The organism is Halomonas sp. ANAO-440, from assembly GCF_019915905.1.
Classification (GTDB): domain Bacteria; phylum Pseudomonadota; class Gammaproteobacteria; order Pseudomonadales; family Halomonadaceae; genus Halomonas; species Halomonas chromatireducens.
This window is the reverse complement of sequence record NZ_JAHXBV010000019.1, coordinates 1-49,460: the sequence shown is the minus strand read 5'-3', so window position 1 is coordinate 49,460 and position 49,460 is coordinate 1. Positions and strand designations below refer to the sequence as shown.

The 49,460-nt window shown below is 56.6% G+C and carries 51 protein-coding genes and 3 pseudogenes; 39 read left to right on the top strand and 15 right to left on the bottom strand.

Annotation, left to right across the window (positions count from 1 at the left end; all coding sequences use genetic code 11):
* Positions 1–226: 226 nt before the first annotated feature.
* Positions 227–703 (top strand): AAC(3)-I family aminoglycoside N-acetyltransferase, encoded by a 477-nt coding sequence (locus KZO25_RS13930; RefSeq protein WP_223137428.1) that lies wholly within the window; start codon positions 227–229, stop codon positions 701–703.
* Here KZO25_RS13930 and KZO25_RS13925 read toward each other — a convergent pair.
* On the bottom strand, positions 678–1,088 hold the full coding sequence (locus tag KZO25_RS13925; protein ID WP_223137427.1) for a DCC1-like thiol-disulfide oxidoreductase family protein: 411 nt from the start codon (positions 1,086–1,088) through the stop codon (positions 678–680). The genes KZO25_RS13930 and KZO25_RS13925 overlap by 26 nt on opposite strands.
* Before the next feature lie 328 nt (positions 1,089–1,416).
* On the opposite strand from KZO25_RS13925, the gene KZO25_RS13920 reads away from it, so the two are divergent.
* From KZO25_RS13920 to KZO25_RS13910, 3 genes are read left to right on the top strand one after another with little or no spacing between them, the layout of a single operon-like run.
* Complete coding sequence (locus KZO25_RS13920; protein WP_223137426.1) at positions 1,417–1,575, top strand: DUF3309 family protein; 159 nt, start codon at positions 1,417–1,419, stop codon at positions 1,573–1,575.
* Positions 1,576–1,583: 8 nt separating this feature from the next.
* Positions 1,584–2,330 carry an SDR family oxidoreductase gene (locus tag KZO25_RS13915; protein WP_223137425.1) on the top strand — a complete coding sequence of 249 codons (747 nt, stop codon included), beginning with the start codon at positions 1,584–1,586 and terminating at the stop codon, positions 2,328–2,330.
* Between the two features lie 37 nt (positions 2,331–2,367).
* Positions 2,368–2,964 (top strand): hypothetical protein, encoded by a 597-nt coding sequence (locus tag KZO25_RS13910; protein ID WP_223137424.1) that lies wholly within the window; start codon positions 2,368–2,370, stop codon positions 2,962–2,964.
* 63 nt (positions 2,965–3,027) lie between these two features.
* Here the strand turns inward: KZO25_RS13910 and KZO25_RS13905 are convergent, their stop codons facing one another.
* A complete protein-coding gene (locus tag KZO25_RS13905; protein ID WP_223137423.1) occupies positions 3,028–3,528 on the bottom strand; it encodes a CIA30 family protein in 501 nt (166 codons plus the stop codon).
* A 192-nt stretch (positions 3,529–3,720) separates the two neighbouring features.
* Between KZO25_RS13905 and KZO25_RS13900 the strand changes: the two genes are divergently transcribed.
* The gene (locus tag KZO25_RS13900) at positions 3,721–5,913 is read left to right on the top strand and encodes an OsmC domain/YcaO domain-containing protein (protein WP_223137422.1); all 2,193 of its coding nucleotides are present in this window, start codon (positions 3,721–3,723) and stop codon (positions 5,911–5,913) included.
* An 85-nt stretch (positions 5,914–5,998) separates the two neighbouring features.
* Here the strand turns inward: KZO25_RS13900 and KZO25_RS13895 are convergent, their stop codons facing one another.
* From KZO25_RS13895 to KZO25_RS13885, 3 genes are read right to left on the bottom strand one after another with little or no spacing between them, the layout of a single operon-like run.
* Positions 5,999–6,286, bottom strand: coding sequence for a hypothetical protein (locus KZO25_RS13895; RefSeq protein WP_223137421.1), 288 nt, complete (start codon positions 6,284–6,286; stop codon positions 5,999–6,001).
* A gap of 29 nt (positions 6,287–6,315) precedes the next feature.
* The gene (locus KZO25_RS13890) at positions 6,316–6,864 is read right to left on the bottom strand and encodes a TetR/AcrR family transcriptional regulator (RefSeq protein ID WP_223137420.1); all 549 of its coding nucleotides are present in this window, start codon (positions 6,862–6,864) and stop codon (positions 6,316–6,318) included.
* A complete protein-coding gene (locus KZO25_RS13885; protein ID WP_223137419.1) occupies positions 6,861–7,256 on the bottom strand; it encodes a DUF6463 family protein in 396 nt (131 codons plus the stop codon). The genes KZO25_RS13890 and KZO25_RS13885 overlap by 4 nt, the downstream gene beginning before the upstream one ends.
* 127 nt (positions 7,257–7,383) lie before the next feature.
* Here KZO25_RS13885 and KZO25_RS13880 point away from each other — a divergent pair, with 127 nt between their 5' ends.
* The 8 genes and pseudogenes from KZO25_RS13880 to KZO25_RS13845 all read left to right on the top strand — a co-directional run bounded on the left by KZO25_RS13880 (position 7,384) and on the right by KZO25_RS13845 (position 13,169).
* On the top strand, positions 7,384–8,034 hold the full coding sequence (locus KZO25_RS13880) for a dihydrofolate reductase family protein (RefSeq protein ID WP_223137418.1): 651 nt from the start codon (positions 7,384–7,386) through the stop codon (positions 8,032–8,034).
* Positions 8,035–8,673, top strand: a complete 639-nt coding sequence (locus tag KZO25_RS13875; RefSeq protein WP_223137417.1) for a glutathione S-transferase family protein — start codon at positions 8,035–8,037, stop codon at positions 8,671–8,673. It abuts the gene before it with no gap.
* A gap of 312 nt (positions 8,674–8,985) precedes the next feature.
* Positions 8,986–10,353: a diguanylate cyclase domain-containing protein gene (locus KZO25_RS13870; RefSeq protein ID WP_262489022.1), complete on the top strand. Its 1,368-nt coding sequence runs from the start codon at positions 8,986–8,988 to the stop codon at positions 10,351–10,353.
* 340 nt (positions 10,354–10,693) lie between these two features.
* The gene (locus KZO25_RS13865; protein ID WP_223137416.1) at positions 10,694–11,218 is read left to right on the top strand and encodes a DUF3291 domain-containing protein; all 525 of its coding nucleotides are present in this window, start codon (positions 10,694–10,696) and stop codon (positions 11,216–11,218) included.
* Between the two features lie 134 nt (positions 11,219–11,352).
* Positions 11,353–11,937 (top strand): TetR/AcrR family transcriptional regulator, encoded by a 585-nt coding sequence (locus KZO25_RS13860; RefSeq protein WP_223137415.1) that lies wholly within the window; start codon positions 11,353–11,355, stop codon positions 11,935–11,937.
* A 22-nt stretch (positions 11,938–11,959) separates the two neighbouring features.
* Positions 11,960–12,250: a YciI family protein gene (locus KZO25_RS13855; RefSeq protein WP_262489021.1), complete on the top strand. Its 291-nt coding sequence runs from the start codon at positions 11,960–11,962 to the stop codon at positions 12,248–12,250.
* A gap of 43 nt (positions 12,251–12,293) precedes the next feature.
* Positions 12,294–12,500 (top strand): annotated as a pseudogene (locus tag KZO25_RS13850) (DNA-3-methyladenine glycosylase I); the annotation flags it as partial.
* Between the two features lie 297 nt (positions 12,501–12,797).
* The gene (locus tag KZO25_RS13845; protein ID WP_262489020.1) at positions 12,798–13,169 is read left to right on the top strand and encodes a hypothetical protein; all 372 of its coding nucleotides are present in this window, start codon (positions 12,798–12,800) and stop codon (positions 13,167–13,169) included.
* A 408-nt stretch (positions 13,170–13,577) separates the two neighbouring features.
* Here the strand turns inward: KZO25_RS13845 and KZO25_RS13840 are convergent, their stop codons facing one another.
* Both KZO25_RS13840 and KZO25_RS13835 read right to left on the bottom strand, forming a co-directional pair.
* Positions 13,578–13,853, bottom strand: coding sequence for a hypothetical protein (locus tag KZO25_RS13840; RefSeq protein ID WP_316935705.1), 276 nt, complete (start codon positions 13,851–13,853; stop codon positions 13,578–13,580).
* 36 nt (positions 13,854–13,889) lie between these two features.
* Positions 13,890–14,807: a LysR family transcriptional regulator gene (locus tag KZO25_RS13835; protein WP_223137414.1), complete on the bottom strand. Its 918-nt coding sequence runs from the start codon at positions 14,805–14,807 to the stop codon at positions 13,890–13,892.
* A 136-nt stretch (positions 14,808–14,943) separates the two neighbouring features.
* Here KZO25_RS13835 and gstA point away from each other — a divergent pair, with 136 nt between their 5' ends.
* Genes gstA through KZO25_RS13815 form a run of 4 tightly spaced genes read left to right on the top strand, consistent with a single transcriptional unit; the run spans position 14,944 to position 17,191 of the window.
* Positions 14,944–15,555, top strand: a complete 612-nt coding sequence (gene gstA, locus KZO25_RS13830) for a glutathione transferase GstA (protein ID WP_223137413.1) — start codon at positions 14,944–14,946, stop codon at positions 15,553–15,555.
* Positions 15,552–15,926, top strand: coding sequence for a nuclear transport factor 2 family protein (locus tag KZO25_RS13825; protein WP_223137412.1), 375 nt, complete (start codon positions 15,552–15,554; stop codon positions 15,924–15,926). Before gstA ends, KZO25_RS13825 begins: the two co-directional genes overlap by 4 nt.
* Positions 15,927–15,942: 16 nt before the next feature.
* The gene (locus tag KZO25_RS13820; RefSeq protein WP_223137411.1) at positions 15,943–16,161 is read left to right on the top strand and encodes a tautomerase family protein; all 219 of its coding nucleotides are present in this window, start codon (positions 15,943–15,945) and stop codon (positions 16,159–16,161) included.
* 25 nt (positions 16,162–16,186) lie between these two features.
* Positions 16,187–17,191: an NAD(P)H-dependent flavin oxidoreductase gene (locus KZO25_RS13815; RefSeq protein WP_223137410.1), complete on the top strand. Its 1,005-nt coding sequence runs from the start codon at positions 16,187–16,189 to the stop codon at positions 17,189–17,191.
* A gap of 98 nt (positions 17,192–17,289) precedes the next feature.
* On the opposite strand, the gene fabF is transcribed toward KZO25_RS13815, so the two are convergent.
* The gene (gene fabF, locus KZO25_RS13810; protein WP_223137409.1) at positions 17,290–18,555 is read right to left on the bottom strand and encodes a beta-ketoacyl-ACP synthase II; all 1,266 of its coding nucleotides are present in this window, start codon (positions 18,553–18,555) and stop codon (positions 17,290–17,292) included.
* Positions 18,556–18,642: 87 nt separating this feature from the next.
* Between fabF and KZO25_RS13805 the strand changes: the two genes are divergently transcribed.
* The 17 genes from KZO25_RS13805 (at position 18,643) to KZO25_RS13720 (ending at position 38,941) form a co-directional block, all read left to right on the top strand.
* Entirely contained in the window at positions 18,643–19,305 is a 663-nt protein-coding gene (locus tag KZO25_RS13805; RefSeq protein ID WP_223137408.1) for a TetR/AcrR family transcriptional regulator, read from the top strand.
* 205 nt (positions 19,306–19,510) lie between these two features.
* The gene (gene katG / locus KZO25_RS13800; RefSeq protein ID WP_223137407.1) at positions 19,511–21,712 is read left to right on the top strand and encodes a catalase/peroxidase HPI; all 2,202 of its coding nucleotides are present in this window, start codon (positions 19,511–19,513) and stop codon (positions 21,710–21,712) included.
* A gap of 372 nt (positions 21,713–22,084) precedes the next feature.
* Positions 22,085–22,699 (top strand): cold shock and DUF1294 domain-containing protein, encoded by a 615-nt coding sequence (locus tag KZO25_RS20040; RefSeq protein ID WP_262489019.1) that lies wholly within the window; start codon positions 22,085–22,087, stop codon positions 22,697–22,699.
* A 249-nt stretch (positions 22,700–22,948) separates the two neighbouring features.
* Positions 22,949–23,347: a fosfomycin resistance glutathione transferase FosF gene (gene fosF, locus KZO25_RS13785; RefSeq protein WP_223137406.1), complete on the top strand. Its 399-nt coding sequence runs from the start codon at positions 22,949–22,951 to the stop codon at positions 23,345–23,347.
* Positions 23,348–23,508: 161 nt separating this feature from the next.
* Positions 23,509–24,201 carry a hypothetical protein gene (locus KZO25_RS13780; RefSeq protein ID WP_223137405.1) on the top strand — a complete coding sequence of 231 codons (693 nt, stop codon included), beginning with the start codon at positions 23,509–23,511 and terminating at the stop codon, positions 24,199–24,201.
* A gap of 73 nt (positions 24,202–24,274) precedes the next feature.
* A complete protein-coding gene (locus KZO25_RS13775) occupies positions 24,275–24,916 on the top strand; it encodes a Shedu anti-phage system protein SduA domain-containing protein (RefSeq protein WP_223137404.1) in 642 nt (213 codons plus the stop codon).
* 113 nt (positions 24,917–25,029) lie between these two features.
* On the top strand, positions 25,030–25,482 hold the full coding sequence (locus tag KZO25_RS13770) for a hypothetical protein (RefSeq protein ID WP_223137403.1): 453 nt from the start codon (positions 25,030–25,032) through the stop codon (positions 25,480–25,482).
* Complete coding sequence (locus tag KZO25_RS13765; RefSeq protein ID WP_223137402.1) at positions 25,464–26,501, top strand: serine/threonine protein kinase; 1,038 nt, start codon at positions 25,464–25,466, stop codon at positions 26,499–26,501. Before KZO25_RS13770 ends, KZO25_RS13765 begins: the two co-directional genes overlap by 19 nt.
* Before the next feature lie 121 nt (positions 26,502–26,622).
* Positions 26,623–27,627: a hypothetical protein gene (locus tag KZO25_RS13760; RefSeq protein ID WP_223137401.1), complete on the top strand. Its 1,005-nt coding sequence runs from the start codon at positions 26,623–26,625 to the stop codon at positions 27,625–27,627.
* 97 nt (positions 27,628–27,724) lie between these two features.
* On the top strand, positions 27,725–28,495 hold the full coding sequence (locus KZO25_RS13755; protein ID WP_223137400.1) for a hypothetical protein: 771 nt from the start codon (positions 27,725–27,727) through the stop codon (positions 28,493–28,495).
* Positions 28,496–28,580: 85 nt separating this feature from the next.
* Positions 28,581–30,071 (top strand): SIR2 family protein, encoded by a 1,491-nt coding sequence (locus KZO25_RS13750; protein ID WP_223137399.1) that lies wholly within the window; start codon positions 28,581–28,583, stop codon positions 30,069–30,071.
* 246 nt (positions 30,072–30,317) lie between these two features.
* The gene (locus tag KZO25_RS13745) at positions 30,318–31,067 is read left to right on the top strand and encodes a hypothetical protein (protein WP_223137398.1); all 750 of its coding nucleotides are present in this window, start codon (positions 30,318–30,320) and stop codon (positions 31,065–31,067) included.
* 193 nt (positions 31,068–31,260) lie between these two features.
* On the top strand, positions 31,261–32,484 hold the full coding sequence (locus tag KZO25_RS13740) for an ABC-three component system protein (RefSeq protein ID WP_223137397.1): 1,224 nt from the start codon (positions 31,261–31,263) through the stop codon (positions 32,482–32,484).
* Entirely contained in the window at positions 32,481–32,969 is a 489-nt protein-coding gene (locus KZO25_RS13735; RefSeq protein ID WP_223137396.1) for a three component ABC system middle component, read from the top strand. The genes KZO25_RS13740 and KZO25_RS13735 overlap by 4 nt, the downstream gene beginning before the upstream one ends.
* Positions 32,966–34,912, top strand: a complete 1,947-nt coding sequence (locus KZO25_RS13730; protein ID WP_223137395.1) for a DUF3732 domain-containing protein — start codon at positions 32,966–32,968, stop codon at positions 34,910–34,912. Before KZO25_RS13735 ends, KZO25_RS13730 begins: the two co-directional genes overlap by 4 nt.
* A gap of 92 nt (positions 34,913–35,004) precedes the next feature.
* Positions 35,005–35,631 carry a hypothetical protein gene (locus tag KZO25_RS13725; RefSeq protein ID WP_223137394.1) on the top strand — a complete coding sequence of 209 codons (627 nt, stop codon included), beginning with the start codon at positions 35,005–35,007 and terminating at the stop codon, positions 35,629–35,631.
* Between the two features lie 127 nt (positions 35,632–35,758).
* Positions 35,759–38,941 carry an ATP-binding protein gene (locus tag KZO25_RS13720; protein ID WP_223137393.1) on the top strand — a complete coding sequence of 1,061 codons (3,183 nt, stop codon included), beginning with the start codon at positions 35,759–35,761 and terminating at the stop codon, positions 38,939–38,941.
* On the opposite strand, the gene KZO25_RS13715 is transcribed toward KZO25_RS13720, so the two are convergent.
* The 5 genes and pseudogenes from KZO25_RS13715 to KZO25_RS13700 all read right to left on the bottom strand — a co-directional run bounded on the left by KZO25_RS13715 (position 38,864) and on the right by KZO25_RS13700 (position 40,860).
* The gene (locus tag KZO25_RS13715; protein ID WP_262489018.1) at positions 38,864–39,286 is read right to left on the bottom strand and encodes a hypothetical protein; all 423 of its coding nucleotides are present in this window, start codon (positions 39,284–39,286) and stop codon (positions 38,864–38,866) included. The two genes, KZO25_RS13720 and KZO25_RS13715, sit on opposite strands and share 78 nt — an antisense overlap.
* 58 nt (positions 39,287–39,344) lie before the next feature.
* A complete protein-coding gene (locus tag KZO25_RS20230) occupies positions 39,345–39,533 on the bottom strand; it encodes a hypothetical protein (protein ID WP_410505410.1) in 189 nt (62 codons plus the stop codon).
* Between the two features lie 83 nt (positions 39,534–39,616).
* Positions 39,617–39,922, bottom strand: a pseudogene (locus KZO25_RS20225) (O-methyltransferase); the annotation flags it as partial.
* A gap of 26 nt (positions 39,923–39,948) precedes the next feature.
* Positions 39,949–40,692: a sulfite exporter TauE/SafE family protein gene (locus KZO25_RS13705; protein ID WP_223137391.1), complete on the bottom strand. Its 744-nt coding sequence runs from the start codon at positions 40,690–40,692 to the stop codon at positions 39,949–39,951.
* A 3-nt stretch (positions 40,693–40,695) separates the two neighbouring features.
* Entirely contained in the window at positions 40,696–40,860 is a 165-nt protein-coding gene (locus tag KZO25_RS13700; RefSeq protein WP_223137390.1) for a hypothetical protein, read from the bottom strand.
* A gap of 223 nt (positions 40,861–41,083) precedes the next feature.
* Between KZO25_RS13700 and KZO25_RS13695 the strand changes: the two genes are divergently transcribed.
* Both KZO25_RS13695 and KZO25_RS13690 read left to right on the top strand, forming a co-directional pair.
* Complete coding sequence (locus KZO25_RS13695) at positions 41,084–41,791, top strand: helix-turn-helix transcriptional regulator (RefSeq protein ID WP_223137389.1); 708 nt, start codon at positions 41,084–41,086, stop codon at positions 41,789–41,791.
* A gap of 182 nt (positions 41,792–41,973) precedes the next feature.
* Entirely contained in the window at positions 41,974–42,279 is a 306-nt protein-coding gene (locus KZO25_RS13690; RefSeq protein ID WP_223137388.1) for a hypothetical protein, read from the top strand.
* A 31-nt stretch (positions 42,280–42,310) separates the two neighbouring features.
* Here the strand turns inward: KZO25_RS13690 and KZO25_RS13685 are convergent, their stop codons facing one another.
* On the bottom strand, positions 42,311–44,038 hold the full coding sequence (locus KZO25_RS13685; RefSeq protein WP_223137387.1) for an FAD-dependent oxidoreductase: 1,728 nt from the start codon (positions 44,036–44,038) through the stop codon (positions 42,311–42,313).
* Between the two features lie 289 nt (positions 44,039–44,327).
* On the opposite strand from KZO25_RS13685, the gene KZO25_RS13680 reads away from it, so the two are divergent.
* Entirely contained in the window at positions 44,328–45,032 is a 705-nt protein-coding gene (locus KZO25_RS13680) for a hypothetical protein (protein WP_223137386.1), read from the top strand.
* Between the two features lie 45 nt (positions 45,033–45,077).
* Here the strand turns inward: KZO25_RS13680 and KZO25_RS13675 are convergent, their stop codons facing one another.
* A complete protein-coding gene (locus KZO25_RS13675) occupies positions 45,078–45,899 on the bottom strand; it encodes a class I SAM-dependent methyltransferase (RefSeq protein WP_223137385.1) in 822 nt (273 codons plus the stop codon).
* Positions 45,900–46,251: 352 nt separating this feature from the next.
* On the opposite strand from KZO25_RS13675, the pseudogene KZO25_RS20035 reads away from it, so the two are divergent.
* Positions 46,252–48,231: pseudogene (locus KZO25_RS20035) on the top strand (type VI secretion system Vgr family protein); the annotation flags it as partial.
* 24 nt (positions 48,232–48,255) lie between these two features.
* The coding region (locus KZO25_RS20030; RefSeq protein ID WP_410505409.1) for a DUF6531 domain-containing protein at positions 48,256–49,460 on the top strand (1,205 nt) is incomplete at its 3' end.

Below are 49,460 nucleotides of genomic sequence, written 5' to 3'. Positions count from 1 at the left end.
ATTGGCAGCTGCGGCTTGAAAATGTGTCCGCTCTGACTTGACCAGAACAGGTAGCGCCTCGGCGGCGGTAAGCACGGTGCAGAGCCCGCACATCGCAACCACAGGATATGAGTTCGGCCCGTTTTTTGGGATCTCAGTCATTAAGCGCTTAAATCGATGGCTCGTTCTGCGGAAGCCGGATTGATGATATGGCATGCTATAGGATGAAGTAGGGAGAAAGTGAAAGATGCTCGGAGATATTCACCACCTTGCCCCAGATGATATTCCGCTTCTCGATGCCCTGTTGACAATGTTTGGGGAAGTTTTCGATGAACCGGAGACCTACACCGGGAATCGCCCTGGCGCGGCATATTTTCAGGATCTCTTGTCCGGCGATACCTTTATTGCGCTAGCTGCGTTGAAAAATGGCGATGTCGTCGGGGGACTAGCCGCCTATGAGCTGAAAAAATTTGAGCAAGAGCGCAGCGAGATTTATATATACGATCTCGCTGTTCGTTCAGGGCATCGTCGAGAAGGCATCGCTACAGCATTGATCGGGAAGGTGAAAGAGATAGCCGCTCAACGTGGCGCCTATACGATATTCGTTCAGGCTGACACGAACGTTGAGGATGAGCCGGCAATTGCCTTATACACCAAGCTAGGCAAGCGCGAAGATGTCCTGCACTTTGACATACCGGTTAATCCTGATGGTGGTTTCCGATAGGCGTTTTCCCCAGCGCCCTCAGCATCCCATTCCGGCACGCTTTCAGAAGCGGATAGAGCCTTGCCGTGCGCCTTTGGCTGGCAAACAGCCGGTACGTCAGCCGGTTGAACACGCCGCTACGGGTGCCGAGCAGGGTAAGGCGATGCAGGGCTTCGCTGCCGTGGTACCAACGCTCGCCGATCTGGAGGGCGAAGCCCTGATCCAGGTCGATGCCCATGGCGCTGAGTTCCTGGCGTGCTTCCTTGTCCTGCCTGGCATCGATCAGCTCGAGTTCGCCGACTTCCTGGCGAATGCGTTGCCTGCGCACGTAATGGCGGCACATCGGGCATTCGCCGTCATAGACCAGGCGAAGCTGGCGGCCTGAGGAGGCCGTGTCATTGGGCATGTCGTCGCATTCCTTGAGTGCGTGTGGTGTGTACTATTCCTGCGCGGCTACCCGAGGGGGGCGAAGGGTGTGCGCTTGGCATGGTCCTGATCATAATGCCCGCCATCGTTGGTTACCCGGTCGTACTCTTCCTGATGCTGATGAATTGGGTCTGAGGGAACCAGTCTCACCAAGACCAATTATCTCAAAAGTTGGGATCCATGGGCCATTTGCGGCATAGGCATAAAGACGAGCGTCTTCCTATGGTCTAGTGTGAATACAGGACATGGGCTCGAGTGTCGGAATCAGTCTGGTCACTGACCGTACACTCACTACAGGGAGTTATGACATGCCAATAGGAACGATTCTACTGATAATCCTGGTACTGCTTCTGATCGGTGCGATACCTGCATGGCCCCACAGCAGGGGATGGGGGTACGGCCCCAGCGGGGGGCTCGGGCTGGTGTTGATAATCGTGATCGTTCTAGTGTTGACGGGTACGTTATAGGTATCGCATTGAAAGAGGTTCTGGTCATTACTGGCGGCAGCCGAGGGATTGGTGCGGCCACCGCGCGCTTGGGCGCCGCTAGCGGCTACGCGGTGTGCATCAACTACTGTCACAATGAAACCGCCGCAATAGCGGTGGTCGAAGAGATCACCCGTGCCGGCGGCGAGGCGATCGCCGTGTCGGGCGATGTCGGCTCCGAGGCCGACGTGGTGCGGCTCTTCGAAGAGGTCGACGATAAGCTCGGACCGGTCACGAGGTTGGTCAACAACGCCGGCATTCTGGAAACGCAGATGTGCGTCGAGCAAATGGATGCCGCACGCCTGGGCCGGGTGCTGACGGCCAACGTGATCGGCAGCTTCCTCTGTGCTCGTGAGGCCATTCGCCGCATGTCGTCCCGGCACGGCGGCAAGGGCGGCGCGATCGTCAACGTCTCCTCCATAGCATCAAAGCTTGGCGCGCCCAACGAGTACGTCGACTACGCCGCGGCCAAGGGCGCCATCGACAGTTTTACCATCGGCCTGGCCAAGGAAGTTGCGGCAGAGGGTATTCGCGTCAACGCCGTGCGCCCCGGTGTGATCTACACCGAGATCCACGCAAGCGGCGGCGAGCCTGACCGCGTCGAGCGCGTGAAAACTTCCGTACCCATGCAGCGGGGCGGCCGAGCCGAAGAGGTCGCACGGGCCATCCTGTGGTTGCTCTCCGATGATGCCTCCTACTCGACAGGGGCGCTGCTCGATGTAACGGGTGGGCGGTAACCAGTGACGAGCCCGTCCGGCTGCAGGAGGAAGAGCAGTGCTGTTCAAGAGGGCGGTCCTCGAAAAGATCCGTGATGGCTGCATTACACTGGCCTTTCGACGGTGGCAGCGGCCTTCCGTAAAGTCAGGCGGCACGCTGCTGACCGCTTTGGGTGAGCTGCACATACTGTCGGTGACTCAAATTGCACCCGAGGATATCTCCGAACGGGATGCACGAAACGCGGGCTACGTCACACGTGAGGCGCTCCTGCGCGAACTCTCCCGCCGTAGTGAAGGTGATCTCTACAAAATCGATCTGGGCGTCTTACGCCCTGACCCTCGAATAGCTCTTAGAGAAACAGCCGAGTTGACGGACGAGGAAAGCATGGACTTGCACAAGCGCTTGCAGCGTCTGGATAAGCGGGCCACCAACGGGCCGTGGACCCAGCGAACGTTGGAAGTGATCGCGAGCCGCCCTGGAGTACGTGCGGGTGAGCTGTGCGAGATGGTGGGCATGGAGAAGGAGCCTTTCAAGCTCAACGTCAGGAAGCTCAAGAAGTTAGGGCTGACAGAAAGCCTTGGCACCGGCTATCGGCTTTCTCCACGCGGGGAGAGTGTGTTGGATGAGTTTCAGACTCTAGAGAGTGTGAGGTAGCCAAAGATGACAAACCACTGCAGTGGCGATATCACGCCTAAGCGCTTCTGCGACTCGGATAGCTTAGCTGACTTCCAGCGTTTCAATACTCGCCACTTCCAGCCGGAACGCCCCGTCGCGGCGATCGGCAATCAACAGGCCGAGCTGTTGGATTTCGTCAGGTGCCAGCGGCGGTGCATCCTCGAACAGGCGACCACGAAATACCGCCTCGAACATGCTCCAGGGCAGGGCGATGCGCTGCCACTCACCGGCCGGGGGCTGAAAAACGGCACGATAGGCGGCGCCGTCTATCAGTTGGTTGCTGTAAAGGCGCAGCTGATACTGGCGACCGTCACCACGCGCCTCTACGGTCACGCCTTGGTGGCGAGATAGCCGCATGGGCTCTGGCTCGCGGCGTACCGAGGCAAAGCCGCCGCCGTTGGTCAGCGAAAGCTCACCCGAGAAGATGCCCAGGGCACCTGCTGCGTGCATGGCGCCTCGAGACCCCCCACCCATGACCGTGTCGTTGATGGCGCGCCAGCGTGGGACCTCGTTCCCGGCGCTGAAATCGATCAGTGTTGGCATCGTACCTCCTGGCCCAGGTTGCGTTTCTGCATCCCTCAGCATGACGGCGATAGGCTACCGTTGCCAGGCCAGGCTGATGGGTTCGCTTTCAGCGGCCGATTGACAGGTGATACTATCACCCCATACGGCAGCAGCCTGCGCACCACCCCTGCCCACCCCTCTTCCCAAGCTTTAACGCCCGGTACCCTGTTAATGGAAATCAAAGTCAATTTTCTCGAAAATCTCAGACTTGAAGCCAAGTTTGACGATTTCACCGTCATCACCGACCAGCCCATTCGCTACAAGGGCGACGGCTCGGCGCCAAGCCCCTTTGATTACTTCCTGGCGTCCTCCGCGCTGTGCGCGGCCTACTTCGTTCGGGTCTACTGCCTGGCGCGCGACATCCCAACCGAGAACATCCGGCTTTCCCAGAACAACATCGTCGACCCGGAAAACCGCTACAACCAGATCTTCAAGATCCAGGTCGAGCTGCCGGAAGACATCTCCGAGAAGGACCGCGAGGGCATCCTGCGCTCCATCGACCGCTGCACCGTCAAGAAAGTGGTACAGACCGGCCCCGAGTTCCAGATCGAGACGGTGGAGAATCTGGACGAGGACGCCCAGGCCCTGTTGATGGCCAAGCCCGACGAGGCTGCCTATACCTGGATCGAGGGCAAGGACCTGCCGCTGGAGCAGACCATCGCCAACATGTCGGCCATGCTGGCGGACCTGGGCATGAAGATCGAGATCGCCTCCTGGCGTAACATCGTGCCCCACGTGTGGTCGCTGCACATCCGCGATGCCGCCTCGCCCATGTGCTTCACCAACGGCAAGGGGGCCACCAAGGAGAGCGCACTCTGTTCGGCGCTTGGCGAGTTCATCGAACGCCTGAGCTGCAACTTCTTCTACAACGACCAGTTCTTCGGCGAGGAAATAGCGAACAGCGAGTTTGTTCACTACCCCAACGAGAAGTGGTTCCAGCCCGGGTCCAACGACGAGCTGCCTGAGGGCATCCTCGATGCTTACACTCGCGAGATCTACGACCCGGAGAGCGAGCTGCTCGGTTCGCACCTGATCGACACCAACTCCGGCAAGCGTGAGCGCGGCATCGTCGCCTTGCCCTTCATACGCCGGTCGGACGGGGAGACGGTATTCTTCCCCTCCAACCTGATCGAGAACCTCTACCTCAGCAACGGCATGAGCGCCGGTAACACGCTGCAGGAAGCCCAGGTGCAGTGCCTTTCCGAGATCTTCGAGCGGGCGGTGAAGCGCGAGATCCTCGAGCAGGAACTGGCATTGCCGGACGTGCCCATGCATGTCCTTGAGCGCTACCCGGCCATTCTCGAAGGCATCCAGGCGCTGGAGGCGCAGGGCTACCCAGTGCTGGTCAAGGACGCCTCGCTGGGTGGGCAGTTCCCGGTGATGTGCGTGACCCTGATGAACCCGCGCACCGGCGGGGTATTCGCCTCCTTCGGCGCACACCCCAGCTTCGAGGTGGCGCTGGAGCGCAGCCTCACCGAGCTGCTGCAGGGCCGTAGCTTCGAGGGCCTCAATGATTTCCTGCCGCCGACCTTCAACTCGCAGGCAATCGCCGAGCCTAACAACTTCGTCGAGCATTTCATCGACTCCTCGGGGTTGGTTTCCTGGCGCTTCTTTAGTGCCAGGAGCGACGTCGAATTCAGCGACTGGGACTTCTCCGGTACGAACGAGGAAGAGGCGGCAACGCTGTTCGGCATTCTCGAGGAGCTGGGCCTGGAGACCTACATGGCCGTGCACGAGGATCTGGGTGCGCCGGTGTGTCGTATCCTGGTGCCGGGCTACTCCGAGGTGTACCCGGTGGATGATCTGATCTGGGACAACACCAACATGGCGCTGGATTACCGCGAGGATATCCTCAGCCTCCACGCCCTGAACGACGCTCAGCTCGCCGGCCTGCTGGAGCGTCTGGAGGAGAGCCAGCTCGATGATCACATGGATATCATCACCCTGATCGGCATCGAGTTCGACGAGAACACCGTGTGGGGGCAGCTCACCATCCTCGAGCTGAAGCTGCTGATCAACCTGGCCCTGCAGCAGCATGAAGAGGCGCTGGAGCGGGTCGAGATGTTCCAGCAGTACAACGACAACACCGTGGAGCGCGGACTGTTCTACCAGGCCGTGGCCGCGGTGCTGGAGATTCTCCTCGATGACGAGCTGGAGCTCGCAGACTACCTCCACAATCTGACTCGCATGTTCGGCGAGCAGACCATGTCTGCCGTGGTTGGCTCGGTGATGGGCGAGGTGCGCTTCCACGGCCTGACGCCCACCAACATGCAGCTCGAAGGCCTGGAGAAGCACCAGCGCCTGGTCGAAAGCTACAAGAAGCTGCACGCTCACCGCGCCGCAAGGGCGGGGGTGGCGGTTTAGTCATTCAGCCGCGGCTGGATACTACGAATACGCCCCGGGCCAACGCGCTGGCCCGGGGCTGACGCCCCCATTCCGTTCCACTTCACTATGTGCTCTTGAAAAGACCCCGCAGAAAGCCGGATTTTTTTCCTGATACCGCAAGAAACTGGTACACATCGCTGTTCGAGTAGACAAACACCGGATGGACCTCGTCGACATCCTGCTGCGTCAGCTGCCCGGCACGGATTGACTTCAGCAGGCGTTCTTTTCGCTTCGTGGCTTGTTCAAAACCGCATTCAGTGTAGTGGTCCTCTTCGTACCGGAGGGAGAACGCCTGAAACATCTCGGCGAAGGCCTCGAGCGATATGTTTTCCGTTTTGACATGATAATGCATTGGGTTCCTCAACTCTGCTAACTAGCCCTTCAACCCATTTCGTCCAGGTACTGCTGCACCATGGTCTGCAGCAATTGATCCATGCGAGCCCAGCTTTCCTGGTTAATGCTGTGTTGCAGATACTGGCAGCCCACGAACTGGGAGTAGATCATGTTGGCTATCGAGCCTGCTTGCTCCCTCTCGCCGGTACGGAGGCTGATCAGGTTGGCAAGGTACTCCATGCGCCGGCGGTCGACCCTGGCCACGGCATCGGCTACCCGGGCGTTATGGCGGCCCCAGGCGCGCAGTTCGATTTCGGGTTTCAGGTTGGCCCGAGCGATGTGTGCGTTAAGTTGCTTGCCACGCTGCGCAGGATCAGGGACCGATGCCAGTGACTCGAATACCGCCTCGGTGCTTGAGGTCAGCCAGTGTTCCAGCAACGCTTCCACATAGGCGCTGCGATCACTGAAGTGGTGATAGAAGGAGCCCTTGGACACTTCCAGATGGCGGCAAAGCCGGTCGATCTTCAGCGCTTCCGGCCCTTGCTCGCCGAGAAACCGTAGTCCCTCGCTCAGCCACAGCTCGCGCGAGATCTTCATGCCACCCCCCTGGCCGGTGCCGGCTCAGGCGCCCCCAGTGCAACCAGCAGGCCCAGCGGCAGGAACAGCCAAGCGCCGGAGACCGGCAGCAGAAAGGCCACAATCACCCCCGCGGCAAACAGCCCCCAGCCGATGGCGGCCGGCAAGGGTGTCTGCACAATGCTGAGCCAGCAATGCATCAAATATCCCAACAGCATCCAGAAGCAGCCCACCAGCAGAAACCAGAGAATCGCGCTGCGATCGAAGTGCATCTCTCCTCCCGCTTGGATGGTGTTCCAGCCACCTTCTGCCGCGATACCGCTCAGGATGGGCCAGCCCGTCACCACCCCGATGCTGTTGTGTATTACGCCGATTGCGATGAGCAACCAGCCGCTATTCCGATACAGTTTCATTGTGGTTTCCTCTTTACTTGAGTTCTGAGCAATAACATACCATACCGTATGGTATGTTCAAGATTGTCGAAATTCAGTCGGGCCGTTCGACGACTGATCGTGTGTTGCGCATTTCATGGAGATCACGATGAGTCAGTTACGCGTTTCTTGCTTCAGCCTGTCGCTTGACGGGTTCGCTGCCGGCCCGGCGCAGAGCCTGGAGAACCCCATCGGTGTTGGTGGCTTGGAGGTCCATGAGTGGATGTTCCGCACCGAGACGTTCCGTCGAAGCGTTCTAGGCGAGGGAGGCGGTGAAACCGGTGTAGACGACGACTTCGTGACTCGTGGCTTCGAGAATATCGGAGCCTGGATCATTGGCCGTAACATGTTTGGTGCCGAGCGCGGACCATGGCGGGACGACAGCTGGAAAGGGTGGTGGGGGGATAGCCCTCCGTTCCACGCGCCTGTCTTCGTGCTGACGCAACATGCTCGCGATCCCATCGAGATGGCAGGCGGAACGACCTTTCACTTCGTAAACGATGGCATTCATGCTGCCCTTGGACGTGGCCGAGACGCTGCCCACGGCATGGATGTTCGCCTCGGCGGAGGCGTGGCAACGATCCAGCAGTACCTGCGGGCTCAGCTGGTTGATGAACTGCATTTGGCCATTACACCGGTTCTGCTCGGCGAAGGGGAGCGTTTGTTCTCCGGCGTCGACATGCGCGCTCTCGGCTATCAATGTGTGGAGAGGATAGTTACCGATCGAGTTATCCATGTCGTTCTCAAGAGGGAAACCTGAATGTCTGAATTGATCCTGACCACCTTCGATTGGGTTCCTGAAACGCCAAGGGGATTTGTCCGCGACTTACGCCTGAGCTGGGCGATGGAAGAGGCCGGCTTGCCCTATCGTATCGAGAGCGTGCCATTTCGTGAGCGGGGGGCCGAGCACTTCACCCATCAGCCCTTCGGCCAGGTGCCGTGGTTGACCGATGGCGACCTCTCGATCTTCGAGAGCGGCGCGATGCTGCTGCATCTGGGTGAGCGCAGTGCAAGGCTGATGCCTGCCGATCCACGCGGCCGAAGCGACGTTATCGTATGGCTTTTCGCGGCGCTCAACTCCGTTGAGATGGCGACCCTGCCGTGGTCCATCTTCAAGTTCACTGGCGATACTGAGGAAACACCTGCTCGGAAAAGCCTGAACAATTTCCTGGCATCCAGGCTACAGCACATGGAGGCAGTCCTGGCAGGACGAGAATGGCTGGCAGGCAGCTTTTCCATTGCCGACATCGCCATGGCGGATGTGCTGCGCCTGGTCGATCGGTTCGATGGCCTGGCGGGCTACCCGGCCTGTCGTGGCTATGTCATCCGTGCCACGGCTCGGCCATGCTTCATGAAGGCACATGCGGACCAAATGGCGCATTTCGCTGCGGCAGACTAGTCTTCTTCAGAACAGTCATAAAGCCAAGGCGGCTGATTTAAACGCCGCATGGCCTGGCGCAGATATTTCTGACAAGATCTCCTGCTTCTCTGGACCTGTACTACAGGGCGCTCACTGTGACGTATTGTCAGTGATAGGAAAGTGCTTGATTTATATAAATAAATCAGGCGCCGGGTAATTATTTGATGGCTAACAGGCCTGAAGGTCCGAAGTGAGGTTAATATCATCGACATGGTTAGCACTAATGCGGTGTGCGTAGTCGTGTAATGGATCGCTACTTTGGTTGTTTCTGGTCATGTTTTAAGGAGCGTCATGCAGATGGATATGCAATTATCGGATTTTATTCGGTCGGAAATAGAGCACATTCTTCAGGACTGGGAAGAGTTTGCCAAAGGTATATTTCATGCCAGGCATATGGATAAGGCAGGGTTGCGCGACCACGCAAGGGACATGCTTCTGGAGATTGCCGATGATCTCGATTCACACCAAAGTGAATCCCAGCAGGCGGCCGGCACGAAAGGCCGTCGGCAGGCGGACGAGCCGACAGATGGAGCGGATTCCTGGGCGGAAGTGCATGGTGGCGATCGACAGACCAGTGGCTTCAGCGTCATTGAAACGGTATCGGAGTTTCGGGCCCTGCGTGCGAGTGTGGTATCTCATTGGACAAAGGCCCATCCAGTCACGGCTGGGAAACAGCTTGAAAGCCTCACCAGATTCCATGAGGCAATAGATCAGGCGGTCGCTGAATCGCTGGAACAGTACGCAATCGTTAAAGAAATGGAGACCCGGCTGTTCGGGGCTATTTTGGTTGCGTCTCCGGACCCGATTTATGTGCTGGATCTCGACGGAAGAATTGTTTATGCAAACAAGGCTACTGCCGACCTTTTTGCTATGAAACACAAGGATATCATTGGAAAGACGGTTTTTGATCTCGGGTTTTCGTTTGCCACGGACTTCCAGAGAAATCTGGACAAGGTCATTGCTGACCAGTCAACATACCGGGGAAAGTTCGCCCATGTTTTTTCTTCTGAACAGGGTGAGCAGTTCGAATATCTGCTTGCCCCTGTGCTGGACGAGCAGCTAGAAACCGAAGCGGCTGTGTGCATATCCCGCGATATTACCGAACGAGCGATTGCCGAGGACAAGATCTGGTACAACGCTCACCATGACCTTCTGACCGGGCTACCGAATCGACGTCTCTTTCTGGATCGCCTGGAACAGGAGGTCAAGCATGCAAAGCGCAGTGCTCTTCCTTTTGCCGTACTATTCATGGATCTTGATGGCTTCAAGGCGGTCAACGATTCGTTTGGTCATGAAGTGGGAGACCGCTTGCTGTCTGATGTGGCAGATCGTATCACTGACTGTGTCCGGGAGGCCGATACGGTTGCTCGTCTGGGCGGGGATGAATTCACCGTCATTCTCACTGGTACTGGACAGCGGAACAGTGCAGGGACTGTGGCCCAGACTATCATTAATGCACTTTCGAAGCCCTTCCATATTGATAAACACCTTGCTCAGATCTCTGTCAGCATTGGAGTAACGTTCTACCCTCAGGATGCATCCACTCCTGCCGCTCTACTGGAAACCGCGGATCGGGCAATGTATAAAGCTAAAAAATCCGGTCCTAGCCGGGCATACTTTTTCGACACGTCCGATAATGCAGGCAGATGCTCGGCCTAGGGAAGCGCTGAATAAATCCGCGAGCGGGATGAAGCACAAGGCGCACGGAGCACAGAGCCGAGCGAAGCGACAAACAGCCGAAGGCTGCGAGTCAACCGGAGCCTATGGGGTATAGGTGAGAATTTCGACCGGGCTGGCGGACCAGCACCGCGCAACGCAGTGATTCGCACGTGCAGACATTTAGGCAGTGTTTCCCTAGGTTAAGGGTTAGCTATGCTGGCTTATGGCCATGCTGATCAGCCGTTCGGCGGTCTTCATAGAGCCGGTGTGGAGTAAATTGCGCCGCTGTGAGTCCAGCGTGTGCTATCCAATCGCTATGAGATATTGCAGGGAGAAGGCGATGACTCAGTACCACATTGCCCAGCTCAATATTGCCAACCTGATGGCACCGTTGGATTCGCCGCAGCTTTCTGATTTTGTCGCTAATCTGGACAGGATCAATGCGTTGGCAGAAAAGTCCCCCGGGTTTGTCTGGCGGCTGCAGACCGAAGGTGGTGATGCCACCGGGATCGATTTTTTTGGCCCTGACCTCATCGTGAATCTTTCGATATGGGAATCGATAGAAGCATTGCATCACTACGTGTATCAAACGGCCCACGTTGAGATCATGCGCCGGAAAAAAGAGTGGTTTCACAAGCTCGGTGAGGCCCATATGGTGCTTTGGTGGGTGCCCGCTGGGCACATTCCGTCGCTTGAAGAGGCAGCCACAAAACTAAGTGTGCTGAGGGAGCGAGGTCCTACGAGCGAGGCTTTCACCTTCAAGAAAGTATTCGCTGCTCCCAGTGAGCCTGCGGTGGGCGATGAGGAACAGATTTGGCGTTACGACCACCAGCGTAGCCACGGCAGTGGCGATTATAGTCACTAGGGGGCAACTCACCGACCGCCTGCTTGCTAGCTGCAAAGCATCCTTGCATTTCCTTGACCGAATAGGACGGGCGTCCTATGCTTTGCCATCATTAGGACGGGCGTCCTATTTGGTAAGGAGTAAGGGGGGGGGCGATGCAGGCAAACTCGACGCGTGGATCGATAGTCAGTTCAGCGGACGATCTTTTTTATCGGCAAGGCTTCGAGCAGACCTCCTTTGCGGACATAGCAGAGGCAGTTGGCATATCCCGGGGTAATTTCTATTACCACTTCAAGACGAAAGACGAGATCCTGGAAGCCGTGATCAAACGGCGTCTTGCCAACACTCGCGATATGCTCCATCAGTGGGAGGTCAATAGCAGCGAGCCCGAGGAACGCATCCGCAGTTTCATTCGAATCCTGATCGGCAACCGAGGCAAGATCATGCGCCACGGCTGCCCGGTCGGCACTATGTGCGCCGAGCTTGCAAAGCTGGAGCATCTCCAACGCGATGCTGCCAACGAGGTCATGACCTTGTTCCGGACCTGGCTACGCCGGCAGTTCGTTGCCTTGGGGCATGAGGGTGATTCAGATGCTCTCGCGATGCATTTGCTGGCGCGAAGCCAAGGGATCGCTCTCGTGGCGAATGCCTATCAAGACGAGAACTTCGTCGATGCGGAGGTTGAGCAATTGCTCGATTGGCTCGGCGCCTGCGCAGGTGCGTCAAAGCGCACGCGCTGAACAAGTACAATAAGAGGGATCAATGATGCACTTGGTATTTCTACGCTTTTCGGACAACAAGAGTGAGGCAGGCCGTTTCATGGAGGGCCACAAGCAATGGCTCGAGCGCGGCTTCGATGAGGGTGTTTTTCTCATTTCGGGTAGCATCCAGCCGAAGCAGGGCGGTGCCATCCTGGCGCATAACGTCTCCCTGGATGAGTTGCAGCAGCGTGTCAATGAGGATCCGTTCGTGGCAGAAGATATCGTGAGTGCGGAAATCATCGAAGTGGCCCCAAACAAGACGGATGAGCGGCTAGCGTTTTTGCTCTCCTAGCATCCGGACCTGTTTTTACTCAGGACGACAAAATGACAAATCTGTCGAGCCACAGAGTGCATCGACATCGGCGGAGTCGATCGCCCTGTCAAAGGCACTCAAGAAGCAAGGCTGGAAGTTCGTTGGCCCCACGACGGTATATGCCTTCATGCAGGCCATGGGGCTGATCAATGACCACGCGATCGGCTGTATCGTCCGTGACGAGGTCGAACGTGCCCGTTTGACCTTCGAACGGCCTGTCGCCGCGTAGATACTTGTACCGGGCCAGCAGAGCGCCCCTGGCCTTACGCTTGGCTAGGGCACCGCATTCACATCACCGAAACCAAAACCGAAACCGTTGCACAGCACGTGCTGCGCGCGATGCTCACGTGCCGAGCCCGAGACGATATGAATCAATAACGAGCGAGATAGTACTTTACCATCAGGCGGATAAAGGGATAAACCATGCCCATGGTGCAGTGATTTAATATTTATTTTTGTGTTGCCTTGTGTAGGATTCTGTATGTAGGGGTGGTGATTTTGTCAAAAAAATTTAGGGGCTGTCAGCATGGCTATTTTCCTGAAGAGGGTGTTAGAAGCACTACTCGTTTTCCTTCTGTTTCTCCCATCCTTGGCTTATTCGGCGACGCTCTTAACACCGAATTATAGGGTGGAGATTGAACATAAATGTGAAGAAGGTGTTGTTGCTTGTGATGATGTGACTTATTTTGGGACTTCCAACACCTCGGGGAATAGCTTGAAGATAAAAGGTAGCACTTGGCATGCCGCTTGCGCAGACGGCGTGAGTCCCTGCAGATTTCTTGGTTATGTGTTTGAGAATGAAGGAGTTGTATATAGGGTTTATGAGTCGGGAATGTTAACAGTTACAAAAGAGAGTGGTGAGATTTTAGTTGAAGAGCAGGGGGAGTGGGAGTATTGAGTCTAAGAAGAATAGGGGGTGAGAAATGTATATCGGACTGGCTTTGTTGGTTGTAGGTTGCTGGCTGTTGAGAAAAAGCTGTCTTGATACTAAGGGGTGACAGATTTATGAGTTTGAAAACACAACGGATGGAGGTATTGTTAAATTTGATAGCTATGAGGATTCTTTAAAGCATGAGAGGAAGAAATTTTTCAATTATAATTTTCGCGGTTGGGTTGCTATTTGCCGGCTTGGGTCTTTTGATTATAATTTGACGCTCTCATGCATGTGCAGGAGGCGTCCTGCTGGGCTCGAGCAGCCTTTCAGCAGCTTTGCTGTTACAACAAAGGCTGCAGACCCTCAAGTCACAGGCAGTCAACTTGAAGAATGAGACCGATGCTTAACAAAGCCCAGCCAGGACCATGACCCCTACACCTTGCTCACGATCAGCGCCGCATTCACCCCGCCAAACCCGAAGCCGTTGCACAGCACGTGCTGGGTGCGATGCTCGCGTGCCGAGCCCGTGACGATGTCCAGGTCGTGCAGCTCCTCGTCGCGGTTCTCCAGGTTCAGCGTCGGGGGCAGGCGGTCGTGCATGACCGAGAGGGCAGAGAAGATGCTCTCCACGCCGCCGGCGGCGCCTAGCAGATGGCCGACTTGGTGGCGGAGATCGCGATGCTGCCCATCAGGGCCATGGCTGGACAAGCTTTAACAGTAGGGCAGTTGTCTCTCGTAGCCGCGTTAGCGCTCAGTTTGCGATGCTGGTTGAGGTACATCCATATCGAGCGGAGTTTGCAAGGCACCCCATATCGTATTCGCGACGACTCCGGTGGAGCGGGAGCGCTGACGTATTAGGTGCAGCTGGGAGCAACGTACAGGGAAGCCTGCCAGATCCAGCGGTACCAAGTCTCCAGATAAGATTTCCCCCCTCACGAGATGCTCCGGCAAGCCACCCCATCCCATTCCGGCGAGAATAACCTCCTTTTTAGCGGCCATATCCGAGACCGTCCAGCGCAATCCGTCCGGCAGAACATCACGACTCTGCTCAAATGCGCCATCGCCTGTCCCGGCCAGGATGACCTGGACAAAGGTTCGCATCTGCGCATTACTGATCTGTCCCGGTATGCGGGCAGGACCATAGTCTGGCCGGGCCACCGGCACGATAGTCACCGTTGTGTAGGAGAGCGCTTCGACCGAATCGGCAGACAGGCCGTCCATGGTCGAAATCACTATATCAGCCTCTCCGTTCATCAATCGCTCCGCTGCTCCACCCATAGCTTCAGTGCTCAGCCGAATGTGGGTCGCGGGGAAGCATTGTCCTATCCTGCTCACCACTGCCAAAAGCGGCGCCAGTGGGCAAGTGGCGGTGACAGCCAGGACGACCTTTGGCTCCTGGTGTGCGGCCAACTGTTCTGCAAGATGGCCGAGTTCCTGCACCTGCTCCAGCACCAAATTTGCTTGCCGGTAGAAGACTTCCCCCGCCGGGGTAAGCGTCGGCCGATAGCCTTCGCGAGACAATAACGTTACCCCGATCTCTTCCTCGAGCGTCTTCAGCATCTGGCTCAGCGCCGGTTGAGATTTGTGCAGTATCGCGGCGGCACCACGGAAGGTACCCGCCGTCACGATCGCCTGCAGCACTCGCAGCTGTTCCAGTTTCATGGTGAATGTGCTCCTTCCTTCCACATGATCTGATTTTGTTATCATTTCTATCATAACTCAATATTATTTTTTTAAGTCTCGATTTCATACTCTTGCTGTGTTCGGGCCTAATGCCCTCACACCAGGAGTCGAAAACATGAAATTGTTCTACAAGGCAGGTGCTTGCTCTCTGGCGTCGCACATCGCCCTGCGGGAAGTAGGCGCAGAGTTCCAGCTGGAGGCAGTGGACACCCAGCGGAAAATGACGGAAACCGGTACAGACTACCGATCGATAAACCCGAAGGGTTATGTACCCGCGCTGGTAATCGGCTCCGACGTGCTTACCGAAGGGGCCGCGATTCTGCAGTTCATTGCAGACACCCATCCCCTGAGCAATCTTGCCCCAGACGTCGGCACCATCCCGCGGGCCCGGCTTCAGGAGCATCTTAATTACGTCGCGTCGGAACTTCACAAGGCCTTCGGTCCCTTCTTCCGTGACGATACAACAGAAAAGCAGAAAGAGTACGCAGCCCATGCCGTTGCGACGAAGTTTGATTATATCGAAACCCTGCTCTCTGACGATCGCTCTTACTTATTGGGAGATGGCTTTACGGTGGCGGACGCCTATCTTTTCGTTGTCGCCAACTGGGCAAACTTTGTTGGGATCGATCTGAAATCCTGGCCGTATCTGGCATCTTTCGTCGAGCGCGTAGCGGCTCGTCCTGCCGTGCAGGACGCAATGGTCGCTGAAGGGTTGACGGAGCAATGACCCAACCATCCACCCATATAGCAATCATGCGCTTGCTTGATACCTATCTGGACGGGCTCCATTACGCCGACAGCGGAATACTGCAGGAGGTGTTTCACTCAGATGCCCGGTATATCAATACGGTAGCCGGCGACTACTGCAACCTTTCGGTACCGGAATATTTCCAGTTACTAGAAGAACGGGTTGCGCCCGCCGACAGTGGTCAAGAACGACAGGGTAGGATCGTGGCCATTGAAGTAGGGGGACCATGCATGGCCTTCGCAAAGGTCGAAGTGGCTATGCTGGGTCGAGTCTATAACGACTTTCTGACCTTGCTTTTCGACAATGGAAAATGGTCCATCATCACAAAGGTGTTTCACTACAACACGTAACCATGGGGGTTATGGAATGCCATATGTCAATATCAAGGTGACACGCGAGGGAGGCCCAGACGGAACCGGCCCTTCCGATGACCATAAGGCACAACTTATCGCGGGTGTTACCGACTTGCTGGCCCGAGTGCTGAACAAAAACCCTGAAACCACGGTGGTCGTCATTGATGAAGTCGATCTGCCCAACTGGGGGATCGGCGGCCTTGCGGTTCCTGAGTTTCGGGATAAGACGTAGCATCACTAAGTGGAGGTAGCCGAACGTGAGTCTCAAAACGCAAATAACCGACTTGCTGGGGATTGAGCACCCTATCCTGCTTGCGCCTATGGCTGGCGTCAGCGGTTCACAATTAACGTCTGCCGTCAGTGCAGCGGGTGGTTTGGGCCTGCTCGGCGGCGGTTATTGTCATCGTGATTGGATACGTCAGGAACTCGATGCGCTTCAGGGGACCTTTTTCGGTGTCGGTCTGATCACCTGGGCACTGGATAAGGACCCGGAAGTTCTCGAAATGGTGCTTGCCTACGAGCCTGAGGCGGTATTCCTGTCTTTTGGCGATATCGGGCCTTACGTGCAACGGATCCAGGGGGCGGGAGCACGCGTCATTGCACAGGTGCAAACGCTCGCTGGAGCGCAGGAAGCGGCTGCGCATGGAGCGGACATCATCGTGGCGCAGGGTACCGAAGCGGGTGGTCACGGTGGGGCTCGTGCCACCTTGCCGCTGGTGGCTGCAGTAGTTGATGCCGTGTCGGATCGTCCGGTGCTAGCTGCGGGAGGTATTGCGGATGGGCGCGGCCTTGCCGCCGCTCTTATGCTAGGTGCCCAGGGTGTGGTTTGCGGCACTGCATTCTGCGCCAGCGACGAGGGGTTAAACCACACTAGAGCGAAGTCGGCGATGATTCAGGCTACTGGTGATGACACCCTACGCAGCACAGTATTCGATCTTGCACGCGGAGTCGATTGGCCCGGGGGCTGGAAGCTGCGTTCGCTGGCCAATGACTTCACAGCACGCTGGCACAACGACCTGGATACGTTCCGTCGTCACTTGGCGGCTGAACAGGTCCGCTACAGCCAGGCTCGAGAGGCGGGGAATTTTCAGGAGGCTGCGGTGATCGTCGGCGAAGCAGTCGATCTGGTGCGAGCCACGGCACCGGCTAGAAAAATCGTCAGTGCCATGGTCCGCGAGGCCCAAGGCTGCCTGAAAACGGCACCCAAGTTCTTGGAAATTTCGGACCAGCCTTTGACCGGACCGGAACGCTATCGAATGTAACCGACGGGGGTGGTCATAGTCTCAAGGCCCCGGCCCAGTCTCTGCTGGCTCGGGGCTTCGCTGCTGGTACGACCCTTTCTGCGTGAGTGAACCCGCCCCTACACCTTGCTCACGATCAGCGCCGCATTCACCCCGCCAAACCCGAAGCCGTTGCACAGCACGTGCTGGGTGCGATGCTCGCGTGCCGAGCCCGTGACGATGTCCAGGTCGTGCAGCTCCTCGTCGCGGTTCTCCAGGTTCAGCGTTGGGGGCAGGCGGCCGTGCATGACAGACAGGGCGGAGAAGATGCTCTCCACGCCGCCGGCGGCGCCTAGCAGGTGGCCGGTGGCCGATTTGGTCGCGGTGATCGGGATGCAGGCGAGGGCGTCGCCGAAGGCGTTGCGCAGCGACGCGATCTCGGCCCGGTCGCCGACCGGTGTCGAGGTGGCGTGGGCATTGATATGGTCGATCGCCTCGGGTGAAAGCCCCGCCATCTTCAGTGCTGAGCGGATGGCCGCCGCGGCACCGGCGCCGTCCTCCGGGCCGGCGGAAATATGGTAGGCGTCGGCGCTGGTGCCATAGCCGCTGAGGATGGCCAGCGGTGTCGCGCCGCGTGCCTCCGCGTGGGCCAGGGTTTCGATCACTAGCAGCCCCGCGCCTTCCCCCATCACGAAGCCGTTGCGTGCCTGATCGAAGGGCCGCGATGCCCTGGCGGGATCGTCCTGCTCGGTGGAGAGCGCCTTCATGGCATGGAAGCTGGCAAGCGACAGCGGGTCGATACAGGCCTCGGCACCGCCCACCAGGGCCACGTCGGCTTCGCCGCTGCGGATCATGCGCATGCCGTCGCCGATGGCCTGCACGCCGGCTGCGCAGGCCGTCACCGGGCAGCCAAGCGGCCCGCGGAAGCCATAGCGAATCGACACATTGCCCGCCGCAAGATTGGCGAGGAAGGCCGGCACGGTAAACGGAGAGAGCCGGCGGTGGCCCCGCGTCGACAGGGTGTTCTGCGCTTGGGTGATGGTGGGGAAGCCGCCGATGCCGGAGCCAACGATGGTGGCCGTGGCCAGTTGGTCCGCCTCGCTCGAAGGGAACCAGTTGGCCTGGGTCAACGCCTCTTGGGCGGCGGCCATGGCGTAGAGGCTGAACAGCTCCATCTTGCGACGCTCCTTGGCGTCGGCCACGTGGTCTGGATCGAAGCCGGCTTCCGGGTCGTCGGCGATGTCGGGCACCGAGCCTGCGACCTTGATCGGCAGTTCTCCGGTATCGAAACGATTGATCGGAGAGATGCCGGAGCGGCCGGCAAGAAGGCGCTCCCAACCTGCCTTGACGCCGGAACCAAGCGGGCTGATCATGCCCATGCCGGTGATGACGAGCGGTGATTGCATGGTAATTTCCTGAACAGCTGGGGTTGTGCCACGCTAACACTGGGCTTGATATGATCAAGGTAATATTCAGCGGAGTGAGAGGTTGCCATGCCTTACTCGACGAACCACAAGGCCAAATCGCGGGAGCGCATCCTTAAATCCGCTATCGAGCTGTTCAGCCGCAAAGGCTTCGAGAAGGTCTCCATCGGCCAGATCATGAAGCTGGCCAAGATGACCCACGGCGCCTTCTACGCACACTTCGCCTCGAAGGAAGCGCTCTACCACGCCTCGGTGCGGGAAACCCTGGAGGGCAGCCGCGCGGCCAGGCTGGTCAAGGGGCCGCTCTCGGTAAAGCACCTGACAGACCTGGTCGCCAACTGCTGGAACCTCCAGGAGCTGGAGCGCAAGCACAAGCCGGGGCCCGAGTCGGTGCTCTTCAACGAGATCGGCAACGAGAACGCCGAGGTCCGCACGCTGTTCGAAGCCTCCTACCTGAGCATGAGGAAGATGCTGGAGACCCGGCTTATTGCCTTGAGCCGCCTGAAGAAACTGCCCTTCGAGCCCGACCGCGAGGTCATCGCCGATAAATCCCGCGCCATTCTCGCCTCCCTGGTGGGCGCCGTGGCCATCGCCAAGAGCCTGCCCGGCGAGCAGGAGCGCCAGCACATCCTCAACGCCGCCCAGCGCAACATCCTGCAGATGCTCGGCGTCAACGAGAGCGAGCTGGAAGACATGCTGGATGCCACAGGGCAGGAGCAAAGCCCGGCCTGAGCGGCTCTCATAGCCTGCCCCTATCAAAGCGAAAGCCTCCCCACAGCTTGACGGCTGCGGTCCTTAATCCTTCACTGATATGTGACGGCTTATGGGAATCTGACTGCTTCCGGGATAGGGTCGGAAGCTGTTTACAAAGAATGAGGCGATACGGCGATATCGGCTCACACGTCCTGTAAGCCACCATTCAGTCGAGGAGAAGACCGTGTCTGAACAAAAGTCTACACGCCGGGAGTGGGGGGCACGCACCACGCCCAGTCTGCAGGGCAATGAACACTGGTGGCCCGACCAGCTCAACCTCAATGTATTGCACCAGAAGCACCCCGACGCCAGCCCATTCGGAGCCGACTTCAGTTATGCCGAGGCGTTCTCCAAGCTCGACGTCGACGAACTGTGCGCCGACCTCGATGCGCTGATGACCGACTCGCAGGAGTGGTGGCCCGCCGACTGGGGTCACTACGGGCCGTTCTTCATCCGCATGTCGTGGCACGCGGCCGGCACCTATCGTGCGGTTGACGGCCGCGGTGGCGGCGGCACCGGTGCTCAGCGCTTCGCACCGCTCAACAGCTGGCCCGACAACGGCAACCTGGACAAGGCACGCCGGCTGCTGTGGCCGATCAAGCAGAAGTACGGCGAGAAGATCTCCTGGGCCGACCTGCTGGTCCTCGCCGGCAACCGGGCGCTGGAGACGATGGGCTTTCGCACCTTCGGTTTCGGCTTTGGCCGCTCCGACATCTGGGCGCCCGAGGACGACATCTACTGGGGCCCCGAGACCGAGTGGCTCTCGACCAACGACGAGCGCTACACCGGCACCTGGGAAGACGGCAGCCGCTCCCTGGACAACCCGCTCGCCGCGGTACAGATGGGGCTGATCTACGTTAACCCGGAAGGCCCTAACGGCGTTCCCGACGCGATGAAGTCTGCCCAGGACGTACGCGAGACCTTCGCCCGCATGGGCATGAACGACCGCGAGACCGTCGCGCTGACCGTGGGCGGCCACACCTTCGGCAAGATGCACGGCAACGGCTCGCCCGACGCCGTCGGCGACGCGCCAGAGGCGGCGAAGATCCACCAGCAGGGGATCGGCTGGGCCAACAAGAACGAGACCGGCCTGGGTGAGTACACGGTCACCTCCGGGCTCGAAGGCGCCTGGACGCCGACGCCGACCAAGTGGGACAACTCCTACCTCAACACCATCTTCGCCCACCAGTGGGAGGTCAAGAAGTCGCCCGCGGGTGCCAATCAGTGGGAGCCGGTGGAGGTGAAGGAGGGGTTCTGGGTGCCCGATGCCCACGTCGAAGGCAAGAAGAACCCGCCGGTGATGAACACCGCCGACATGGCGATGATCACCGATCCCGCCTACCTCGAGATCGCCAAGGAGTACCACCAGAACCCGGACGTGCTCGCCGACGAGTTCGCCCGTGCCTGGTACAAGCTGCTGCATCGCGACATGGGCCCGCAGGCCCGCTACCTCGGCCCGCACGTACCCAACGAAGACCTCGTCTGGCAGGACCCGGTGCCCAAGCATGAGGGGCCGCTGGTCAACGAGCAGCAGATCGCCACGCTCAAGCAGCAGATCGCCGACTCCGGCCTGACCGCCAAGCAGCTGGTGGGTACCGCCTGGGCCGCGGCCTGCACCTACCGCCAGACCGACCACCGCGGCGGCGTCAACGGCGCGCGGATTCGTCTCCAGCCGCAGATTGGTTGGGACGTCAACGTGCGCGCCGGCGTGCCCGAGGTGCTCGAGCGGCTTGAGCAGATCAAGGACGCCTCCGGCACTAACATCTCGCTGGCGGACATGATCGTTCTGGGCGGTAACGTGGGTGTCGAGATGGCGGCGAAGGCGGCCGGGCACCACATCACCGTACCTTTCTCCCCGGGCCGCACCGACGCGAGCCAGGAGATGACCGAGATCGATGCGCATGCCTACCTAGAGCCGAGGCACGATGCCTTCCGCAACTACATGCAGCCCCAGGCGACCTCCATCCCGGCCGAGCACCTGATGATCGACCGTGCCTTCATGCTGAACCTCAGCGTACCGCAGATGACGGCGCTGCTCGGCGGCATGCGGGCCATTGGCGTCAACGTCGGTGACAACAGCAACGATGGCATCTTCACCGATCGCCCCGGTCAGCTGACGAACGACTTCTTCGTCAACCTCGTCGACATGGGCACCGTCTGGGAGCCCCTCGACGAGGAAGAGGAACGCTTCGAAGGCCGCAACCGCAAGACGGGCGAGAAGAAGTGGACCGCCACCCGCGTCGACCTCGTCTACGGCTCCAACTCCCAGCTACGCGCCATTGCCGAGGAGTACGCCGCCAACGGCGGCGAGGAGCGCATGATCGACCGCTTCGTGAAAGGGTGGGTCAAGGTCATGGAGAACGACCGCTTCGACCTGCACCGCTGAATGACAGGTCCGCGGCAGTAATGCGGACCTGTCTTCCACACTGACCCCGAAGGTTGGGTATCCAGCCTTCGGGGTATTTATTTCAACCTCATGCTTTCGTTGGCATTGCCCTCAGCGTAACGGTTGTTTACGGTAAGTAAAAAGTCGCAGTAGACGGCTTAGTGACCAAGCATACGCAGGGACTGCCGCACTAATGATGATGCGAATTATCATCAATTCTGCCAGCAGGGGCGGTAGCGTGCCCTCTCTCCCAGTTATCCCCGCCTGACAAACACCAATCTTACCGACAATCTCCAGCCAACTATTGAATTAAAAATCGATTCGGCCGCGCATGGTATTCTGACAAGCTCCTGATTAACCAGAGATAACCAGATGCGGCATGACGGCAAGCTCACGCAGTGGAACGACGAAAAGGGCTTCGGGTTTATCACGCCGACCGCAGGCGGCGCTCGCGTATTTGTCCACATCAGCGCTTTTCCCCGCAGTGGGCGTCGGCCGCAAGTGAACGAGCCGATCACCTACCACCTGACCCGTGACAGCCAGAACAGGCCGAGGGCGCAGAAGGTGGGCTACCTGAAAGCGGCACGTCATGCATCCCCACGTTCCAGAGGGCTGATGATGGCATGCGCCATTGCCGCAGCGTTCTTCGCGTTCCTGGCAGTCCTGAGCGCTCTGGGTCACGTGCCATGGCAGCTCCTCGCGGCATACGCCCTGCTGAGCGTTATCACCTTCGCCATGTACGGCATCGACAAAGCCGCAGCAGGGAAGGGCAGAAGGCGCACACCTGAAGCCACACTGCTCTTCGCAGGTTTGATCGGCGGCTGGCCCGGCGCGCTGATAGCGCAGCGGCTATTTCGGCATAAAACCAGGAAGCAGCCTTTTCAGGCCATTTTTTGGGGTGGGGTAGTGGTGAATTGTGGGGTGGTTGGGTGGCTTGTTTATACAGGAGAGACTGCAAGCGTTTGGGCGGGTTTAGGGCGCGGTTAACTGACGTGGTTTGTAGCACTTGGTTGCCTCCCTGCCTATTAGTTTGTGTGCATACAGTATATTGGTTCCGGCAAAAAGAGCACGCGCGCGAATTCTGCATAGGTGATCGAGCTAAACTTTGAAGTAAGAAAAATCAATAAATTATAGATAGAATGGCGCGCTAGATAACATTGTTGAACGTGCTAGCACGTTCATCCGATATCTGGACGCGCAGTCCAATCACTGTTACGTTTTCTCAAGGTTCTCTGCATGATTACCGGCATCAATCACATCACCTTTTCGGTTCGGGACCTGCGGACATCTATTGAGTTCTACCGTGATCTTCTGGGAATGGAGCTGCACGTTTTCTGGGACACAGGTGCTTATCTTACTGCAGGCAATACGTGGTTATGTTTGAGTTTGGGGCAACCCGAACCCGCCAAGGACTACACACATGTCGCTTTCAGTGTCCGCGAAGGGGAGTTCCTGGAGTTGCGAGCTAAACTAAAGCAGGCCCGCGTTGAAGAGTGGAAACAGAATACCAGTGAGGGTGACTCCATCTATTTACTCGACCCAAATGGGCATCGCCTTGAACTACATTGTGGAACACTGGCCACTCGCTTGGCTGAGCTGAAGAGCTCGCCCTATAAGGGACTGGTGTGGATCTGAAACGTAACAAACGGCTGTTGTCGCCCCTTCGGGGCTGGGACGGCCTTTTCGCCGCTGCGCGGCTACAAGTCCGCCCCAAAGCCGGACGTTATATGGAGGGATCTTAGATTCCGATCATTATCTCAGATTCAAGCACTTGGCCTACCGAGGCGATCAATTTTTTGGAGGCCAATCACAGCGACTTTTTTGGCTTTGAATGTGCATGCTGTAGCCCCTTAAATGCAGGGCGCTATGATGCTTTGGTTGCTGAATTCCGTAATATCCTGCGAAACCACTCTTTGGTTGGGTATCATTGCACTAGGTTGACTGAGCAGGAAATTCGAAAAATACGATCCGAGGGGATGGCTCTCCAAAATGCTGCCTCGCTCTCAGAACGAATCGATCGGCTGGTTGAGGCGCAATTGGTTGACGAAGAAACTGCGCTGATTCTCAAAACCGAAAATCAGGCTAATGAGCCTTTCCGGAAGGAGATGATTTGGTTTTGTTTTTTTGAGCCAAAAATGGCTGGAGAAGACGGTATAGGGAGACTATTTCGCTCCTGGGGTGGAGAAGCACTATACAACTCGCATGAAAGACACCCCGCTGTAGGTCCAATGCTGCAGACTATCGGCGCTCCATGCATAATCAAGGCAAACGTGCCTATTTCATCGTTGGTGGATAGCAAAATCCCTGACGGTGCCATTACCAGAGCATTTTTGTGGAAGCTCGGACATAGGCCCAAAATTCCAATAGAACATGAAGGGTACAGCACCACTCGAATCCCAGCTGAGAATGTGATTGATATAATTGAACACCCGACCGAAGAATTTCTCGAGCTTACGGGTTGCGAGGACTGGACGAGGTATCTCATATAACAATTCGCGTCACGCGGACGCACTAAAGTGCGCCGGTGCGCTCAGGCGTTAGCTCTCAACTGGACATTGTGCTGTGACTGAATATATTCATCCAAATGATTTTAAGAACTGGCTTGACGAACAGTCGGGAGAGCGTGGGGCGTTGGAATTCTTTTCGAATAGGCCTCAAACTCTATACTGGACATTCTGCAGAGTGGGCGGGCATTGCCGTTTTCTTTTCAAGGAGTTTCCCCTTGGAAGCCAGTATAAAGCCGATTTCGTTATCCTGAATTCATACTCTGGTGTTTGGGAGGTGATGTTCATTGAAATGGAACCAGTTGACGACAATGTCTTTACTCAGCAAGGGGTCCCGTCCAAACGTTTGGCAGGTGCAGTTAAGCAAGTTGATGATTGGGCTGAATATTTCGATATGCACAAGAGCCATGTCAGGTCAGAATTAGTGCGGTGGGCAAAGAGCAAAGATATTCTTGGTTACTCCTCGCCTGATGTCATTAGCAATATGTCTGGGGACTACTTGGCAGATCCTGAAAGCTACCTGAAAGAGAGTTTTCATATCGTAGTTGGTAGGCGTGACGATATTAGTCGTGCATCCCACAAACGAAAAGCGACTTATACAGCGAAGCATGGAATTGAAATAGTTACTTATGATCGAATTAAAGACTTGGTCGATTTAAGGTACCAGGATCCTGAGCCGTGGCTTCGTGAAAAGAGCTAACAAATCCATTAAATTCGCTCCCATCGGTCGCCGGACCTCGTTTCACTCGGCCGTTTATGGCGGGCGTTAGCACCTCATCCAACTTCAGAGCCGTTTAGCAATAAGGAATAATTATGACAGTACTTGGTATTAATTTGGTAAAGGATGGTCTCCGATACTGTGTTCTCGATGGAAGCAAAGATACTCCTGTATTGGTTCACTTTGAGAAAGTTCAAACAAATAATTTTCCAAACACACAACAACTTATGAACTGGTATGAGACCACTTTTCAGAATTTAATAACTCGGTTCTCGCCAGAGACAATCGGGATAAAGGTCTCATTAAATGCGAAGAAAGCCGAAATCACCCCGTGGTATTATCCCCTAGGAGTTCTTCACAACTTGTCTCATCAAAATCAGATTAATACCTTTGAATTTGTTGCAGGGAACTTCACGTCATCAAAATTCGGAGTGGATAAGTCCATAAATATTTATGATTACATAGATCAGTATTTTGGTGTATTCCAGCCTAAGTGGGATAAAAATCAAAAGTACGCCCTGCTTGCGGCATGGATGAATTTGAAATGAGTTTAGGTCAAATTGGAAAATATGAACTAATAAAACATCTCGGAAATGGTGCATTTGGTGATGTGTATCTAGCTCACGATCATGCTCTAGATACACAGAAAGCAATGAAAATTCTAGATGCTCCTGATGCGAATGATGCGATAAAAAAACTTGAAGAAGCTCAGATTCTTCACAAATGCATGCATAAAAATATTGTCCACATAAACGAAGCAAATATTTATGATATCAATTCATCACCTCATGTGATTATTGACATGGAATATTTGCCTCAAGGAAGTTTTGAAGATGCCATAAAAAACAATTCGGTATCTATACACACAACTTTGAGACTAATTGTTGATTGTCTGTTTGCACTAGAACATGCACATATTAATGGAATACTTCATCGTGACGTAAAGCCAGCAAATATTATGCTGTGTGATTTTGGTGCTAAGTTATCTGATTTTGGATTGGCCACGGTTCTTGGATTGCAGGCGGCAGGCTCGCCCCAAGGCTATATAACGCATCTTCCCCCTGAATATTTTGTAAACCGAAATACAACTGAGCTAACGGATGTGTTCGCAGTTGGTATAACTTTGTTTAGAGCATGTAATTATATAAGTGATTGGGATGGCGCAATTCGACACTTTCCAGATCCAATGTCGCTCATACACTCAGGACAGCTCGTAAATTCGCTGGGTTTTGCGCCCTTTATGCCATTGAAGCTAAAAAGGATTATCAATAAGGCTTGTGCATCTAATCCCGCTCAAAGGTATCATAGCGCAGCAGAGTTTAGGCAAGCTATAGGGCGGCTATCTCCAAAAATAGATTGGGTTCCAACAGGTCAAAGCTCGTTTGAAGGTGTTTGCACACGCACTAACGCCTCCTACTCTATTGCTCTCGCTCCAACAAGGTCATCCTTTAATGTCGAAGTCAAAAAGAACAATAGAAAGCAAAGTAGTGAATGCAAGTCATTTTCCAATTTTGATGATGCTAGCAAGTACCTATTTGGTTATGTTTCGTCATCTTTGTTTGAGTAGCAGAAAAGTGCTAACAAGCGGCTGCTGTCGGACTGGGAAAAGCTCCGGCTTCGCCTCCACTTTCCCCAGCCGCAGAGCCGGGCGTTAGATGAAAACCAAAGGTGGAGAGGGATAACCATTAATGAAGTTTGAAACGAAAGAAGCCGCAGTATTTTTTATTGATATACTGGGAATGAGCGCACTTACTGAAGGTAAAATAGATTTAAATGGAATTAATGAAAAATTTGATACTTCTATCTATGAAGTAGAAATAAATGGAAGCAAAGCTCTTTCAAGTCCTAATCAAATTATTGCAGCGTGGACTCTTAAACGATTTAGGGAGGTTCTCCGTAACGTTCATTTCAAATATGATGTGAAAATATCGCAGCTCTCAGATTGTGCTTTTGTTTGGTCTGAGAGTAGCCGTGAACTCCTATTAGCCTCTTCACGACTGATGTGGGAGTTAACAATTTCTGGCGTGTTATGCCGAGGTGGCTTAAGTTACGGCGAAGTCATAATACCAACAAATGACAAGGAATCTTTTGGTTCATTTATTCTTGGCGATGCCGTAACGCGCGCAGCAAAGCATGAAGCTCGGGGGAAAGGTTGTAGAGTGTTTAGCGATGCAGATGCTATTCATCATTTTCACAAAGATTTTCCGGGTAAAGTTGATTCTCCTGTAGTTTCAACTCGAATATACAATGATATTTTTTCGCCAATAACAAACCCGCTCGATTTTAGCATAGTAGATGAATTTAAATGGTATCTTTTTCATGACCTACAAGGCATAACTACAGATAAAACTGAGATTGAACACAATAAGTTGGCGATGTACATGGCTGCGCTTGTTTCTACTATCAGGCACTCTCCTTATTACGCATGGAATTCATTGAATAAACATGGTCTTGTCCAGCTTGCCGGCAGCATAGAGGCAATCTCAAAAAGCATAGCGATTCACACTGGTCATGACGAAGCAAAGCTTTCTGCAGAATATTCAATGGTTGGGCTAGAAAAAGTGAATAGAAGCCATGAAGTAGTGAAAAGGCACTTTTATCAATACAATGTAAATGCCCTTACAAAAGGCACCCTCGAAGATATCAAGGAGCGATTAGAACGCGAAGTTGTAAAAGTGCTTGAGTTTAACTAATCATCTAACAAGGCGCTGCTACGGAAAATTTACTCGCTGGCGCTCCTAAATTTCCGCAGAGCGCGGCGTTCAGCAATACAGGAGTCAGTCTTTAGCGATGAAAACGGCTATGCACCCTCATGAGGCCAAAAGGGTTACCGTTGAAGGGTATATCAACGAGTTTGGAAAGAAACTTGATGGGAAGGGAAATGAAAGAATCAGACCATCAGCTAAATGCCCTGCATGTGGGGGCGATATGCATACGAAGGGCGAAGCTAATCCAGTTGTAGACGGAATTTTTAGTCATCAACCTAATCGTGATCAATTCTGTCCGTTAAAAGAATCTGCGGAAAAGCCTTATGTGATACTTCCGCCAGTAGAAGAAGATCCAGTTAGATCCCAGTCTCTTAGAGCATCCTTTTTGAAGAACTGGAAGCTACATTATGCTCTAATTAAAAAGTACGTAAAAGTTATCGACATTTTTGATTTTATAAGGCTTATAGAGTTTGCTGACCGCAAAAAAATATGGAGCTATCGCCATATCGAAGAAAACCAAATTCCATATATTTTTTTAGTATTAAAGGAGTTTCCGCCAGTTAGAAATAAAAAGCGATACCTTCGCAGAGATTGGTTAAGGTTTTGGTTTGACTCAAGGGTTAGAGACCTCGAGGATTTGTGGATAAAAACTGATGGTCAGTGGATCCTCTTGAAAGCAACTTACGCAAACCCGAGAAACGGGAATGTTCCCAGCCATAAGCAGCTAAAAGATACCGAGTTGCTAGATATTGATCTTGAGTTTTTAAATGGTGCTGAGCCAAATCTACACGAATTTGTTATAGAAAAAATGCATGAAAGATTTGGTGAAGATATTGACCAAAGTTCTGCTTAACAAACGCATGTTGTCGGACTGGTTTTCCGCTGCGCTCCAAACCAGCCGCAAATGCGGGCGTTAGAGGCCCAATGGGAAGCTTCATATGAGAATTTCTGAAATAGAAAAGCGATTGGCTGACTATGGTTCTGGCGGCTATTACCTTCTTGAATCCTTCCTCCTTCAATTGTTGAAGCTTGAAGCGGACAGTCAAAACAGGCCTCTGCAACTAGAAGATCGGCGCTCTCATTCTCGGTATGACGCATTTGCACCAAATGGTATTGCCGATGTGCCCGGCCCACTTGCAATTGAGATTGTTCAGGTACTATCACCCAAAAGACTGGATTCTGAAATCCACCGTCACGAATCTCTACGAAGCAATGATGATGAAAAACTTCTCATCGTCTCCTTCCGAGAAATGGCAAAGAGCTCGAAGTATGTCCAGCATTTGAAGGCTCGGTCAGACGGGCGTGTATTCTTTTGGGGGGCAGAGGAGGTGCAGGCTCTCCTTAATAAACACAGTGAGACCGCCGCCGCCCTGTCCAAGAATATGTTCTCGATTCGGTTTCAAAGAGCTATTTCCAAAAGCCCCGAAAATTGGAAGGAAAAACGCACAGATGTGTTAGCGGAAGTCTGTGAGCATTATCGTTCAGGAAGGTTTTCAATGCTTCTCGGCGCAGGAGTGTCAAGCAGCGCAGGGCTGCCGGACTGGGACACGCTGCTCAATTCGCTATTCGTTTCCATGTTGACTGAAGGTGGAATCGCTGAGAAGAAGATTGATAACGAGCAGATTTCGAGCATCGTGAAGCGCTTAAGGCAGGTGGATGGCCCATCTGCGCTCATGCTTGCCCGATATTTACGCCGAGGATTGTCCGCAGGATCTGGCTCTGAACAAATCGAGTTCATTCGATCGGTTACCGAGCAGCTTTATGGACTTAGGGACCAAAGATTTTCGTTGAGTTCACCGCTGATTAAGTCGATCGCATCTCTATGCACGCCTAGCAGGACGGGCGCTAAGATAAAGTCGGTCCTTACATACAATTTCGACGATCTGATAGAACGAGAGTTGGAGAACCGTCAGCTAGCATTTAGAAGCATTTTTGAAGAGATAGACTTGGCTGGCCCGGAGGAACTCCCTGTCTATCATGTGCATGGTTTTCTTCCGCAAGATCGAGATAAGTATCCCAATATCGAAAAGGCCACGCTTGTTTTTTCTGAAGAGGGTTACCACCAAATCTACGGTGAAGCTTATCACTGGTCTAATCTCATACAGCTCAACAGCCTGAAGGAGAATGCTTGTCTAATGGTTGGTCTGTCACTCACAGATCCCAACCTTCGAAGGCTCCTAGAAATCTCGTCTAAGTCTATAGACAAGCCAAAGCACTTTGCATTTTTAAAGCGGGTCGACTACGAGTCATTCTCCAAAGAAAAAGGGAAGCCTATCGTTCGAGCCCCGGTGTCTTTGGTTCGAACTTTCTTGGGTCGGCATCACAGCCTCAATGAAGAAGTGATGAAAGAACTCGGCGTGAATATCATCTGGTACGAAGACTATGAAGATATTCCGAAACTGCTTGCGGACATCGGCAAGGGCATCTAACAAGGCGCATCAGTACGTGGCCTATGGCCACCGGACGGCTTTCAGTCGCCGCTGTGCTAGGCGGTAAGCATAAACATAAAGCAGGTTAGCCATGTCCGTGCAGAAATTCGTTACGACCGAAAAGCTTGTTGAATACCTCGACCAAGAAGCCGGCAGCTTACTCTTGTCGAAGGGAATCTACGATATTGGTAATTATGGTTGGAAGTCAGAAGATACCGAAGACCCTGAGTATATTGGTCATGCCTTGTGGCAGATAAGCCACCTGTGGAAACCGAGTGGGACTATTTGTTTGGTAATGACCCGGTGAGACACCGGCCTACAGAAAAAGAAAAACTCCTTATCGTTTCAGGAAGTGACTTCGAAGGCTTGATGCGCGCATCACGATTATCGATTGGTCTATGTCTTTTGCACGAGACTATTGCGATACAAAAGCCATTGGATGATAATCACTATTTTTGGCTTCATCATACAGACTCGATTCTACAGCTTAATATGGCTTCAGATCGGATAAGGGAGTATTTTGTAGTCGCATTCTTCGATGAAACGTCAGATTCATATAAGCACAAAGGTCGAAAGAATGGTTGGTATGCAACGCCATTTATCGAGGCGCGAGATCGTTGCCAACAAGAACAGGTCAAGAAAAACATTGTTAGTGCTGTGACGCCGCTACCAGATATGGCCGAAAAAATATACTCGTTCCGTGAATCCCGAAATGGAATAGTTCACGACATATCAACAAAGCTAGGGAAAATACACAAGGAACTAGTCGAGAGTCAGCAGCAGGCATTCGATTATAAGGCGATGCCAGATGCGGGGAAAGATAAACCCGACTATGATCTGATTCGTCAAAAGCAGAACGATGTAAATCGAAAACATCAGGAAGAGCTCTCTAGCTCTTCTCAGTTAATCGTTGATTGGTATAAGGCGCTCGTTAAATTTAGCAGCCATGTATTCGAAGTTGAGCATTGGCTCAGAAGCCGTAATGCAAATGCCTAACAATGCCGTAAACTCGGATGCATTTTTCGTTCGCAACGCTGACTGCAAATGTGCCGGTTACGACTGACGTTATGCCACGGAAGGCGCGTGGATGACCCCGCATGGGTCGGAGTTATAGCGGATGGTGTCCCCGGAATATGAGCTGAGTAACCGTAAAACATCTGGTAACAGCGAGTAGGTAACGATTCGACCGATGACAGCCCCAACGACCGACAAATACTCAGCAGGCGAACAGGGTCTGGGATATATCTACCAGGCGCGTCTCGCCCTGCTGCATCTGTTGCAGCTACCAGAGGACACCGCCGTCCTCCTCGAAAAGGACGACGATCTCGACTTCGTCGACAGCGGAGGCAACAAAACCCTTGCCTCGCTCAAGCACAAGGCGGTCGGCGACAGGCTGACCGACCTGTCGGCCGACTTCTGGAAGTCCGTCAATATCTGGCTGGCGCGGTACAAACGCGACGGCCGTACCGCTTCGAACCTGAGGTTCTTCCTGTTCACTACCGGCACGGTATCGGCCGCCTCGTTCCTCGCCAGACTTCTCCCTGACCAAGCCGCCGCTTTCGGCGATGCGCCTACGCTGACGGAGTTGGCCCGTACGACTCTCGACAAGTCAACGTCAAAGCTCATCGGCCCGATCGCCACGGCGTTCAACGAACTCAGCGATACCGAGAAGCAAGATTTTCTCGAACGTATCCTGATCCTCGACAACAGCCCACGCATCGGCGACATCCCAGCGACAATCCGGGACAAGCACATGCGCAGCATCCGCCGCGAGCACCGCGATTTCGTCTTCGAGCGGTTGGAAGGCTGGTGGACCGATGCCGTCATTAGGCAGCTGACCGGGGCCAGCACGGAAGGAATTTTCGGTTACGAAGTCTCGGACAAACTCTCCAACTTCGCCGAGGAATACAAGGCGGACAACCTCCCTATCACCTTCCGAGGAAAGGTACCCAACGACGAGATCGACACCGAGACCGATCCGCGCTTGTTCGTGGCGCAGCTGCGCGAGATTGGCCTTTCCTCAAGCCGGATCCGGAGTGCGATCCTGGACTATTACAGGGCGTTCCAGCAGCGATCGGCTTGGGCGCGTGAGAACCTGCTGGTATCAGGCGAGGTCGAGGAGTATGAAGACCGTCTCGCCGACGAGTGGAACCGCTACAAGGATGTCATCTTCGAAAAGCTGAAGGACGACAGTGCCGAGGACGCGCTTCGCGAAGCCGGTGCGACTCTCTACAACTGGGCAGAGTTCGACACCGGGAAGATTGAATCTCTGCGCATCCGGGCGCGGGTGACGGAGCCATTTGTCCTTCGCGGCAGCTTCCACATCCTGGCCGATGCTAGGCCCGAGCCGAGAGTCCACTGGCATCCTAGATTCTTCGACCGTCTCGGCAAGGTGCTGGGGGTGGCCTCATGAAGCGATGGGATCAGCGCCCATTCGAGATTCGCAACCTGTTCAATCCCGCGTTCTGCGGTCTGATCTTGTTCCGGGCCCTGTACGCCTACGAGGAAGAAGACGCGCGCGGCATGCCTTTCTCGCTGTCGCTGCTCGTGCTGCCCTTGTGTCTGCACAAGGACTCGCGTGAGGTGATCGCTAGCAGTCCGCGCAGCTACCTGCTCAAGACCACGGAGAAGAACCAGCAGGTCATGGTCGGTTTCGCGGACCGGGTCACCCAAATGCTGCCTTATGCCTTCGAGGGGTTCGGTCTGCTGATGGAAAGGGGATGCATCTCCATTGCCGACAACGGCCGCATTCAGACCGTGCCCAAGACGGTGCGCAAGGCCGTCAACGGAACCGACGAGACCGTCTCCTGCCAGAAAGTGGCGCGCATCGTCGGAAGGGAGTTTGCACGCATCGCCGACAGGGCAACCATTTACACGACTTTCGGGATTCGTCCATGAAGATCAGCTCCATCCACATCTACAGCCGGGACGGCCAACGTCGGGATCTCCGATTCAAGGTGGACGGGCTCAACGTCATCACCGGACGCTCCTCTACCGGCAAGTCCGCCCTCTCCGAGATCATCGAATACTGCATGGGACGTTCCTCGTTCAACGTCCCCGAAGGGGTCATCCGCGACAAGGTGGTATGGTTCGCCGTGATCTACCAGTTCGAGAACGAGCAGGTACTGGTCGCCAAGCCGACCCCGCCCAGCGGTGGCGCCAGCTGCAGCACAGCGATGCTGCGACGGGGCACGCAGTTGCAGGCGCCAGAGGCCAAGGAACTGGTGGCCAACACCGATGACAACAGTATCGTCGAGCTGCTGTCGCGCCTCCTCGGAATTCCTGAGAACCGCACCGATGTCGCGCTCCAACACAGTCGCGACAGCTACGACGCGAACGTAAAGCACACGTTCTACTACCTGTTCCAGAAGCAGGGACTGGTCGCCAACAAGGACCAGCTCTTCTACCGCCAGAACGAGCAGTTCCAGCCGCAGGCGATCCGCGACACGCTGCCGCTCCTGCTCGGTGTCTCCTCGCACGACCGCTATGAACTGGAATCTAAGCTGCGCACGGCGCAGCGGGATCTGAAGATCAACACTAAGCAGCTGGAACAGGCGCGTAACGTCGTCGACACGTCGCACGAGAAGGCCATCGGCCTTTACTCGGAAGCAAGAACCGTCGGCGTCATCGGCAACGTCAACGGCAATCCCAATGCCGACGGAATCATCGATGCATTGAGGGCGGCATTGTTATGGCAACCGGAAACCGTCCCCGACGACGACGGCAGCCGAATTTCGCAGCTAGAGGATGAATTGGGGCAGTTGCGACAGGAGCGCCGCGACGCCCAAGCCAGGATCGACGCAGCGCGGTTGTTCGCCAAGCGCGCAGGCGGCTACGAAAGCGAGGCAGCCGAACAGGTGGATCGCCTGACCTCGATCAAGGCATTGCCTAGAAACCCGGAGACCGGGGAGTGGCAATGGCCGTTCAGCGAGCGAAACCTGGCGCTGGAATCCCCCGTCGCCGCCGTCCTGCTCAAGGAGTTGGAATCGCTCGACAAGGAGCTGTGCATCGCGACTGGCCAGCGTCCCAAGCTCGATGCCTACTTGGCCGAATTGGCCGGCAAGATGGACGAGATCGCGCTCGCCATCAAGCAGAAGGATGCGGAGCTATCCGCGGCGATCGCGGCCAACGAGGTCATCGCCCAAATGGGCACCCGCAACAACGCGGCCGCGCGAGTGGTCGGCCGCATCAGCCTGTTCCTCGAAACGCTCCTCCCGAACGAGGATTTCGCCAGACTGGAAGCGGAAAATCGCCGCCTCAGCTCCAAGGTGAAGCACCTTGAGGAACAGATTGGCGTAGACGACAGCAACGAACGCCTGACCTCGATTCTCAATAACATCTCCGCACAAGTGTCGCGGTACATTCAAAAGTTCAATGCTGAATTCAGTCCCTATCCGGCGCGGCTCAACCTGCCACAGTTGACGATCATCTTCGATCGCCCTGAACGTCCGGTCCCGATGGGCCGGACCGGTGGCGGCGAGAACCATCTGGCTTACCACCTGTCGGCACTGCTCGCCCTGCACCTGTTCGCTGCCCAGAACAAACGCCCGATTCCGCGCTTCCTGCTGATCGACCAGCCGACCCAGGTCTATTTCCCGTCCGAGCAGGTCTACAGGGATGCCGACGGCTCAATCCAGAAGACCGAAGCTGACGCCGACCTCACTGCGGTGCGCCGACTATTCGAATTGTTGCTGAAGTTCACCCAAGTGGACGTCCCCGGTTTCCAGTTGATCGTCACCGAACACGCCAATCTTCGTGAGCAGTGGTTCCAAGACGCGTTGATTGAAGAGTCTTGGACAAAACCACCCGCGCTAGTTCCGGAGGACTGGCCAGACCAGTAAGCTATGTGCTGCGTCGAGCGGGGCGGCATAGCTAGAGCGTGGAGCGGACCGCGAAGACGCGGCTGCTCACGCTAGTCGTTAGGGAGTAAATCATGGCAGACGATTTTCGGGACTTGATAACGGGCAAGGTTCGACTCCCTCATGTTGAAGACAAGCTGTTTTCCGAGGCGGATGATTGGTGGATGAATGCGTGTCTGGACTGGTACCACGATGCTTCCGAGCTCTTCATAATTGGCTATAAAGAAGCGGCTGACTCACTGGTCGAGAGCGTTAGCAACCGAAATGGAACCGCCGACTCCCTAGTTTTTCCCATCGTCTTTCTCTACCGCCAATATTTGGAGTTAAGGCTTAAGTCGCTACTTGAGGATGGTCGCCGTCTTCTTGATAAACACCACGAGGCCGGAGCGGAGCACCGCCTGTCTAAGCTATGGCAACCGACTCGAGAAATCCTGCTGGAGGTATGGCCGGAGGGGAATCAGGAGCATTTGAGAATTGTGGGCAAGCTGATAGCTGAATTTGAAAATGCGGACCCGCGCTCAACTTCGTTCAGATATCCCAAAGACTTATCTGGGAACAAATCCATGAAACTTGAGATACCTCGCCTGAATCTCCGCAATCTATCAGAGGTTATCGGTGCTATGGCTATCATATTAGAAGGCGCATCTGCTGGCATCTCGGAATATCTCAGCATCCAGCAAAATATGGACCATGGATGGTAAGCTCCCTAACCAGGCCATGCACCGGATGGCGAACCCTCCGCTTCGCTCCGGCTTTGCCACCGGAGATGTCGGGCGTAATAAGCCAACCCCCTCACACTCTCCATAAACGCAGGAGAAAGCATCAACAGTGATCATCCCCCAAGATGGGCGCTTGCGGCTGGATCGTGAGCGCTTGAAGCAGCATCGCAAACGGCTGGGCCTGAGTCAGGAGGCGCTGGCCGAGTACTGTTTTGATCGGCGTTTGTGCGTCTCTATCGCTTCCATCAAGCGGGCCGAGAGTGGCAAGGCGGTGCTCTATCGTACCGCCCGCCACCTTGCTGAGATCTACGGCGTTGAGGTGGAGGCGCTGTCGGTGGAGGCCGAGGAGGCTTCCGCCGTGTCCGCCGCCGAGGTGGAGGAGATGGAGAGCGCCCGCGTGCTGATCCAGCTGCATGTCATGGCGGCCGACAAGTCGGCCCTGGCGAGCTGTGTCCAGCATTTCGGCGGTAGCCTGGCGGAAGGGGGCACGGCGCTGTTCGGGTTGCCCCGGGCGTACCGTAGCGATGCGCAGCGTGGCTTGCTGTGTGCCGCCACCCTGGTGGAACAGGGGGTGGCCAGTAGCGTTTACCTTCAGGCCGGCCACTGGCCGGCTGCTGCGCCCCCTGCGATAGCGAAGGACCCAACCGGTATCTGGGTCGAGCGTGGGGTGGCGGTGCAGTTGGCGGAGCGTTTCGTCTTCGACGATGAAGGCGGGGAGTGGCTGCGCTATCGCCATCCCCGGGGCGAGGCGCACGAGGCCCGCTTCGATCTGGTGGGGCGCCGGGTGGAGCTGGGGCAGCTGCAAGCCATCCTGGAGAGTACCCGGGCCTACCAGGCCGGGCATCTGGTCTATATCCGCGGGGTGGCGGGTATCGGCAAGACCCGCCTCAGCGCGGAGTTTGCCGAGATGGCCGCGGCCCATGCCGATCATCACCAGGCTGAGGTGCTGGACTTCGGTACCCGCGCCGATGAAGGCCCGCTGATGCAGCTCACGCGCTCGCTGCTGCAAGCTTCCGGTGAGGTGCAGGGGGAGGTGGAGGGTGAGGGGCAGGGGGAGGTGCTAGATGAGGCACAACTGCTCGCCCGCCTCTCGGCGCTGCGCCTGCCGGTGGATCATGCCATGCTGCTGCGTCCGCTGCTGGGGTTGCCCCAGCCGGAGGAGGCGCAGTCTCTCTATGCGGCCATGACTCCCGCGACTCGCAGCCAGCGCCTGGTACAGGCGCTGCGCGACGTGCTCCTGGCGCGCTCCATCCATCGCCCTCAACTGCTGGTGGTGGAGGACCTGCACTGGGCCGACGAGGCGCTGTTGGCCACTCTCACCGGGCTGCTGCAGGAGACCCAGGAGGCGCCGGTGATCTGGCTGTTTACCTCGCGCCTGGAGCAGGACCCGCTGGAGACCCGCCTGCGGCCGCAGTTACCCGAGCTGCCGCTCACCCTGATCGAGCTGCCGCCGCTGCGCGCCCAGGAGGCCGAGGCCCTGGTGGCTAGCTTCGGCACGGTGCCCGCCGAGCACGCCGCCCGCTGCGTGACCCAGGCCCAGGGCAACCCGCTGTTCCTGACTCAGCTGCTGCTGTTCCATCCTCACCGCAGCTTGCCGGCCAGCCTCGCCAATCTGGTACAAACCAAACTGGACCAGCTCACCGACCTGGATCGCCGGGCCATGTGCATCGCCGCCGTGATGGGTCAGCGCTTCTCCCTGGCGTCGCTCCAGGAGGTGCTGGGGCAGGCCGATTACCAGCCCGAACTTCCCCAGCGCTACAGCCTGGTTCGCCCGCTGGAAGAGGGCAGCTACCGCTTCGTGCATGACCTGATCCTGCAAGGGATCTACGAAGGCATTCCCAAGATTCAGCGCGACCGCCTGCACCTGCGCCTGGCCGAACTCTACGGCGAGGCGGAACCGGGGCTGCGGGCGCGCCACCTGCACCGGGCGCGCTCGCTGGAGGCGCCGAGTGCCTTCTTGCAGGCGGTGGCGGCAGAAATGGCCCGCTACCGCCACGAGGAAGCCCTGGCGCTGCTGAAGCAGTGTCGCTCCATCGACTATGCGCCGAAGGATGATTATCGGCTGATGCTGCTGCAGGGCCAGGTGGCGATGGCCACCGGGCAGGTCCAGGCGGCGCGGGAGCACTTCGAGGCGGCGCGTGCGTTCGCCCGGGAGGAGTGCCACCGCATTACCGCCGATCTCTGGCTGGCCCGGGTGCTGAACATGCTCGATGCGCTGGAGGCGGAGGAGGCGATACTCGATGTCCTGCTGCCCCAGGCCGAGGCGCTGGAGGACCCCTTGCCCCTGGCCGAGGCGCTCTATCTCAAGGGCAACCTCTATTTCCCCCGGGGCAATTTCGCCACCAGCCGGGCCTATCACACCCGCGCCCTGGAGCAGGCCCGCCGTGGCGGCGACGTGCGCACCGAGATCCAGGCCCTGAGCGGGCTCGGCGATGCGCACTATGCGGAGGGGCAGATGCGCAGCACCCTCGAGCTGTTCGACCACTGCGTTACGCTCTGCCGAACCCATGGCCACGCCGACCTGGAGGCCTCCAATCTGTTCATGCTGGGTACGGCGCGCATCTACGCCAACGAGACTGACCAGGCCCTCGCCGACTGTTTCGATGCCGCTGAGCTGGGCAAGCGTGTCGGCAACCGGCGTGCCGAGGTAGTGGCACGGCTGACGGCGGGGTGGATTCTGATCTCCCAGGGCGATCCCCAGGCGGCGGACGAGCAGGTGGAACAGGCATTGGCGGTGGCTCGTGGCCTGGGCTCGGGCCGTTTCGAAGCCTTCCTGCTGGAGAGCCGTGCCCGGGTCGAGCTGATCACCGGGCGACTGGAAGAGGCGCGAGCCAGCATTGGGCGCGCCTGGCAGTTGGTCGAACAGAATGGGCTGAAGGCCTTTATCGGCCCCTGGGTGCTGGGCACCCGGGCGCTGCTGGAAGAGGATCCCGAGGTTCGCTTGGCGACTCTGAAACAAGGCGAAGCGCTGCTGGACGCCGGCTGCGTGGGGCACAACGGCTATCGCTTCCTGATCGCGGCGGCGGAGGTCAGCCTGCTCGACCAGCGCCCCGACGCGGCGCGTCACTATGCCCGGCGGCTGACCCAGCTGATGGCGGCGGAGCCCTGTGCCTGGGGCGAGCACCACCGCGCTCTGATCGAGGCTCACGCCGATTGGCTGGAAAGCGGCCAGAACAGCGGTGAGAAGAGCAGCGAGGAGAGCGCCCTGGAGGCCTTACGGGCGTGCTGGCACCGTGGCGAAGCCGCTGGCCTGCTGATGACACTGCCTTGCCTTGCTGCCAGGCGGTGCTAGCCGCAGGGGATCAGTACGACGCTCCGGTGCCGCCAGCAGCAGGGCGACGAGATGCGCCGATTGTTCCAGGCACTGTTCCTGCAGGCCGGCACCGCGAGTCCAACCGCCGGCAAACAGCAATGGGCAACCATCCTGATGACCCTCGAAGCGCCGCCGGGCGGTGGTCTGGTTATAGCGCTCGATCTCCGTTTGCGCCTCCAGGCAGTTGGCATCCAGCACGTTGTGCTTGAACAGGGTCCAGGCCTTGGCCTCCACGGCGCTGCTCAATGGCGGCAGCCGGTCGCGGTAGCCTGCCTCGCCGGGTGCCTTGGCCTCTATGGTCAACGCCTCTCGGCGCCTTCCCATGTTCACGCAGCCTGCGCAGCTCGAGTTTCTGAGCGGAGTAAGGGAGTAGTGGTCCCCGTTACGAAGGTTTATACACGACATATTCACCTTTGCCTATAGGTAGAAGCGTGGTTGAAAAAGATTCTTGATTTGTAAAGTAAGACATAAAGTTCATAAGCTCTGACTTGTGCGATATAGCATTGTCACAAATAATAACTCCCCCTGGGGAAAGGAGGCGAAGAATATAGTTAACGTTGGGGTAGTACAGGCTGCGATCACCGTCGAGGAAAATAAAATCAAAGATATCGTTCGTTTTTTTAAGTAATCTTCAAAATTTATTTCTAGAATAGATATCTTATCGTTTACACTTGCTGCTTCAAAATTTTTCTTAGCTTCTTGTATTTTGGCATAGCTATTTTCAATCGTGACTAACCTGCCATCGTTAGGAAGCCCCAGCGCGAGCCAAATTGTAGAATAACCGTTAGATGTACCAAACTCTAGGACTTTCTTGGCGCGTACAGCTTTTAAAAATAGCGAGAGGAACTCGCCAGTTTCTCTTGAAATATTTAAATATTTCTCTTGTTTGTTTTCTGTCGCAAAATCGTTTTCAGCACCTTTCCGCTCTAGCTCATATAACAACTTCCAAGGCAAACTCATCACATCACTCCATATCGAAACAGCAGCTACAGTTTTGATACAACTATATACACACCTAAAAGTAAAAGAGAAATAAAGAATACTGGCAAGAATGCTGCCGCTGGCATTCTCTTACGAATAGCGGATCCGACAGCCATTCCAAAAAAAGCAGGAATAAGAGAAAGAATTGATAAAATGCCGAGATTGAAATTTAGATAACCTCGCCAGTACAGGGTCATAGCCAAGGTAATTGCGGAAAGAGAAAACAGAATGCCCATTGATTGGATAAGCTGATCCCTGTTAAGGCCAATAGATTGTAAATAAAATACACCGGGCACTGCGGAAGAACCAGTGATACCTGTCAGGATGCCATTACACGTACCAGCAGTAATGCCTGCGATAGGCTCATGGGCCTCGCGCAGATTTATACGCAGTTTGAAAAGACCTGACACAGCGTATGCTACAAGCACTGCCCCCAAGATAATCGAGGGGATATCACCACCGATGCTTGTCGAAACCCAACTGCCTAAGAAAACACTAGTCGTTGCGGTAAAAAAAAAGACAACGTGGTTGGTTGTTAATGCTTTTAGATAGGGCCCGTTCAATCCTTGAACAAGATTCGTTAGCAAAGCTGGCAAGGCGACAAGAGCCATTGCAGCGTGTAACCCCATTGTGGCAGTTATGATACCAAGAACAAGAGGCGGTAAGCCAAGGCCTACCACCCCCTTTACTATGCCCGCGATGAAAAACGCAGAAAAAACCACCGTTAGTACCTCGAGTTGGATATCCATAATTTAAGCCAAAGTATGAAGTGTTGGATAAGATGTTTCTTTTCCATGCTCAGCGAAGACTCTCAAGGCTTTTATAACGTCATTGAGTTCTTCCACAGTTAGTTGCGGTGGCTTATTTCCTGAAAAACTGTCTGCAAGACGCTGGATGTCTTTTACTTTGGCATCCATGATGACCTCTCCTTTTTGGGTCGATAGTGTTAGCTTGAACTGTAACTACTGCGATATGAGCACTTTATTTATATCATGGTTGGCATGATTAGGGAACTGTCCTAAAGTACAGCCGAATATTAATTGGGATATTTATGGCCCTAACGTGCCCCAGTATCACTGTAAGTTATTCTACTATAAAGTCATAAAGGTGATATGCTTGCCTAAAAGAGGGGGCGTATGTATGATCGGTGATATTGAAAAACAGTTGAAGGAAGTAACCAGTAAGGCTGAATTTGTTGCATGCTTCGAAGAGTCGCTGCTGAGCTGTGGCATAGAGAGGTATGCATATGTTTATACACCACTATCTCCTGGTCAAGTAAGCGATGTTTATATTTTAGGGAATTATGATGACAGCTGGGTGCGCATTTATAAAAGTAATAAATTTTATCGAACTGATCCGGTCATGCTGCTTTCATCACGATCCTCTTTGCCATTTTTCTGGACGGATATACCAACAAAAATAAAAAAGGAGTCTGATATATTTGATCTTGCCCACGACTATGGGATCGGTAAAGGGTATTCTATCCCCATGCATGATCCAGGATGTAGCTTTGGCTCACTCCATTTTTCCACAGACCTTAACGATGCCACCTTTGAATCTCGGATCTTGCACAATTGTTACTTGTTAAGGTTGCTTTCGATTATGGCCCATAATTATTTTTCCCAAGACACGAAGCCGCTTAATGGCATCAACTTTAGCGAGCGTGAAAAAGAGTGTCTTTTCTGGGTCTCGCAAGGAAAAACGTATTGGGAAACTGCTGCAATACTTGGAATAACTGAAAGAACTATAAAGTTTCACATGAATAATATGGCTAAGAAACTTGACGTGGCCAATGCAAAGCAGCTGATTGCCAAAGCCTTAGCTATGAACCTGTTATCCGAAACTTAAATATATGTCGTTTGACTTGCCATAGTATTTAGTGGCTATTGTTTCGTAGTATGCTGTTGTGGATGGGAGTAGGTCGTAATATATTGTTTCTTTTAAATTTCCCTTTCCTGACGATAACACCTTTATTTCCCAGTCGACTAACATAAGTATTTGTTCATTTGTTCATTTGTTCATTTGTTCATTTGTTCATTTACTATTACTTCATAGCTTTTGACTCCATTTTTTATTGCGAAACTGAGCATGCACGTGCCCGGGTCGAGCTGATCACCGGGCGGCTGGCCGAGGCGCGAGCCAGCATCGAGCGCGCCTGGCAGTTGGTCGAACAGAATGGGCTGAAGGCCTTTATCGGCCCTTGGGTGCTGGGCACCCGGGCGCTGCTGGAAGAGGAGCCCGAAGTACGCTTGGCGACCCTGTGCCTGGGGCGAGCACCACCGGGCCTTGATCGAGGCTCACGCCGACTGGCTGGAAATCGGCCAGAACAGCGGTGAGAAGAGCAGCGAGGAGAGCGCCCTGGAAGCCTTACGAGCGTGCTGGCACCGTGGCGAAGCCGCTGGCCTGCTGATGACACTGCCTTGCCTTGCTGCCAGGCGGTGCTAGCCGCAGGGGATCGGTACGACGCTCAGGTGCCGCCAGCAGCAGGGCGACGAGGTGCGCCGATTGCTCCAGGCACTGCTCCTGCAGGCCGGCACCGCGAGTCCAACCGCCGGCAAACAGCAATGGGCAACCATCCTGATGACCCTCGAAGCGCCGCCGGGCGGTGGTCTGGTTATAGCGCTCGATCTCCGTTTGCGCCTCCAGGCACTCGGCATCCAGCACGTTGTGCTTGAACAGGGTCCAGGCCTTGGCCTCTATGGCGCTGCTCAATGGCGGCAGCCGGTCGCGGTAGCCTGCCTCGCCGGGGGCGGTGGCCGCCAGCGTTGCGGGTGCGTCAAGTGGTGAGGATTGCCGCTCGAGCATCTCGCTGCGGGGAATCCGGTTGAGATCGTCCACCAGGGAGACGAAGAACTGCGGCAGGCCGGCCTGATTGTAGGCAGGGTTCTCGGCATCGTTCTGGTGGCGGTTCGCCACGTAGTCGATACGGTAGGGGAAGAAGGTGTCTTCCGGGTTGCGCACCTCGATGTTGTAGGTCCGCCACAGGTTGCGATTGGCCGGCAGTCGGCCGGCGGCGGTGTGGCAGACGCTGAAGCTGCGCGTGTAGCGCACCTTGCCGAGGATATGCTGCAGCGCCCGCTGGGTGTCGCTCAGGCCGTCGCCGAACGTCAGCAGCGGCAGGGCGTCTTCGGCATGGGTGGCCATGATCAGCAGGTCGGCTTCCCAGCGGCGTTCACCGGGATCACGCTCCGTCAGCGTCACGCCCTGGGTCGAGAGGCTTGCCTCTACCTCGATGCCGCGCAGGATCTCAACGCGGGGACCCGGCGTATTCGGGCTGGTGATGTGCGCGGCCAGGGCCTCCAGCCAGTGCTGGGCACCGTGCTCGAAGTAGCGGCGGTCCGGGGGCGAGCCGCCCTCCTGAATGCGGTAATACTCGAAGGGGGCCTGGAGCGGCATACCGCCCGGGCCGCGGTCGTCGGCGAAATACATGGCCGAGATGCGGGGGTAGTAGATGGTCTGTCGGATACGCTCCAGCCGCACTGGAAGCTCGGGGTCCTGCCAGTCGATGGTAACGCTCAAACGCTCCGCCGCCGCGGCCAGCATATCAGCGGGGGCGGCGATACAGGCGTCGAAGAAGTCATCCACCGTATAACGCGGCGTAATGCGGCGATTCTCCACCAGGTCGATGGCGCTTTGGTGGACCACAGGGATCAGCAGCGCCAGCTGGCCTCCATCGACCTTGCTCAACTCGTGGTTCGGGTCGCTGACGCCGCGGAACAGGTCCTTGTCATCGGTCAGGGCGATGCTCCCGTCACGGCTGAAATAGCTCTCGGTGTTCTCCAGGGGCTTCATGCGCTCCAGCTCGCCGATCTCGCCGAGTATCGTGCGCAGCCGGTGGTAGGTGGCCAGGTTGACGTCATTGACCCCCAGGTCGGCCCAGCGGCGGTAGGGCGAGTCGGGCTTTCCGGGATGGCGCCGACAGCCCAGGTCGACCCACACCGTCTCGGCGTTACCGCCAAGGGTGGCCTTGCGCTCGAAAACGGTGACCTCGAGCTGCTGGGCCGCCTCGCTGGCAAACTTCTGTAGGTAATAGGCCAGCGACAGGCCGGAGACCCCGCCGCCGATGATGGCGACCCGTAGCGGTGCATGGTCCATGATGATGTTCCCAGGTGACGATTTCCTCAAGGATCAACCAAGAGCACGTCGTGACCAAGGGGGTAACATCAGCTGATACCGAAGTGATCCGTTGCGCTTCGTGAGCCCTTTGCAGCGCTTGTGGTGATCTCTTCACTGCCGCGATACCGTGAGCTTCGCGTTTCAGGCCAGGCCGGTCTACCTGAGCATTCTTGACTTCGACAGTCACAGTAACGCTGCGGCTCGCTATAGACCTGATTGCTGGCCAGCATGTGGCCGGAGTTGTACAGGCTGCAATTTATGACGGTTAATGGATAAACACCTGATGAAGCGTTTACTTGCCACCATATTCCTGGTGTGCGTTTTTTTGCTGGCGGGCTGCGGGTTGTTCAGTGATCCCGATGAGCGGGTCGTCTTTCCGCCGGAGCCTGATTCCAGGGAGTATCAGTATGTGGATCTGGCCCAGCATATCGCTTCGGAAAAACCCTGTTACCTAATCTCTCGCGATAGCGTATCGGTCGCCCCGCTAAATGCACCAGGAACGCGAGCAAACAAAATTCGCTCGCACTGTTTCTCAACCGTAGCGCAACGTACCGCACGACCGGAGCTTTGCGAACACGTCGTCTCCGTCAGCACATTGCTCTATGCAGGTCACGCGAACGATCGCGCACGATGCGTCCAGGAGGCCAGCCGGGAAAGGGCACCGGCTGGGGTGGGAATGATCGATCATGATTCCATGTTTGAGCTGGCCGGGTTTTCGCAGGATAAGGTCGTCGAGTTAATGCATTCCTATCGGTTGCCGGCTAATGGCCGCTACTGTTTGATCTTTTCTCCCGACTTCTTCGAGGCAATCGAACGGATGCCCCGCTTTTCCAACGCGGATGACCTGGAATCGATGAAGCAGCTTCAGTGGAAACCGCACCCCTTTCTGGCGCTCCAGGGCTTCCCATGTACGGGAAAATTTACGGACACTGAGCGGCCTGCAACGGAGTCGCCCCCGGTGATCGCGCAGTGAAAAGCGCGCTGCTTATCCGTGTACCGCCCGACGAACAGACGCGTGTCACGCCGCCGCCCGGATAGCGACTACCTTCAGGTACTGTGCCTTGACTCGGGTGCTGCCGTCGGTGGCTTCGTTGTGCCGGTCCCAGTGCGTCTCGAGATCACGACGCAGTGCCTGTCGCCCATCTTCCTCCAGCTTGGCCCAGGCGCGTTCAATGGGGCCGAAGAACACTCTGTGGAACTCCACCACTTCGGGAACCGCAAACGGATACTCCAAGGTGACGGTGACCGGTGAAGTGCTTAGGTCACTTAATCCTTCATTCAGGCGCTGGCGTACCGTGTCGGGGTCGCCCCAGAGTGCGGGTGAGGGCAGCCCTGCCGGGGGTGGCACATGGCGACCAACGATCTTGAACATGTCGCCGATAAAGGTATCCGGCATCCAGTTGGCCATGGCGATGGTGCCGCCGGGGCGGCACACCCGCACCATTTCAGCCGCCGCACGCTCGGGGCGCGGAGCAAACATGGCCCCGTACATGCTCACCACGAACTCGAACGCGGCATCGGGCTGGGCGAGGCTCTCGGCATCGCCTACCTCGAAGTGAATGTTCAAGCCTTCGGCTCGTGCCCGGGTGCGAGCTTGTTCGATCAGGTTGTCAGCGATATCGATGCCCGTCACCGACGCGCCGGCACGGGCCGCCGGAATCGCCAGGTTACCCGTACCACAGGCGACATCGAGCAGTCGTTTCTCGGGCGTGATGTTCAAACTGGAAATGAAGTCATCGGCATGATGCTGGATGAATTTTGCGACTTCACCGAAATCGCCTGCCATCCAGGTCTTGCGCATGCCTTCCTTGATGGTCTGGATATCAGAAGTGGTGCCCATATGGCCCCCTCGCATGGTGTGCCCATGCATCGTTGTTGTGGGTTCGGGGTGCATTATTCAGTGTAGATGTTCCTGCCTCGCGTGACTGAGCTTTGCAATAACCTAGGCAATTTGCCCAACTTTTCTCTAGCCCCCGAGTCAGTTACCTGGCTCGGGGGCTCTTCGTTTCTACCTCCTCATTCCTTGACCGCCGACGCCAAGCTCAGCTACGACCGATTTTGTAAGCCATTTCCTACACTGCTGTCGGCGAAGCCCCACAGATAACGGCTCTTGTCACTGGTATGCTCTCCGCGTTCCGCACGATTGACTAATAAACGTATAACAGTGGTATCTCCAGACGCAGGGAGGCGTAATGGCCAAGGCAAGCGGATTGCAATTCACCTTGACCCTAGCCGGGGCCGAGGACGTGGCGGTCATCGAGTTCACCCACCGCGAGCAGCTCTCCGCGCCCTTCGAGCTGACGGTACGCTTCGCCAGCCGCGACCCCGACCTGGGTCCCGACGCTATCCTCGACCGCGAGGCCACGTTGACGATCTGGCAGGATGGCGAGGTGCTGCGCCGTATTCACGGTGTGGTGAGCGAGTTCGGCTGCGGCGATAGCGGCCACCGCCGTACCTTCTACCATGTGGTGATTTCCCCCGCGCTGTGGCGCCTTGGGCTGCGCCAGAACTCGCGTATCTTCCAGCAAGTCTCGCCGCTTACCGTGCTCAACACCCTGTGCGACGAGCACGGCCTGAGCGACGTGGCCTTCGCCGCCACCCGCGAGCCCGAGTCCCGGGAGTACCTGACCCAGTACCGCGAAACCGATCTCGCCTTCGTCCAGCGCCTGGCCGCCGAAGAGGGCTTGTTCTACTTCCACGAGTTCGACGACGGCCACCGTCTGGTCTTCGCCGATGCGCCCCAGGTGCTGTCTCACCTGGGCAGCCGCAGCTACCACGGCCGTGCCGGCGGCACGCCGCCCCAGCGCCATGTGCGCAGGGTGCAGCAGGTCGCCCGGGTTGCCCCGGCCTCGGCCGTGCTCAAGGACTACTCCTTCAAGAACCCTGCCTATTCCCAAATGCATGAGGCCCAGTTGCACGACCATATGGCCGACGGGCTTGAGGAACATGCGCAAAGAACCGACTACGAGCACTACGACTACCCCGGTCGCTACAAGGCCGACGCCTCCGGCGAGGCCTTCACCCGCATTCGCCTGGAAGCGCTGCGCCAGAACGCCAGCACCGCCGACGCCGAGAGCGACCTGCCCGAACTCGCCCCGGGCACCCGCTTCACCCTGACCGACCACGACCTCGACGAACTCAACCAGGACTGGCAGGTCATCCAGGTCGTCCACCACGGCACGCAGCCCCAGGCCCTGGAAGAGGACGGTGTCGTTCAGGGAGACGGCCAGGACGAGGGGAATGGCGGCATGACCAAGTACTACAACGAGCTGGTGCTGATGCCCGCCGACCTGACCTGGCGCCCCACGCCCAATGCCAAGCCCCGGGTCGACGGCCCGCAGGTCGCCTTCGTTGTCGGCCCCGAGGGCGAGGAGATCCACTGCGACGAGCACGGCCGGGTCAAGGTGCAATTCCCCTGGGACCGCTACGCCGAACCTAACGAAACGGCGAGTGCGTGGATTCGCGTCAGCCAGGACTGGGCCGGTGGCGGCTACGGTAGCATCGCCATTCCGCGGATCGGCCACGAGGTGATAGTCAGCTACCTGGAGGGCGATCCGGATCAGCCGCTGATCACCGGGCGCACCTATCACGCTGTCAACACGCCACCCTATGAACTTCCGGCTCACAAGACCCGCACCGTGATCCGCACCCAGAGCCACCAGGGCGAAGGCTTCAATGAACTGCGCTTCCAGGACGAAGCCGAGGGCGAGCAGATCTGGCTTCACGCCCAGAAGGACCTGGAGCTGCTGACGAATCACAATCGCACCGAAGAGATCGGCAACGACAGCCACCTCACGGTGCACCGCAACCGCATCAGCGAGATCCACGCCGACGACCACCTCACCGTGCACGGTCAGCGCCACGTCCAGGTCGACGGCGACGACCACCTGACCGTCGGCGCCACCCGCCACGAAAAGACCGCCCGCGCCCAGCTCACCGAAGCCGGGCAAGAGATACACCACAAGGCCGGCAGCAAGACCGTCGTCGACGCCGGTGCCGAGATCACCCTCAAGGCCGGCGGCAGCTTCATCAAGCTCGACCCCAGCGGCATCACCATCGTCGGCGCCCAGGTCAAGATCAACTCCGGCGGCAGCCCTGGCTCGGGGAGTGGGCAGGGGGCGGTGGCCGCGTTGCTGCCGGGTGCCGCTACATCGGAAGCGAGCGAGGACGTCACGCTCAAGTCGGTCGGTGCCGGCCTGTTTTCTCAGCTAGGCAACCTGCTGGATCTCAACAATCCCGCCATTCTCGATGGCCTGGCCAACCGCTGCAGCGCCTGTGAACCCGCGGTAGGCAGCCCAGTCAACCCGCTGCTGGGCGCCAAGCTGCTGCCCGCCGAGACCGATTTCGCCCTGCCGGCACCGCGGCCCTTCACCTTTAGCCGCGGCTATCTCTCCGCCAATGCCCGTATCGGTGTGCTGGGCCAGGGTTGGTCGGTACCTGGCGATGGCCTCTCGCTTACCCTGCGCACCGATGCCTGCGTGATCCACGACGCCCAGGGCCGCGACATCACCTTCGGCCCGCTGGAACCGGGGCAGACGCGCTACTCGCCCACCGAGCAGCTTTGGCTGCGGCGCGGCGGCGAGCCGGCCGAGGTGGGCGAGAGTGAGATGGGCAGGGAAGAGATAGGCAAGGATGGCGAGAGCACTCGCTGGCAGGCCCTGCCCGAAGCGCTGCGGCATGATCCCCAGGCGATCGTGCTGAGCGACGCAGGCGGCTTTTATTACGTCTTCGCGCCAACCCCGGAGGCCGCGTCCACCACCTGGCACCTCAGCCAGGAGCTGGACCGCAACGGCTACTCCACCACCTATCGTTGGGAAGCCGGACTGCTGATCCAGGTTGAGGACAGCGCCGGACGCCACTACCGCTTCGAGTACGAGGCGTTGCTGCCCGCCAGCGAACAAGACAGCGGACAGCGCCTCAGTGGCGTTCTCTTGGTGCGCGAGGCCGATGGCAGCGCCCAGGACGACTGGCTGGTGCGCTATGCCTATGGTCCCGAAGGCGACCTGGCCAGCGTGCGCCACCGCCATGGCGAGGTCGTGCGCGAGTTCGAATGGCAGGATCACATGCTGACGGCCCACCGCGTACCTGGCGGCATGGAAGCTCGCTACACCTGGGATCGGTATGCGCCGGAAGGCCGTGTGATCGCCCAGGAGGAGAGCGGCGGCCTGGCGCGCAGCTACGCCTATCATCCGGACCACACCCTGGTGACCGACAGCCTCGGTCGCGAGGAGCGCTATCACTTCAGCGGCACAGGCCCCGGCCAGCTCTGGACGGCCCACACCCGTGCCGATGGCTCGGTCATTAAATTCCGTTACGATCACGCCGGGCAGCGCATCGCCACCGTCTATCCGCTGGGTCGCGAGACCGTGCTCGAGCGCGACGAAGCAGGGCAGGTCACCGC

What these genes read in the sequence shown, in the direction of transcription:
- KZO25_RS13725 (WP_223137394.1), top strand. Translation starts at nt 35,005, where the DNA reads ATGGCAGACGATTTTCGGGACTTGATAACGGGCAAGGTTCGACTCCCT.
- fabF (WP_223137409.1), bottom strand. Translation starts at nt 18,555, where the DNA reads ATGCAATCACCGCTCGTCATCACCGGCATGGGCATGATCAGCCCGCTT.
- gstA (WP_223137413.1), top strand. Translation starts at nt 14,944, where the DNA reads ATGAAATTGTTCTACAAGGCAGGTGCTTGCTCTCTGGCGTCGCACATC.
- KZO25_RS13735 (WP_223137396.1), top strand. Translation starts at nt 32,481, where the DNA reads ATGAAGCGATGGGATCAGCGCCCATTCGAGATTCGCAACCTGTTCAAT.
- KZO25_RS13905 (WP_223137423.1), bottom strand. Translation starts at nt 3,528, where the DNA reads ATGCCAACACTGATCGATTTCAGCGCCGGGAACGAGGTCCCACGCTGG.
- KZO25_RS13890 (WP_223137420.1), bottom strand. Translation starts at nt 6,864, where the DNA reads ATGAAGATCTCGCGCGAGCTGTGGCTGAGCGAGGGACTACGGTTTCTC.
- KZO25_RS13845 (WP_262489020.1), top strand. Translation starts at nt 12,798, where the DNA reads ATGGCTATTTTCCTGAAGAGGGTGTTAGAAGCACTACTCGTTTTCCTT.
- KZO25_RS13705 (WP_223137391.1), bottom strand. Translation starts at nt 40,692, where the DNA reads ATGGATATCCAACTCGAGGTACTAACGGTGGTTTTTTCTGCGTTTTTC.
- KZO25_RS13760 (WP_223137401.1), top strand. Translation starts at nt 26,623, where the DNA reads ATGAAGTTTGAAACGAAAGAAGCCGCAGTATTTTTTATTGATATACTG.
- KZO25_RS13675 (WP_223137385.1), bottom strand. Translation starts at nt 45,899, where the DNA reads ATGGGCACCACTTCTGATATCCAGACCATCAAGGAAGGCATGCGCAAG.
- KZO25_RS13875 (WP_223137417.1), top strand. Translation starts at nt 8,035, where the DNA reads ATGTCTGAATTGATCCTGACCACCTTCGATTGGGTTCCTGAAACGCCA.
- KZO25_RS13860 (WP_223137415.1), top strand. Translation starts at nt 11,353, where the DNA reads ATGCAGGCAAACTCGACGCGTGGATCGATAGTCAGTTCAGCGGACGAT.
- KZO25_RS13880 (WP_223137418.1), top strand. Translation starts at nt 7,384, where the DNA reads ATGAGTCAGTTACGCGTTTCTTGCTTCAGCCTGTCGCTTGACGGGTTC.
- KZO25_RS13700 (WP_223137390.1), bottom strand. Translation starts at nt 40,860, where the DNA reads ATGGATGCCAAAGTAAAAGACATCCAGCGTCTTGCAGACAGTTTTTCA.
- KZO25_RS13930 (WP_223137428.1), top strand. Translation starts at nt 227, where the DNA reads ATGCTCGGAGATATTCACCACCTTGCCCCAGATGATATTCCGCTTCTC.
- KZO25_RS13855 (WP_262489021.1), top strand. Translation starts at nt 11,960, where the DNA reads ATGATGCACTTGGTATTTCTACGCTTTTCGGACAACAAGAGTGAGGCA.
- KZO25_RS13740 (WP_223137397.1), top strand. Translation starts at nt 31,261, where the DNA reads ATGACAGCCCCAACGACCGACAAATACTCAGCAGGCGAACAGGGTCTG.
- fosF (WP_223137406.1), top strand. Translation starts at nt 22,949, where the DNA reads ATGATTACCGGCATCAATCACATCACCTTTTCGGTTCGGGACCTGCGG.
- KZO25_RS13750 (WP_223137399.1), top strand. Translation starts at nt 28,581, where the DNA reads ATGAGAATTTCTGAAATAGAAAAGCGATTGGCTGACTATGGTTCTGGC.
- KZO25_RS13805 (WP_223137408.1), top strand. Translation starts at nt 18,643, where the DNA reads ATGCCTTACTCGACGAACCACAAGGCCAAATCGCGGGAGCGCATCCTT.
- KZO25_RS13680 (WP_223137386.1), top strand. Translation starts at nt 44,328, where the DNA reads ATGGATAAACACCTGATGAAGCGTTTACTTGCCACCATATTCCTGGTG.
- KZO25_RS13820 (WP_223137411.1), top strand. Translation starts at nt 15,943, where the DNA reads ATGCCATATGTCAATATCAAGGTGACACGCGAGGGAGGCCCAGACGGA.
- KZO25_RS13825 (WP_223137412.1), top strand. Translation starts at nt 15,552, where the DNA reads ATGACCCAACCATCCACCCATATAGCAATCATGCGCTTGCTTGATACC.
- KZO25_RS13695 (WP_223137389.1), top strand. Translation starts at nt 41,084, where the DNA reads ATGATCGGTGATATTGAAAAACAGTTGAAGGAAGTAACCAGTAAGGCT.
- KZO25_RS13715 (WP_262489018.1), bottom strand. Translation starts at nt 39,286, where the DNA reads ATGGGAAGGCGCCGAGAGGCGTTGACCATAGAGGCCAAGGCACCCGGC.
- KZO25_RS13770 (WP_223137403.1), top strand. Translation starts at nt 25,030, where the DNA reads ATGACAGTACTTGGTATTAATTTGGTAAAGGATGGTCTCCGATACTGT.
- KZO25_RS13865 (WP_223137416.1), top strand. Translation starts at nt 10,694, where the DNA reads ATGACTCAGTACCACATTGCCCAGCTCAATATTGCCAACCTGATGGCA.
- KZO25_RS13870 (WP_262489022.1), top strand. Translation starts at nt 8,986, where the DNA reads ATGCAGATGGATATGCAATTATCGGATTTTATTCGGTCGGAAATAGAG.
- KZO25_RS13895 (WP_223137421.1), bottom strand. Translation starts at nt 6,286, where the DNA reads ATGCATTATCATGTCAAAACGGAAAACATATCGCTCGAGGCCTTCGCC.
- KZO25_RS13835 (WP_223137414.1), bottom strand. Translation starts at nt 14,807, where the DNA reads ATGAAACTGGAACAGCTGCGAGTGCTGCAGGCGATCGTGACGGCGGGT.
- KZO25_RS13685 (WP_223137387.1), bottom strand. Translation starts at nt 44,038, where the DNA reads ATGGACCATGCACCGCTACGGGTCGCCATCATCGGCGGCGGGGTCTCC.
- KZO25_RS20040 (WP_262489019.1), top strand. Translation starts at nt 22,085, where the DNA reads ATGCGGCATGACGGCAAGCTCACGCAGTGGAACGACGAAAAGGGCTTC.
- KZO25_RS13900 (WP_223137422.1), top strand. Translation starts at nt 3,721, where the DNA reads ATGGAAATCAAAGTCAATTTTCTCGAAAATCTCAGACTTGAAGCCAAG.
- KZO25_RS13925 (WP_223137427.1), bottom strand. Translation starts at nt 1,088, where the DNA reads ATGCCCAATGACACGGCCTCCTCAGGCCGCCAGCTTCGCCTGGTCTAT.
- KZO25_RS13920 (WP_223137426.1), top strand. Translation starts at nt 1,417, where the DNA reads ATGCCAATAGGAACGATTCTACTGATAATCCTGGTACTGCTTCTGATC.
- KZO25_RS13730 (WP_223137395.1), top strand. Translation starts at nt 32,966, where the DNA reads ATGAAGATCAGCTCCATCCACATCTACAGCCGGGACGGCCAACGTCGG.
- KZO25_RS13885 (WP_223137419.1), bottom strand. Translation starts at nt 7,256, where the DNA reads ATGAAACTGTATCGGAATAGCGGCTGGTTGCTCATCGCAATCGGCGTA.
- KZO25_RS13755 (WP_223137400.1), top strand. Translation starts at nt 27,725, where the DNA reads ATGAAAACGGCTATGCACCCTCATGAGGCCAAAAGGGTTACCGTTGAA.
- KZO25_RS13765 (WP_223137402.1), top strand. Translation starts at nt 25,464, where the DNA reads ATGGATGAATTTGAAATGAGTTTAGGTCAAATTGGAAAATATGAACTA.